General features: G+C 62.0%; 57 protein-coding genes, 2 tRNA genes and 1 pseudogene. 34 read left to right on the top strand and 26 right to left on the bottom strand.

The window, feature by feature from the left end; genetic code table 11:
- The first annotated feature begins 144 nt into the window (after positions 1-144).
- The 3 genes from G5V57_RS30015 (at position 145) to G5V57_RS30005 (ending at position 3,142) form a co-directional block, all read left to right on the top strand.
- A complete protein-coding gene (locus G5V57_RS30015; RefSeq protein WP_165172269.1) occupies positions 145-510 on the top strand; it encodes a response regulator in 366 nt (121 codons plus the stop codon).
- A 74-nt stretch (positions 511-584) separates the two neighbouring features.
- A complete protein-coding gene (locus G5V57_RS30010; RefSeq protein ID WP_165172267.1) occupies positions 585-1,835 on the top strand; it encodes an MFS transporter in 1,251 nt (416 codons plus the stop codon).
- 149 nt (positions 1,836-1,984) lie between these two features.
- The gene (locus G5V57_RS30005; protein ID WP_165172265.1) at positions 1,985-3,142 is read left to right on the top strand and encodes a DUF2336 domain-containing protein; all 1,158 of its coding nucleotides are present in this window, start codon (positions 1,985-1,987) and stop codon (positions 3,140-3,142) included.
- A 267-nt stretch (positions 3,143-3,409) separates the two neighbouring features.
- Here the strand turns inward: G5V57_RS30005 and G5V57_RS30000 are convergent, their stop codons facing one another.
- Entirely contained in the window at positions 3,410-4,177 is a 768-nt protein-coding gene (locus tag G5V57_RS30000; protein ID WP_165172263.1) for an NAD kinase, read from the bottom strand.
- An 86-nt stretch (positions 4,178-4,263) separates the two neighbouring features.
- Here G5V57_RS30000 and G5V57_RS29995 point away from each other — a divergent pair, with 86 nt between their 5' ends.
- Together G5V57_RS29995 and cobU are read left to right on the top strand one after the other, a co-directional pair.
- Positions 4,264-4,638 (top strand): DUF1636 domain-containing protein, encoded by a 375-nt coding sequence (locus G5V57_RS29995; RefSeq protein WP_165172261.1) that lies wholly within the window; start codon positions 4,264-4,266, stop codon positions 4,636-4,638.
- Complete coding sequence (gene cobU / locus G5V57_RS29990; RefSeq protein WP_165172259.1) at positions 4,635-5,204, top strand: bifunctional adenosylcobinamide kinase/adenosylcobinamide-phosphate guanylyltransferase; 570 nt, start codon at positions 4,635-4,637, stop codon at positions 5,202-5,204. The genes G5V57_RS29995 and cobU overlap by 4 nt, the downstream gene beginning before the upstream one ends.
- On the opposite strand, the gene cbiB is transcribed toward cobU, so the two are convergent.
- The 4 genes from cbiB to cobA form a co-directional block, all read right to left on the bottom strand.
- Positions 5,137-6,084 (bottom strand): adenosylcobinamide-phosphate synthase CbiB, encoded by a 948-nt coding sequence (gene cbiB / locus G5V57_RS29985; RefSeq protein WP_165172257.1) that lies wholly within the window; start codon positions 6,082-6,084, stop codon positions 5,137-5,139. The two genes, cobU and cbiB, sit on opposite strands and share 68 nt — an antisense overlap.
- Before the next feature lies 1 nt (position 6,085).
- Positions 6,086-7,537 (bottom strand): cobyric acid synthase, encoded by a 1,452-nt coding sequence (locus G5V57_RS29980; protein WP_165174328.1) that lies wholly within the window; start codon positions 7,535-7,537, stop codon positions 6,086-6,088.
- A gap of 186 nt (positions 7,538-7,723) precedes the next feature.
- Positions 7,724-9,007, bottom strand: coding sequence for a cobyrinate a,c-diamide synthase (locus G5V57_RS29975; RefSeq protein ID WP_206530118.1), 1,284 nt, complete (start codon positions 9,005-9,007; stop codon positions 7,724-7,726).
- Positions 9,000-9,854, bottom strand: a complete 855-nt coding sequence (gene cobA / locus G5V57_RS29970) for a uroporphyrinogen-III C-methyltransferase (RefSeq protein ID WP_206530117.1) — start codon at positions 9,852-9,854, stop codon at positions 9,000-9,002. Before cobA ends, G5V57_RS29975 begins: the two co-directional genes overlap by 8 nt.
- A 42-nt stretch (positions 9,855-9,896) precedes the next feature.
- Here cobA and G5V57_RS29965 point away from each other — a divergent pair, with 42 nt between their 5' ends.
- The 5 genes from G5V57_RS29965 (at position 9,897) to G5V57_RS29945 (ending at position 15,431) form a co-directional block, all read left to right on the top strand.
- Positions 9,897-10,646: a cobalt-precorrin-6A reductase gene (locus G5V57_RS29965; RefSeq protein ID WP_206530116.1), complete on the top strand. Its 750-nt coding sequence runs from the start codon at positions 9,897-9,899 to the stop codon at positions 10,644-10,646.
- A 184-nt stretch (positions 10,647-10,830) separates the two neighbouring features.
- On the top strand, positions 10,831-11,850 hold the full coding sequence (locus G5V57_RS29960; protein ID WP_165172253.1) for an amino acid ABC transporter substrate-binding protein: 1,020 nt from the start codon (positions 10,831-10,833) through the stop codon (positions 11,848-11,850).
- Between the two features lie 102 nt (positions 11,851-11,952).
- Entirely contained in the window at positions 11,953-13,137 is a 1,185-nt protein-coding gene (locus G5V57_RS29955; protein ID WP_165172251.1) for an amino acid ABC transporter permease, read from the top strand.
- A gap of 3 nt (positions 13,138-13,140) precedes the next feature.
- A complete protein-coding gene (locus tag G5V57_RS29950; RefSeq protein ID WP_165172249.1) occupies positions 13,141-14,655 on the top strand; it encodes an amino acid ABC transporter permease in 1,515 nt (504 codons plus the stop codon).
- 23 nt (positions 14,656-14,678) lie between these two features.
- Complete coding sequence (locus tag G5V57_RS29945; RefSeq protein WP_371744690.1) at positions 14,679-15,431, top strand: amino acid ABC transporter ATP-binding protein; 753 nt, start codon at positions 14,679-14,681, stop codon at positions 15,429-15,431.
- A gap of 167 nt (positions 15,432-15,598) precedes the next feature.
- On the opposite strand, the gene G5V57_RS29940 is transcribed toward G5V57_RS29945, so the two are convergent.
- The 5 genes from G5V57_RS29940 to G5V57_RS29920 all read right to left on the bottom strand — a co-directional run bounded on the left by G5V57_RS29940 (position 15,599) and on the right by G5V57_RS29920 (position 19,988).
- Positions 15,599-16,828, bottom strand: coding sequence for an aminopeptidase (locus G5V57_RS29940; protein WP_371744689.1), 1,230 nt, complete (start codon positions 16,826-16,828; stop codon positions 15,599-15,601).
- Positions 16,825-17,679, bottom strand: coding sequence for a 3-mercaptopyruvate sulfurtransferase (gene sseA / locus G5V57_RS29935; RefSeq protein WP_165172243.1), 855 nt, complete (start codon positions 17,677-17,679; stop codon positions 16,825-16,827). The genes G5V57_RS29940 and sseA overlap by 4 nt, the downstream gene beginning before the upstream one ends.
- Positions 17,680-17,727: 48 nt before the next feature.
- The gene (locus tag G5V57_RS29930) at positions 17,728-18,444 is read right to left on the bottom strand and encodes an alanyl-tRNA editing protein (protein WP_165172241.1); all 717 of its coding nucleotides are present in this window, start codon (positions 18,442-18,444) and stop codon (positions 17,728-17,730) included.
- Entirely contained in the window at positions 18,441-19,490 is a 1,050-nt protein-coding gene (locus G5V57_RS29925; RefSeq protein WP_165172239.1) for a cysteine synthase A, read from the bottom strand. The genes G5V57_RS29930 and G5V57_RS29925 overlap by 4 nt, the downstream gene beginning before the upstream one ends.
- A gap of 267 nt (positions 19,491-19,757) precedes the next feature.
- Entirely contained in the window at positions 19,758-19,988 is a 231-nt protein-coding gene (locus tag G5V57_RS29920) for a hypothetical protein (RefSeq protein ID WP_165172237.1), read from the bottom strand.
- Between the two features lie 504 nt (positions 19,989-20,492).
- On the opposite strand from G5V57_RS29920, the gene G5V57_RS29915 reads away from it, so the two are divergent.
- From G5V57_RS29915 to G5V57_RS29905, 3 genes are all read left to right on the top strand, one after another.
- Entirely contained in the window at positions 20,493-21,476 is a 984-nt protein-coding gene (locus tag G5V57_RS29915) for a hypothetical protein (protein ID WP_165172235.1), read from the top strand.
- Between the two features lie 77 nt (positions 21,477-21,553).
- Positions 21,554-22,930, top strand: a complete 1,377-nt coding sequence (locus G5V57_RS29910) for a CHASE2 domain-containing protein (protein ID WP_165172233.1) — start codon at positions 21,554-21,556, stop codon at positions 22,928-22,930.
- A 10-nt stretch (positions 22,931-22,940) separates the two neighbouring features.
- Complete coding sequence (locus tag G5V57_RS29905; protein ID WP_165172231.1) at positions 22,941-23,792, top strand: hypothetical protein; 852 nt, start codon at positions 22,941-22,943, stop codon at positions 23,790-23,792.
- Between the two features lie 635 nt (positions 23,793-24,427).
- Here G5V57_RS29905 and G5V57_RS29900 read toward each other — a convergent pair.
- Positions 24,428-25,330 (bottom strand): nuclear transport factor 2 family protein, encoded by a 903-nt coding sequence (locus tag G5V57_RS29900; RefSeq protein ID WP_165172229.1) that lies wholly within the window; start codon positions 25,328-25,330, stop codon positions 24,428-24,430.
- A gap of 311 nt (positions 25,331-25,641) precedes the next feature.
- On the opposite strand from G5V57_RS29900, the pseudogene G5V57_RS29895 reads away from it, so the two are divergent.
- Positions 25,642-26,235, top strand: a pseudogene (locus tag G5V57_RS29895) (L,D-transpeptidase); the annotation flags it as partial.
- Positions 26,236-26,523: 288 nt separating this feature from the next.
- Here the strand turns inward: G5V57_RS29895 and G5V57_RS29890 are convergent.
- On the bottom strand, positions 26,524-28,758 hold the full coding sequence (locus G5V57_RS29890) for a caspase family protein (RefSeq protein ID WP_165172225.1): 2,235 nt from the start codon (positions 28,756-28,758) through the stop codon (positions 26,524-26,526).
- Positions 28,759-28,968: 210 nt separating this feature from the next.
- Here G5V57_RS29890 and G5V57_RS29885 point away from each other — a divergent pair, with 210 nt between their 5' ends.
- From G5V57_RS29885 to G5V57_RS29870, 4 genes are all read left to right on the top strand, one after another.
- Positions 28,969-29,487: a cyclopropane-fatty-acyl-phospholipid synthase family protein gene (locus G5V57_RS29885; RefSeq protein ID WP_165172223.1), complete on the top strand. Its 519-nt coding sequence runs from the start codon at positions 28,969-28,971 to the stop codon at positions 29,485-29,487.
- Positions 29,488-29,526: 39 nt separating this feature from the next.
- The gene (locus G5V57_RS29880) at positions 29,527-30,609 is read left to right on the top strand and encodes a calcium:proton antiporter (RefSeq protein WP_165172221.1); all 1,083 of its coding nucleotides are present in this window, start codon (positions 29,527-29,529) and stop codon (positions 30,607-30,609) included.
- Positions 30,610-30,612: 3 nt separating this feature from the next.
- The gene (locus tag G5V57_RS29875) at positions 30,613-31,443 is read left to right on the top strand and encodes an AraC family transcriptional regulator (RefSeq protein WP_165172219.1); all 831 of its coding nucleotides are present in this window, start codon (positions 30,613-30,615) and stop codon (positions 31,441-31,443) included.
- A gap of 79 nt (positions 31,444-31,522) precedes the next feature.
- Positions 31,523-31,669, top strand: a complete 147-nt coding sequence (locus tag G5V57_RS29870) for a TRASH domain-containing protein (RefSeq protein ID WP_165172217.1) — start codon at positions 31,523-31,525, stop codon at positions 31,667-31,669.
- Between the two features lie 84 nt (positions 31,670-31,753).
- Here the strand turns inward: G5V57_RS29870 and G5V57_RS29865 are convergent, their stop codons facing one another.
- From G5V57_RS29865 to G5V57_RS29855, 3 genes are read right to left on the bottom strand one after another with little or no spacing between them, the layout of a single operon-like run.
- The gene (locus tag G5V57_RS29865; protein ID WP_165172215.1) at positions 31,754-32,428 is read right to left on the bottom strand and encodes a hydrolase; all 675 of its coding nucleotides are present in this window, start codon (positions 32,426-32,428) and stop codon (positions 31,754-31,756) included.
- Between the two features lie 12 nt (positions 32,429-32,440).
- The gene (ycaC, locus tag G5V57_RS29860) at positions 32,441-33,064 is read right to left on the bottom strand and encodes an isochorismate family cysteine hydrolase YcaC (protein ID WP_165172213.1); all 624 of its coding nucleotides are present in this window, start codon (positions 33,062-33,064) and stop codon (positions 32,441-32,443) included.
- Between the two features lie 27 nt (positions 33,065-33,091).
- Positions 33,092-33,964, bottom strand: coding sequence for a pirin family protein (locus G5V57_RS29855; RefSeq protein ID WP_165172211.1), 873 nt, complete (start codon positions 33,962-33,964; stop codon positions 33,092-33,094).
- A 117-nt stretch (positions 33,965-34,081) separates the two neighbouring features.
- Here G5V57_RS29855 and G5V57_RS29850 point away from each other — a divergent pair, with 117 nt between their 5' ends.
- From G5V57_RS29850 to G5V57_RS29820, 7 genes are all read left to right on the top strand, one after another.
- Positions 34,082-34,996 carry a LysR substrate-binding domain-containing protein gene (locus tag G5V57_RS29850; RefSeq protein WP_165172209.1) on the top strand — a complete coding sequence of 305 codons (915 nt, stop codon included), beginning with the start codon at positions 34,082-34,084 and terminating at the stop codon, positions 34,994-34,996.
- 69 nt (positions 34,997-35,065) lie between these two features.
- Complete coding sequence (locus G5V57_RS29845; protein WP_165172207.1) at positions 35,066-36,610, top strand: bifunctional diguanylate cyclase/phosphodiesterase; 1,545 nt, start codon at positions 35,066-35,068, stop codon at positions 36,608-36,610.
- A 242-nt stretch (positions 36,611-36,852) separates the two neighbouring features.
- Positions 36,853-37,710 (top strand): dienelactone hydrolase family protein, encoded by an 858-nt coding sequence (locus G5V57_RS29840; protein WP_165172205.1) that lies wholly within the window; start codon positions 36,853-36,855, stop codon positions 37,708-37,710.
- A gap of 57 nt (positions 37,711-37,767) precedes the next feature.
- Positions 37,768-38,385 carry a TetR/AcrR family transcriptional regulator gene (locus tag G5V57_RS29835; RefSeq protein WP_165172203.1) on the top strand — a complete coding sequence of 206 codons (618 nt, stop codon included), beginning with the start codon at positions 37,768-37,770 and terminating at the stop codon, positions 38,383-38,385.
- A 14-nt stretch (positions 38,386-38,399) separates the two neighbouring features.
- Positions 38,400-39,104, top strand: a complete 705-nt coding sequence (locus tag G5V57_RS29830) for a helix-turn-helix domain-containing protein (protein ID WP_165172202.1) — start codon at positions 38,400-38,402, stop codon at positions 39,102-39,104.
- Between the two features lie 71 nt (positions 39,105-39,175).
- Positions 39,176-39,571: a VOC family protein gene (locus G5V57_RS29825; protein WP_206530115.1), complete on the top strand. Its 396-nt coding sequence runs from the start codon at positions 39,176-39,178 to the stop codon at positions 39,569-39,571.
- A gap of 55 nt (positions 39,572-39,626) precedes the next feature.
- Entirely contained in the window at positions 39,627-40,022 is a 396-nt protein-coding gene (locus G5V57_RS29820; RefSeq protein WP_165172201.1) for a DoxX family protein, read from the top strand.
- Positions 40,023-40,024: 2 nt separating this feature from the next.
- On the opposite strand, the gene G5V57_RS29815 is transcribed toward G5V57_RS29820, so the two are convergent.
- The 3 genes from G5V57_RS29815 to G5V57_RS29805 all read right to left on the bottom strand — a co-directional run bounded on the left by G5V57_RS29815 (position 40,025) and on the right by G5V57_RS29805 (position 41,421).
- A complete protein-coding gene (locus tag G5V57_RS29815) occupies positions 40,025-40,672 on the bottom strand; it encodes a dihydrofolate reductase family protein (protein WP_165172200.1) in 648 nt (215 codons plus the stop codon).
- A 154-nt stretch (positions 40,673-40,826) separates the two neighbouring features.
- Positions 40,827-41,177, bottom strand: a complete 351-nt coding sequence (locus G5V57_RS29810; protein ID WP_165172199.1) for a hypothetical protein — start codon at positions 41,175-41,177, stop codon at positions 40,827-40,829.
- Between the two features lie 169 nt (positions 41,178-41,346).
- Positions 41,347-41,421 (bottom strand) — tRNA-Asn (locus G5V57_RS29805).
- A gap of 111 nt (positions 41,422-41,532) precedes the next feature.
- Here G5V57_RS29805 and G5V57_RS29800 point away from each other — a divergent pair.
- A complete protein-coding gene (locus tag G5V57_RS29800) occupies positions 41,533-41,814 on the top strand; it encodes a PGPGW domain-containing protein (RefSeq protein WP_165172198.1) in 282 nt (93 codons plus the stop codon).
- A 299-nt stretch (positions 41,815-42,113) separates the two neighbouring features.
- Here the strand turns inward: G5V57_RS29800 and G5V57_RS29795 are convergent.
- A tRNA-Cys gene (locus G5V57_RS29795) sits at positions 42,114-42,187 on the bottom strand.
- A gap of 122 nt (positions 42,188-42,309) precedes the next feature.
- Between G5V57_RS29795 and G5V57_RS29790 the strand changes: the two genes are divergently transcribed.
- From G5V57_RS29790 to G5V57_RS29770, 5 genes are all read left to right on the top strand, one after another.
- Positions 42,310-42,936 (top strand): protein-L-isoaspartate O-methyltransferase, encoded by a 627-nt coding sequence (locus G5V57_RS29790; RefSeq protein WP_165172197.1) that lies wholly within the window; start codon positions 42,310-42,312, stop codon positions 42,934-42,936.
- A 141-nt stretch (positions 42,937-43,077) separates the two neighbouring features.
- Positions 43,078-44,388: a TolC family outer membrane protein gene (locus tag G5V57_RS29785; RefSeq protein WP_165172196.1), complete on the top strand. Its 1,311-nt coding sequence runs from the start codon at positions 43,078-43,080 to the stop codon at positions 44,386-44,388.
- Between the two features lie 128 nt (positions 44,389-44,516).
- A complete protein-coding gene (locus G5V57_RS29780; protein ID WP_165172195.1) occupies positions 44,517-45,275 on the top strand; it encodes a PopZ family protein in 759 nt (252 codons plus the stop codon).
- A gap of 136 nt (positions 45,276-45,411) precedes the next feature.
- Positions 45,412-45,657 (top strand): PilZ domain-containing protein, encoded by a 246-nt coding sequence (locus G5V57_RS29775; protein WP_256378618.1) that lies wholly within the window; start codon positions 45,412-45,414, stop codon positions 45,655-45,657.
- Positions 45,658-45,731: 74 nt separating this feature from the next.
- Positions 45,732-48,404, top strand: coding sequence for a valine--tRNA ligase (locus G5V57_RS29770; protein ID WP_165172192.1), 2,673 nt, complete (start codon positions 45,732-45,734; stop codon positions 48,402-48,404).
- A gap of 1 nt (position 48,405) precedes the next feature.
- On the opposite strand, the gene G5V57_RS29765 is transcribed toward G5V57_RS29770, so the two are convergent.
- The 5 genes from G5V57_RS29765 to G5V57_RS29745 form a co-directional block, all read right to left on the bottom strand.
- The gene (locus tag G5V57_RS29765) at positions 48,406-48,819 is read right to left on the bottom strand and encodes a hypothetical protein (protein WP_165172184.1); all 414 of its coding nucleotides are present in this window, start codon (positions 48,817-48,819) and stop codon (positions 48,406-48,408) included.
- A complete protein-coding gene (locus G5V57_RS29760) occupies positions 48,816-49,136 on the bottom strand; it encodes a hypothetical protein (protein WP_165172182.1) in 321 nt (106 codons plus the stop codon). The genes G5V57_RS29765 and G5V57_RS29760 overlap by 4 nt, the downstream gene beginning before the upstream one ends.
- Positions 49,129-49,521, bottom strand: a complete 393-nt coding sequence (locus tag G5V57_RS29755) for a phage holin family protein (RefSeq protein ID WP_165172180.1) — start codon at positions 49,519-49,521, stop codon at positions 49,129-49,131. Before G5V57_RS29755 ends, G5V57_RS29760 begins: the two co-directional genes overlap by 8 nt.
- Positions 49,522-49,551: 30 nt before the next feature.
- Positions 49,552-50,007 carry a hypothetical protein gene (locus tag G5V57_RS29750; protein WP_165172178.1) on the bottom strand — a complete coding sequence of 152 codons (456 nt, stop codon included), beginning with the start codon at positions 50,005-50,007 and terminating at the stop codon, positions 49,552-49,554.
- 124 nt (positions 50,008-50,131) lie between these two features.
- A protein-coding gene (locus G5V57_RS29745) for an IS630 family transposase (RefSeq protein ID WP_165173998.1) occupies positions 50,132-51,081 on the bottom strand; the annotation gives its coding sequence in 2 pieces (ribosomal slippage) (positions 50,132-50,745 and positions 50,745-51,081; 951 coding nt in all).
- Between the two features lie 453 nt (positions 51,082-51,534).
- Between G5V57_RS29745 and G5V57_RS29740 the strand changes: the two genes are divergently transcribed.
- The gene (locus tag G5V57_RS29740; RefSeq protein ID WP_165172176.1) at positions 51,535-52,161 is read left to right on the top strand and encodes a DUF1989 domain-containing protein; all 627 of its coding nucleotides are present in this window, start codon (positions 51,535-51,537) and stop codon (positions 52,159-52,161) included.
- Positions 52,162-52,398: 237 nt separating this feature from the next.
- Here the strand turns inward: G5V57_RS29740 and G5V57_RS29735 are convergent, their stop codons facing one another.
- Both G5V57_RS29735 and G5V57_RS29730 read right to left on the bottom strand, forming a co-directional pair.
- Entirely contained in the window at positions 52,399-52,605 is a 207-nt protein-coding gene (locus G5V57_RS29735; protein WP_165172174.1) for a hypothetical protein, read from the bottom strand.
- The gene (locus G5V57_RS29730; RefSeq protein WP_165172172.1) at positions 52,602-52,808 is read right to left on the bottom strand and encodes a hypothetical protein; all 207 of its coding nucleotides are present in this window, start codon (positions 52,806-52,808) and stop codon (positions 52,602-52,604) included. Before G5V57_RS29730 ends, G5V57_RS29735 begins: the two co-directional genes overlap by 4 nt.
- Positions 52,809-53,010: 202 nt before the next feature.
- On the opposite strand from G5V57_RS29730, the gene G5V57_RS29725 reads away from it, so the two are divergent.
- Complete coding sequence (locus G5V57_RS29725) at positions 53,011-53,529, top strand: hypothetical protein (RefSeq protein ID WP_165172170.1); 519 nt, start codon at positions 53,011-53,013, stop codon at positions 53,527-53,529.
- 388 nt (positions 53,530-53,917) lie between these two features.
- Positions 53,918-54,520, top strand: a complete 603-nt coding sequence (locus G5V57_RS29720; RefSeq protein WP_206530114.1) for a hypothetical protein — start codon at positions 53,918-53,920, stop codon at positions 54,518-54,520.
- Positions 54,521-54,566: the final 46 nt, after the last annotated feature.

Genomic DNA, 54,566 nt, shown 5'->3' with positions numbered 1-54,566 from the left:
AATCTAACGCATTGAAAAAACATGAATTTTCCTGACGTCTGCGGCTGTGGAAAGTCTGTTAACGACGCATTAACCACCGGAGTCGCAGGACTGACTCAAGGCTAAAAGGGCTGGTTACGGATGCGTTTGGAAGGAATAATCGACATGACGAAATGTCTGCTTGTCGATGAGGATCACGAAGAGCGGCAGGAACTCAGCCGGCTGCTCGGACAGTACGGCTTCGACATGTCCGAGACGGCGTCGGCCGACGCGGCGCTGAAGCTGTGCCGCGCCAATTCTCCGGACGTCGTGGTGACGGCTGACCGGATCGGCAGCATGAGCGCCGGCGAATTCGTCAAGCGCGTGCGCCGTGCCGCCAATGGCCGCAAGCCTGTGGTGCTCGTCTATACAGAAAAGGCCAATACGGATGAAATCGGCAGCGCCATCATCGAAGGTGCCGCGGAATTTCTCCTGAAGCCCTTCGACCGCGATCTCCTCGAATTCAAGCTGAAGCAGGTGGGTCTGCTCTGATTTCTCCAGCCGGCGGCACAATCCCTTCACAATCTCCGTGCACTAGGCCTTATGCGACATAGCGGAGGGGTTTGATGGTTGCCGGTTTGCGCTCGGTCTGGGTGCTGCTCCTCGCGGTCACCATCCTGTCGCTGGGCCACGGTCTGCACGGCTCACTCGTCGGTGTCCGGGCGAGTGCTGAAAATTTCGATGCCGCGACCACCGGCCTCATCATGTCCGGCTATTTCGCCGGACTTCTGCTCAGCTCCATCGTCACGCCGCGCATCGTGCAGAGCGTCGGACATATCCGTGTCTTCGCCGCCTTCGCTTCGGTCGTCTCGACCGCGGTGCTGCTCATTCCTCTGTGGATCGACCCGATCTGGTGGTTCCTCATGCGCTTCGTGGCGGGCCTGTGCACTTCGGGCCTCTTCATCGTGTGCGAAAGCTGGCTCAACTCAGCCTCGACCAACAAGAACCGCGGCCAGCTGCTCTCGATCTACATGATCGTCACCTATGCGGCGATGGGCCTTGGCCAGTTCCTGCTCAATGTGGCGGATTCCTCCGGCTTCTCGCGTTTCATCATCGTGTCGGCGTTGCTGTCCATAGCGATGCTGCCCTTGACCCTCATGCGCTCGGAGACGCCGAGCCTCGCCGGAACCCGCTCGGTGACGATCGCCGAGATCTACCGCTCCTCGCCCCTGGCGATCGTGGCAACGCTCGCCAGTGGCCTCGCGCAAAGCGCGTTCTTCAGCATGGGGGCGGTCTATGCGCTGATGCAGGGCCTGCCGCTGTCGCTGGTCTCCCTGATGATGGCGCTGCCCCCGCTCGCCCTCATCGTCTCGCAATATCCGGCGGGGCTTCTCTCCGACCGCTATGACCGGCGCAGCATCATCATGATCCTGAGCGCCGTCGCCGCGGCGATAGCGCTCATCTCCATCCCGGCCGCGGGCATATCGCCGACCATGCTCATCGGTCTCTTCACTATCTTCGGCGCCATCGCTCTGCCGATCTATTCGCTGGTCATCGCGCATGCCAACGACCATATGGCGAAGGAGCAGATGCTCGGCGCCTCGAGCAAGCTCGTATTGCTCTATGGCACCGGCGCCATGGCGGGGCCTTCGATCGCCGGTTTCTTCATGCAGTATCTGGGCTCGTCCGGCTTCATGACCTTCATGGCCGTCATCTATGTGATCATGGCGGTGCATGCCCTGTGGCGGCGTCAGCAGCGCCCGACCGACATCAAGGCGACGGCCGGCGATATTCTGAAGGCCGGGCCGATGACGACGCCGGTCGCCGCGCAGGCTCGGGCCGAGGAGGGCGCCGTCAAGCCGGGCGCGCCGGGCTGACCGCCACACGGATCAATCTGTGCCAAAATCGCCGGAATCGGCGAGAACTCCCCCTAAGCCGCTCTTACGGCTCGGTTGTCATGGTAAACCGTTTCTTAGTGGTTAGCTGACAATTTTAGGATTCGGATAGCAGTAAGTGGGATTCTTCCATGAAAGGCCAGCCTGGGCTCGATGTCAGCATATTCGACATGATCGTCGAAACCGGAGACGTGCAAGCGCGCATGCAGCTCGCCGTCGAACTCGCCGGCCTCGTCAATGATGCCGAAGCGCCGGAAAACGAGCGCGACTGCGTGGTGCCGAGCCTGCTGAAGCTTGCCTCCGATCCCGTCAAGGAAGTGCGCCGCGTTCTCGCCGAGACGCTCGTCACCGCCCGGTATCTCCATGGCGACATCCTGTTCAGCATCGTCGCCGATGACGACGACATCGCTCTGGCGTTCCTCGCCGAAACCCCGGCGCTGGATCACTGGAAGATGCGCAGCATTGTGCGCGTCGGCGACACGGCGCGGCAGGTCACATTGGCTCAGCGCCCCGATCTCGATGACGACGTCATCAAGGAAATCGCCACCCAGGCCGATATTGCGGCCTGCCTAGCGCTCTTCGACAACGCTCAGTGCACGCTCTCCGAGCGCAACTGCCGCATCCTCTATGCCCGCTTCGGCCGGGTGCAGGAGATCATTGATCGCCTGCTGGCGCTCGATACGCTGCCGCTCGATATCCGCGTCCTGCAGGCCAAGCGCGCCTCCAACCAGGTGCATCAGCTGATGGCCGAGCGCGGCTGGGTGCCGGCCAATGACGCCGCCGACATGGTGGCCGATGCAGAGGAACGCGCGATCCTGCAGATCCTCGACAGCGCCAATGACCTGGAATTGCCGTCTCTCATCCGCTTCATGACCAGCCGCAACATGCTCAACGCCTCGATCATCATGCGTTCGGCATGCGCCGGCAATATGCGTATCGTCGAAGTCGCGATGGCGCATCTCGCCAATGTTTCGCTGGCCAAGGCACAGGACGCGCTCTATGGCGGCTCATCCGCCTTCAATTCGCTCTATCGGGGCTCCGGCCTGCCGCAAACCTGCATCGGACTTCTGCGCGCCGCGGGGCAAGTGGAGCGCGAATTGCGCGACGCCAAGCGCATACTGAGCGATGAAAGCTTCGGCCGCCGGCTCATCGAGCAGATCATGACCGGTGACGGCGCGATGTCGGCGGCGGAACGTGCCAAGTATCTCGATATCGTCGGCCGCTATTCGAGCGATCGCGTGCGCGTCATCGCCAGTCGCCTGCGTGAAGGGCTCGTCAGCGCGGCATAAGTTCATCGACTGAAATTCATCTCAGGCCGGAATTTGTTGCACTCGAGTGCCGCGCGATCCAAAGGGATTCGCCGTGGCGCTCTATCTATTTGCTTGCGCAGCGGACTCTGCAGATGCCGCTTTGCGCCGCGTGCTCGGCCAAGCGCTCATCCTGGAAATGTCTCCGCCGAATACAAAAATGCCGGAGCCATCGGCTCCGGCATCTTCAATACTCAGCTACGCAACTCACGATGAAGTGAGTGTAGGCGCGGCTTCCTTAAGGGTTCCCTAAAAACGGAACTGTTCGGCGAGAACTCGCTCGGCGAGGCTGTGCCCGGGGTCGAATAGAATCCGCGCGGAGCGTTTGCGGTCCTCGGCGATCTCGACCCTGCGGATGTTGCGCACTTCGACATGGTCGGCAACAACGGCGACGGGACGCTTCTCAGCCTCGAGGCTTTCGATCGTCACTTGCGCCTGATGCGGAATGATGGCGCCGCGCCAGCGCCGGGGCCGGAACGGGCTGATGGGCGTCAGCGCGAGAAGCGGTGAGTTGATTGGCAGGATCGGCCCATAGGCCGAGAGATTGTAGGCGGTGCTGCCGGCGGGGGTGGCGAGCAATATTCCGTCGCAGGTCAACTCCTCGAGCCGCACATGATGGTCGATCGAGATCCTGAGCTTCGCCGTCTGATGCGTCTGGCGCAGAAAGGATACTTCGTTGAAGGCCACAGCCTTATGAACGCGTCCCGTCTGGTCGGTCGCCTTCATCTTGAGCGGGCGGACGGAGGTGAGCTCGGCGGCGCGCAGGCGCTCACGCAGATGCTTCTCGCTGAAATCGTTCATCAGGAAGCCGACCGAGCCGCGATTCATCCCGTAGATCGCCTTGCCCGACGACATGAAGCGATGCATCGCCTGCAGCATCAGCCCGTCACCGCCGAGAGCCACGATGATATCGGCTTCCTCGGCGGGAGCCTGACCGTAGAGCTTGATCAGACGCGTCATGGCGCGGCGCGCCTGCGGAACCTCGGCTGCGACGAAAGCGAGGCGGCGAAATTCCATGTAGGCTCCGTGGCGTTGACAGGAAGGCTCAACTCAATCATTGAAGCGGCGATATTGGCAAGCCCCGAATTTCAGATCAGGCCAACATGCGCCGCATTGTCTTCTGTACCACATGTCGCCATTCAGTCGAGGAGCGGGAAGGGCCGGATGGGCTCACCGGCGGCGAGAGCCTGGCGCGCCATATGGAAAGCCTTGTCGCCGAGAAGCAGCGCGACGACGTCATCATCGCCCGCCAGACCTGCCTGTGGTCGTGTCTGCGCCACTGCAATGTCCTGCTGCAGGATACGGAGCGCTATAGCTATCTGGCCGGCGGTTTCCGGCCCGAGCGCGCCGAGGCCGAGGCCATCCTCGCCTGGTTCGATCTCCATGGTGAAAGCGCCGGTGGGGAAGTGCCGTTCAAGACCTGGCCGCAAGCGATGCGCGGCCATTTCATCGCCCGATTGCCGCCGGTGAAGCCATGAGGCGGGTGACGCTGGTCCTGGGCGGGGCACGATCGGGCAAAAGCCGCCATGCCGAGGCACTTGCGCGCGATCACAAGGGCCGGCGCATCTATGTGGCGACCGCCGAAATCATCGACGAGGAAATGCGCCAGCGCATTGCGCTGCATCGTGAGCAGCGCGCGCCAGGCTGGGAAACGCTGGAAGTCCCGCTCGATCTTGCCGAGGCTCTCGGCGCCGTCGATCACCCGAAGAGCTTCGTGCTCGTCGAATGCATCACGATCTGGATCAACAATCTGATGTATCATGGCGAGGATGTCGCGGGTGAAGTGCAACGCCTTTGCGAGCTGTTGCCGAAACTCAAGGGTCGGATCGTGCTGGTCAGCAATGAAGTCGGCTTGGGAATAGTGCCCGATAACGCGCTGGCGCGCGCTTTCCGTGATGAAGCGGGCCGCGCCAATCAGGCCTTGGCGGCGGTGGCGGACGAAGTGGTGTTTGTCGCCGCGGGTCTGCCGCTGGCGCTCAAGAAACCAAAGCCAGCAGCACGACGAAAACCGTCAACAGCGTCAAAGAGCGCCCGTAGAGGCTGAGGCCGCGTTCGATGTCGATCTGATCGAGCTCGTCCTTGCCATCGCCCATGCAGGCCAGTTCGACATGCCGTCCGCCATAGGAGCGGGGCCCGCCCAATCTTATGCCGAGCGCTCCGGCCAGTGCCGCCTCCGGCCAGCCAGCATTGGGCGAAACATGGCGATCGGCGTCGCGATACATCGCTTCGAAGGAGGCTTTCATATTGGCGCGCCGGGTGAAGCCCGCGGCGAGCGCGAACAGAAGGCCGGTGAAGCGTGAGCAGGGGAGGTTGACGAGGTCGTCGAGTTTGGCGGCGGCCCATCCGAAGGAAAGATGGCGCGGCGATTTATGCCCGATCATGGAATCGGCGGTGTTGATAGCCTTATAGAGAACGATGCCGGGAAGCCCGCCCACTACGAGCCAGAAGGCAGGCGCCACAATGCCGTCGGACGCGTTCTCGGCGAGGCTTTCGAGCGCGGCCCGCGATACGCCGGAGCGGTCGAGCGCTTGCGGGTCGCGTCCGACGATTTGGCTCACCGCCTGGCGGCCCTGGTCGAGCGACGCCGCGAGACCGTCCGCCACCGCCTGCACGTGATCGCGCAAGGATTTCTGCGCAAGGAAGGCCGTGGCCACGAGCGCCTCGGCGATCCAGCCGAAAGGCAATGCACGCAACAGGAAAGCGACACCGGCGGCCACCGCGCCGGTCACCAGGAGCAAAGCGAACAGGGCGAGCACGCCGGCGCCGCGCGAGGCCGGACGATCCGGCGGATTGAAGCGCCGGTCGAGCCAGCCGATGAAGCGGCCGATCCATTCGACCGGATGTCCGATGGCGCGATGGAGCGCCTGCGGATAGCCGAGCAACCGCTCGATCGGCAAAGCCAGGGCGGTGACGATGAAATACATGTCAGAGCTTCACCGGAGCGGCGAGGCCGAGCAGGCGCTCGATATCGAGATGGCGCGCCAGATGATCGGCGAGCTTGTCGAGCGTATCGTCGACCACCTTCTCGAACGCGAATGTGCCGGCTTCGGCGCCGAGACTCGCCAGAAAATGGCGACGGAACTCATCGCTCGAGAAGAGACCGTGAATGTAGGTTCCCATCACACGGCCATCGGCAGAGCGCGCGCCGTCGGGCTGATCGCCGATATGGGTGAAAGGCCGGGCGCAATCGGGGCCTTGCGTGGACCCCAGATGGATTTCATAACCCGCGACGGCAAGACCGCTCGCCGCATGGCGCGCCTCGACACGCGTCAACGTCTTGTCGGGCAGCAACGTCGTCTCGACATCGAGCAGGCCAAGGCCCGGCGATGAGCCCGGTTGTCCCTCCAGCCCTTGCGGGTCGTGGATCATGCGGCCGAGCATCTGATACCCGCCGCACAGGCCGATCACAGCGCCGCCCTGGCGGCAATGGGCGGCCATGTCGATATCCCAGCCTTGCGCGCGCAAGGCGGCCAGATCGCCCATGGTCGATTTGGAGCCCGGGACGATCACCAGGTCGGCATTGCGCGGCAAAGGCCGGCCTGGCTGCACGATCTCCAATGTGACACCGGGTTCCAGCTTCAAGGGATCGAGATCGTCGAAATTGGCGATGCGCCGCAGGCGCGGCACGACGATATGGAATTGGCCGCCACCGATCGCCGCCGCTTTTTCCAGCGCCACCGCATCCTCGGCCGGCAAGAGGCGCGCCTCGGCGAAATGCGGCACGATGCCGAGGCAGGGCCATCCGGTTCGCTGTTCGGTGAAAGATACGCCTTCCGAAAAGAGCTCAGGATCGCCGTGGAAGTTATTGATCAAAAAACCTTTTATCCGCTTGGCATCGTCATTGGACAGGATCGTCTGGGTACCGACGAGCGAAGCGATGACGCCGCCCCTGTGGATATCGCCGATGAGGATGACCGGAATGTCGGCCGCTTCGGCGAAGCCCATATTGGCGAGATCGCCCTTGCGCAGATTGACCTCGGCGGGACTGCCGGCGCCTTCGACGATCACCAGGTCGCCTTCGCCGGCGAGGCGGCGGAAGCTGTCGAGAATGGCCGGCATATACTGGTCGCGCGATCTGAAGAATGCGCGCGCAGTGGCGGTCGCGCTGCGTTTGCCTTGCACGATCACCTGTGCGCCGGTCGTCGTCTCGGGCTTGAGCAATATCGGGTTCATATGAACCGTGGGGTCGATCCGGGCGGCGCGCGCCTGCAGCGCCTGAGCGCGACCGATCTCACCGCCATCGACGGTAACGGCGGCGTTGTTCGACATGTTCTGCGGCTTGAAGGGGCGGACTGCCATGCCCCGATCGGTGAAAAGGCGGCAGAGGCCGGCGACGATGAGCGACTTCCCGACATCGGATCCGGTACCCATCAGCATCAGGGCTTTGGCGCGGGCGCTAGGCAAGGGAGCGCTCCCGCGCATTCTCGCGCCTTCCAATATCGCCCTCTCTCCCGCGCTTGAGCGGGAGAGGCCGTCGAGCCGTGCAGGGCCTTACCAGATTTTCCCTTCTCCGGCTTGGCAAGCGGGAGAAGGGGAAACTCGGGGCGATTTTCGGCATCATGCTCATGCGATCACATGGGCATAGGAGCCCATCACCCGGTTGCATCTGAGGCCCATGGCTCCGAGATCGCGTCCCGAGGCGTCTTGGGCCTCGAAAAGCGCGGAAGCGTTGCCCTCACGGGCAATGGTCGAATAATGAAACTCATGTCCCTTCAGCGTCGCGGGGAAGGGCAAGGCGCCCTCATGGGCGAGACGACGGTAGCCCAGATGCAGTTTCCGCCTGGCGAAGCTCGTGACCACCGGCAAAAGCCCGGCCATTGCATGTTCCTGGTGCTCGGCGTCGATGAGGGCCTGGCCCAGCACCATGTAGCCGCCGCACTCGCCATAGATCAGCCGGTCCTTCGCGGCTGCGTCCCTGAGGCCGGTCAGAAAAGTCGCCGCTCGGCTGAGGCGCGCCGCATGAAGCTCGGGATAACCGCCCGGCAGGAAGATCGCGTCGGCATCAGGTGCGGGCGCCTCATCGGCAAGCGGCGAGAAGAACGACAATTCGGCGCCGGCGCGGCGCCAGCCGGTGAGAAGATGCGGATAGAGGAAAGCGAAGGCCTCGTCATGCGCGATCGCCAGGCGTTGGCCGAGGGGTGCCAGCACATTCAGTGGCGCCGCCGGGGCTATGGGCCGCGCCAGCCCCTGAAGTACGCCGATATCGATATGAGCGGCGACGTTGTCGGCGGCGCGGTCGAGGAAGGACTTCAGGTCTTCATGTTCGCTCGCCTGGACAAGTCCCAGATGCCGGCTCGGCAATTGCAGCGCCCTATCGCGCGGCACGCCCCCCAGGACGGTTACATTCAGGTTACCGAGTGCCTTGCGCAGAATGTCCTCATGACGGGGGCTGGCGATGCGGTTGAGGATGACCGCGGGCAGCGCGAGATGCGGGCGATGGGTGCGGAAACCGTGGACGAGGGCGGCGATCGACTGGGCCTGGTGGCTGCAATCGACGACGAGCACGATGGGAAGCCCGAGATCCTCGGCGAGATCGGCAGTCGAGCCGCGCCCGGTTTCCGGGCCGTCGAAAAGTCCCATCACGCCCTCGATGAGGGTCAGCGAGGCGCCGCTGCCGATCTCGGCGGCGAGGCTTGCGACGAGCTCGGAACTCATCGCCCAGCCATCGAGATTGAAGCAGGCGTGTCCGGTCGCCGCTTCATGGAAGCGCGGGTCGATGTAATCAGGGCCGACTTTCGCCGAGGCGACCTTGATGCCTCGCCGGGTAAGGTCGCGCAGCAGCGCCAGCGTCACCAGCGTCTTACCGCTGCCGGAGGCGGGCGCCGCAATGACCAGCCCGTCAGCCAACCGGATTCTCCCTGAGCGCCCCCTGATACCAGTCGAGGACTTCACGCCATTCGGCGATCGGCCCCAGCACGACAATGGCCGGTGTGGCGGGTTCGGCGCTTGCCAGGAAAGCGCGCACCGCGCCCAGCGTCGTGTGGGCGACTGATTGCCCGGGCAGCGTCGCGTGGGAGATGATCGTGACGGTATCGTCCGGGTCGCGGCCGCCGGCGATGAGCGCATCGGCGATCTCGTCCAGGTTCTTGACCGCCATATACATCACGATGACTGGCGAGGCGGTGGCGACCGCCTGCCAGTTCACATTGGCCGGCATCTTGCCCGATGCGTCATGGCCGGTGAGGAAGATCACCGAATGATTGGTGTCGCGATGGGTGGCGGGGAGGCCGGCATAAGCGAGTCCGCCGATGCCGGCGGTAATGCCCGGCACGATGCGGAAGGGAATGCCGGCCTTGACCAGGTGCTGGCATTCCTCGCCGCCGCGGCCGAACATGAAGGGATCGCCTCCCTTCAGGCGCAGGACCCGCTTGCCGGCTTCCGCCAGCTCGATCAGCCGCAGGGTAATATCGCGCTGCTGGGCCGAGGGCTTGCCGCCCCGCTTGCCGGCATATTCGAGGGCCGTGCCGGGCCTGACCCATTTAAGAATGTCGGGATTGACCAGCGCGTCATAGACGACGACATCACTCGACTGCAGCGCATGATAACAAAGAAGCGACATGAGGCCCGGCGCCCCTGGACCGGCTCCGACCAGCCACACCCAGCCCGGCTCGAAGGCGGGGAAGGGCTCGGAATCGAGGCGCGCGAACCCCGAATGTGCCGTTCCGTCGGCCTTGATTTTGGATGGTTTGTCCATTGGATGTTGTTGGCCCGAAATCCCGGATAATACAATCGGCTTATGGCTGAAGCGAAAGGCAAGGTGCTGATTCTGGGCGGAACGGCGGAAGCGCGCGACATGGCGAGCCTCCTGTGCGACGCGGGCTATAGGCCGGTGACATCGCTCGCGGGCCTTACGCGCCGCCCGGCCGCGATTCGTGGCGAGATGCGGCTTGGCGGCTTCGGCGGACCGGAGGGCCTCGCCCGCTATCTGAGGGAGGAGGGCTTTCGGGCGCTGGTCGATGCCACCCATCCCTTCGCCGCCGTCATCCCGCATCATGCGAAAGAGGCCGCGGAACTCTGCCAGGTGCCGCTGATCCGGCTCGAGCGCCCGGCCTGGACGCGCGAGCAGGGCGAGCTCTGGACCGAGGTTCAGGATAACGAGGCCGCCTTGCGGGCATTGCCTTCGGGCGCCCGGGTGCTCCTTACCATCGGGCGCAAGGAAGTCATGCCTTTCCTGGCGCGGGCCGATATCTCAGGGGTGGCGCGGATGATCGAGCCCCTGGAGGGTGGCCTTATCGCAGCGTGGCGGGTGCTGCTGGCGCGGCCGCCTTTCAGCCTTGACGCAGAATTGCAGCTGATGGACGCTCACGCGATCAGCCATCTGGTGACCAAGAATTCGGGTGGCGAGGAGACGCGTGCCAAGCTGACGGCGGCCCGGACGAGGGGGGTGGGGGTGGTCATGATCCAACGCCCGCGCAAGCCCCCGGCGTATACAGTCGCCGAACCCCGTTCGGTTCTCATACTTCTTGATGAACGCCTAGGCGCTTGACCCAGCCGCGTTTCTCGGCTTCTCTGATTTTAAGGGAAGCGGGCGAAAGCCTGGTTCTCGAGGGAGTAACAAAATCGAATAGGCAGACCGCTCCAGAATATACAATGCCCGGTCAAGGGCGCAGCGATCTCCTCAAAGAGATACGAAAATTCAGGGCGGAAGCATGTTCAGAGAAGGATCAGCAATGAAAAGCACGCTTTTGACAGTTGCATTGGGACTTGGCCTCAGCGTCGCTGCGGTCTCGGCGGCTTCCGCCGGAACGCTCGACGACGTCAAGTCCAAGGGATTCATCCAGTGCGGCAGCAATCCGAGCCTCATCGGCTTCGGCTTTCCGGACGATCAGAACAATTGGACCGGCTTCGACGTCGATTTTTGCCGCGCTCTCGCCGCGGCGATCTTCAACGATCCCACCAAGGTGAAGTTCACACCACTCTCGGCCAAGGAACGTTTCACTGCGCTCCAATCGGGAGAGATCGACGTGCTGTCGCGCAACACGACCTGGTCGATGAGCCGCGACACCTCGCTCGGCCTCAAATTCGCGGGCATAACCTATTATGACGGCCAGGGCTTCATGGTGAAGAAGTCGCTTGGTGTGAACAGCGCGCTCAAACTCAATGGCGCGTCGGTCTGCACTCAAACGGGCACCACGACCGAGCTCAACCTCGCCGATTACTTCAAGGCCAACAACATGACCTATCAGGTCGTGGCCTTCGAGAAGAACGAGGAAGTGCTGAAGGCCTATCAGGACGGACGCTGCGACGCCTACACGACTGACCAGTCCGGCCTCTATGCCGAGCGCCTCAAGCTCGCGAATCCCGACGATCATGTGATTCTGCCGGAGATCATCTCCAAGGAGCCGTTGGGTCCGGTGGTGCGCCAGGGTGACGATGCCTGGTTCAATGTCGTGAAGTGGACCTATTACGCACTCGTCAATGCCGAGGATCTCGGCATCACGCAGAAGAATATCGACGAGATGAAGAACTCGACGAACCCCGAAGTCATGCGCTTCGTGGGTAAGGAAGGTGATTTCGGCGTCGGTATCGGTCTCACCAACGACTGGGCTTCGCAGATCATCAAGCAAGTCGGCAATTACGGCGAGATCTTCGAGCGTAATCTGGGCGAGGGCACCAAGCTCAAGATCGCCCGAGGCAAGAACGCGCTGTGGGACAAGGGCGGCCTGCAATACGCGCCGCCGATCCGCTGAACGATTTCGGGAAGCCCGGAGAAATCCGGGCTTCCTGTTTTTTCTGCACAACGAGATCGCGTTCAAACGCGACGGTTGCGAATAGGGTGGAAGGGGTGAGAGATGACCGCACTCGTCGATGAGGCGCGTCCGCAACGCGTCTCAGCATTCAACGACCCGAAGGTGCGATCGCGTGTCGCGCAGATCATCTTCGTGTTGCTGTTGATCTGGTTCGGCTACGAGATCGTCCATAATACCGCCGTCAACCTGGCCAGGCTCAACAAAAATGTCGATTTCGGCTTTCTGACGAATACGGCCGGCTTCGACATCATCCAGAGGCCGATCGAGTATTCGCGCGATTCGAGCTATTTTCGCGCCATCCTGGTCGGCCTCCTCAATACGCTGATCGTCGCCAGCCTCGGCATTGTCTTCGCCACCATACTCGGCTTCCTCATCGGCATCATGCGGCTGTCGTCGAACTGGGTCATCGCCAAGATCGCTACCGGCTATGTCGAACTCATCCGCAATATTCCGCTGCTGCTGCAGATATTCTTCTGGTATGCCGCCGTCCTCAAGCCCCTGCCGGGCCCGAAGCAGAGCATCGATTTTTTCGGCCTTGCCTTTTTGAGCAATCGTGGCTTGGTGATGCCCAGGGCCATCTGGGGCGAGGGGGCGGGCTCAGTCGCCATCGCCTTCATCCTTGCCTGCATTGGTGCCTATGTCATAAAGCGCTGGGCGCGCCAGCGCCAGGAGCGCACAGGCGAGCAGTTCCATAGTTTCTGGGCCGGCCTGGGCCTGATCATCGGCCTGCCGCTTCTTGTACTTCTGCTGCTCGGCTCTCCGGTGCGATCTGAGTATCCCGAGCTCAAGGGTTTCAATTTCGAAGGCGGCCTCACCATCCTGCCGGAATTGATCGCGCTCCTGCTGGCGCTTTCCATCTATACAGCGTCGTTCATCGCGGAGATCGTTCGCGCGGGCATCCTGGCGGTGAGCCATGGCCAGACGGAAGCGGCGCATGCCCTGGGCCTCAGGTCGCAGCTGACGCTCAGGCTGGTGGTCATTCCGCAAGCGCTCAGGGTCATCATCCCGCCCTTGACCAGTCAATATCTCAACCTGACCAAGAATTCCTCGCTCGCCGTCGCCATCGCCTATCCCGATCTCGTCGCCATGGGCGGCGTCGTCAACAACCAGTCGGGCCGGGCGGTCGAGGTCGTTCTCATCTGGATGCTCATCTACCTATCGATCAGCCTTGGGACCTCGGCTTTAATGAACTGGTACAATGCGCGCGTGCGCCTGGTGGAGAGATAGGCCATGACCGATGTCCCCACCCCGTATGCCTGGGTCCGTACCGAGGAAGCGCGACAGCTCCCGCCGCCACCGAACACGACCGGTGCCGTCGGCTGGCTGCTGACCAATCTCTTTCCCACGCCGCTGAACTCCATACTTACCATACTTGGCACCGCATTCGTCGTCTGGATCGCCTGGGGCGTCATCGACTGGGCTTTGATCCGTGGTGTCTTCGCCGGCGAGGATCGCGAGGCCTGTGTGGCCGTTCCGGATTCCGGCGCCTGCTGGCCCTATGTCTGGGCGAAATTCCATCAGTTCGTTTACGGCTTCTATCCCTTCGATCAGCGCTGGCGGGTGAATATCTGCTTCATCGTCGGCGCCGTGGCGCTGGCCACGATGGCCATCCCCTCGCTGCCCTACAAGAAATGGAACGCGTTGTTCCTGTTGGTCGTCTATCCGCTAATGACTTTCGTGCTTTTGACCGGGGGCAACCTCGATCTGTCGAGCTCGACGCTGCTTTTCATCACCGCGCTGGTGTTGTTGTCGGCGCTCGCGGTTCCGCTGATGGCTTTCGGCATTGAAGACGGTGTCCAACGGAACAAGCCGGCGCTCATGCTGGCCGGGGCTGCCTTGGTCGTCTGGATTCTGTCCTTCCTCATCTCGATGCCCGAGATCGCCATCTTCGGCAATTTCATCTCGTTCGCCTCCCTGGCGATCATAATCCTGCTGGCCGCCGCAGCCTTCCTGTCGATCGGCCATCAGGCCTCGGCACAGGACATTAGCGCCCGCTCGGCGCTGCTGGGTTGGGTCGGCGCGGTTTCGGCCGTTATTGCTGTCCTCGTGCTGGTCACCGCGGATTTTGGATTGGTACAGGTTGAGACCCAGCAATGGGGCGGGCTGCTGGTGACCCTGGTCGTCGCCGTCACCGGCATCGTCGCAGCGCTTCCCTTAGGGATCCTGCTCGCTTTGGGGCGGCGCTCCAAAATGGTGGTCGTACGGCTCTTCTCGATCGTCTTCATCGAAGTCTGGCGTGGTGTGCCCCTGATCACCGTGCTCTTCATGGCCAGCATCATGCTGCCGCTGTTCATGCCGGAGGGCGTCAATTTCGACAAATTGCTACGCGCCCTTGTCGGCACGGCGCTGTTCTCGGCCGCCTATATGGCGGAAACGGTGCGCGGCGGCCTGCAGGCGATTCCGCGAGGGCAGTATGAGGCCGCCCAGGCGCTCGGCCTGTCCTATTGGAGGATGATGAATCTGATTGTGCTGCCGCAGGCGCTCAAGATCGTCATTCCCGGCATCGTCAATGCCTTCATCAGCCTGTTCAAGGACACGACCTTGGTGCTCATCATCGGTCTTTTCGACCTTCTGGGCATCATCAACGCCAGTTTCAGCGACCCTAAATGGGTGTCACCGCAGACCGGAACCACAGGTTATTTTGTCGCTGCTCTGATGTTCTGGGTTTTTTGTTTCGCCATGTCGCGCTATTCGCTATTCATGGAACGCCGGCTTGCGACCGGCCACAAGAGAAGAGGGATTTGATGGCTCAGGGATCCGCACAAAAAATGGAAACGAACGAAGCCGGCGAGGTGGCGATCCAGCTCCTCGGCGTCAACAAGTGGTATGGCGACTTCCATGTGCTGCGCGACATCAATCTCAATGTCGATCGCGGCGAGCGCATCGTCATCTGCGGGCCCTCGGGCTCGGGAAAGTCGACCCTCATCCGCTGCATCAACCGGCTGGAAGAGCATCAGTCGGGCCAGATCGTCGTCGACGGTATCGAGCTCACCAACGACCTGAAGCGCATCGACGAAGTGCGTCGCGAAGTCGGCATGGTGTTCCAGCATTTCAATCTCTTCCCGCATCTAACCGTGCTTGAAAATTGCACGCTGGCGCCGATTTGGGTGCGCAAGATGTCCAAGGCCGACGCCGAGGCGGCGGCGATGAAATATCTCACCCGCGTGAAAATCCCCGAGCAGGCGAAAAAATATCCGGGCCAGCTGTCGGGCGGCCAGCAGCAGCGCGTGGCGATCGCTCGTTCGCTGTGCATGAATCCGAAGATCATGCTGTTCGACGAACCGACTTCGGCGCTCGATCCGGAAATGATCAAGGAAGTGCTGGAAGTGATGGTGGATCTGGCGCAATCGGGCATGACGATGCTATGCGTCACGCACGAAATGGGCTTTGCCCGCCAGGTGGCCAACCGGGTGATCTTCATGGATCAGGGCCAAATCATCGAGCAGAACTCGCCGGTCGAGTTCTTCAACAATCCGAAGAGCGAGCGCACCAAGCTCTTCCTCAGCCAGATCCTGCACTGAAGCTAACCGGCAGCAATTCGGGAAGCTTCCCTTCACGGGCCGCTGCATGTTACGGCCCGTGAGCCCAGTGGTTCACCTGCGAAAACAGGGACTGCAGTGAAAGCAGGAAATTCTCTGTAAGTCCGCTGAAAAATCCCCTGTATTTCTACAGGGGATTTTTGTTGTTCTCAGGCCGCCCACTCGCCTTTGCGCATCAAGGGCTCGGTCCGCCCATCGGCCAGCACGCCGTCAATGTCGAGCGCGCCCGAGCCGATCATCCAGTCGACATGGATGAGGCTCGCATTGGCGCCCGCGGCGGCGAGCGCATCTTTGCTCATGCTCCCGCCATTGGCGAGCGTGTCGCTGTAGGATTGACCCACGGCGATGTGGCAGGCCGCGTTCTCGTCGAAGAGTGTATTGTTGAAGACGATGCCGCTCGCCGAGATCGGCGAGGAGTGCGGCACCAGCGCCACTTCGCCGAGTCGGGCGGCGCCCTCATCGGTGCCGATCATCGTCGCGAAGATATCCGCCCCCTTGTCGGCGTGAGATTCGACGATGCGTCCCGCCTCGAAACGCACCTTGATGCCCTCGATGAATGTGCCTTGATAGGAGAGGGGCTTGGTCGAGGACAGGATGCCGTCGACCCTGTCCTTATGCGGCATGGTGAAGACTTCTTCGGTCGGGATGTTCGGATTGCAGGTGACGCCGTTCTTGGCCACCGAGGCGCCACCCTTCCAGACATGGCCGTCGACCAGGCCCAAAGTCAGGTCAGTGCCGGGGCCCTTGTATTTGAGGGCCTTGTAGCGCTTCGCATTGAGAAAATCGGTGCGCTCGCGCAGCCGGCGCGAATGCTGGACCCAGGCGGCGACAGGATCTGCGGCATCGGCGCGGCTGCAGGTGAAGATGGCGCGCCACAGGCTGTCGAGTGCGGTGTCCGGCGCCTTGTCGGGGAATACGGAACGCGCCCAGGCCGGCGTCGCCGCGGCGACGACACACCAGTTGATCGCATGACCGGCGATGAGCTCGAGGGCCGGCCGATAGGCTTTGGAGCGCGCCCGATTAGCGCGCGTGACCTTGTCGGCATCCTGGCCGGCGAGAAGAGAAGGGTCCTCGCCAATGATGGCGAGACGGGCCGCACCCGCCTTGAAGGCATTGGCGAAGCCGTCGAACAGCCAGGCCGGTGCTGAATCGAAGCTCTTGTCGGAGGCATGCGCGAAGCGCGCCAGGGTCGCCGCGTCATCGGCATAGAGGGTGGTAACGAGTGTCGCGCCGGCCCTGTAGGCGTGTTCGGTGATGCGGCGCACCAGCGCCACGGCGTCGATGGGCGCCGTCATGACGAGTTCTTGCCCGTCGGTGACATTGACGCCGGAATGGACGATCAGCCTGGCATAGCGATCGAGCAGGTCTTCGTGGTTCATGACCATAGTCCTGTTGCAACGGGTGTGTCGGCAGCGGCGCCCCATTCGCTCCAGGAGCCGTCATAGAGCGCATGATCCTTGGCGCCGATCAGGGTGAGGCCCAGTGTCAGGATGGCGGCGGTTATCCCTGAGCCGCAGGAAGTGATGACTGGCTTCTTCACATCGATGCCGGCGGCGGCGAAGACCCTGGCGATCTCATCGGGCGATTTGAGCGTGCCATCGGGTTTGAGCAGGGTGGCATAGTGGACATTGGCGGCGCCCGGCATATGGCCCGAGCGGACACCAGGACGCGGCTCGGGTTCGGCGCCGGTGAAGCGGCCGGGTGATCTTGCATCGGCGATCTGAGTTTTGCCGTTCCCGATCGCGGCGAGCATATCGGCCTTGTCGCGCACCATCATCGACTGGAAGCGCGCGGAGAAGTGCCGCTCCTGCGGCTTGGCCGGCGGGTCTTCGTCGATCGGATGGCCTTCCGCCTTCCATTTGGGGAAGCCGCCGTCGAGCACCGCCACATCGTCATGGCCGAAGATGCGCAACATCCACCAGGCGCGCGCCGCCGAGAACAGTCCGGCAGCGTCATAGGCGATCACCTTCTTGCCGTCACCGATGCCGAGCTTCCTCATGCGCGAGGCGAACTTCTCCGCGCTCGGCAGCATGTGAGGAAGCGTCGTGGCGCTGTCGGAAATGTCATCGATGTCGAAGAACTGGGCGCCCGGAATGCGGGCCGCCTGGAATTCGGCTTTGGCGTCGCGCTTCGCAGTCGGCAGGTGCCAGGAGGCGTCGATGATCGCGATATCCGGCGCATTCAGACGCTCGGCAAGCCAATCCGTGGATACGACATAAGGTGATTGCATCTCAATATTCCTCACGCTGAGGTGGCCGCGAAGCGGCCCTTCATCCGTCTAACTTGCGAACGCCAATCTGATGCGCCGGTTCATCTTGCCCTTGTTCTCGATCTTGGCGACGATGATGTGACCGATGTCACCGGTCGATTTAAGATGCGTGCCGCCGCAGGGCTGCAGATCGACGCTGTCATTCTCGCCGATTGACACCAGGCGGATGCGGCCCGAGCCGCGCGGCGGTTTCACCCACAAAGTGCGGACGAGATTGGGATTGGCGTCGAGTTCCTCCTCGGCGATCCAGCGGGTGGTGATCGGATGATCCTGCGAGATCCAGTCGTTGATCTTCGCCGCAAGCTCGTCCTTGGTCGGGATATGGCCTTCCGGAATGTCGAAATCGATGCGCCCGCCATCCTCGGTCAAGGCGCTCCCTGTCACGGGGAAAGGCACTGCGGCGCACAGCAGGTGCATCAGCGAATGGCAGCGCATATTGCGGAAGCGGTTTTCCCAATCGAGTGCAACGGAAACGGGCGCGCCTGTGGCGAGCGCGACGGGGGCTGCCGGCACATGCACGACATTCTTCGCTTCGTCATAGACGCTGGTGGCGATGGGAATGACCGTGCCGTCGATGGTGAGGCTGCCTTTGTCGCCCGGCTGGCCGCCGGCAGTGGCGTAGAAGACGGTCTGGTCGAGAAGGATGCCGCCCCTTTCATTGATGCCGATGATTTTGGCATCGCAGGATTTGAGATAGGCATCGTCGCGGAAGAGGAGGGTGGTCATGAGGCGCTCACATCCTCGAACACGGTCGGCACATGGGCGATGCGCTCCTCGAGCCAGTCGGGAACCGGCAGGCCTTTCTCGCGCAGGAATTCCGGATTGAAGAGCTTCGACTGGTAGCGCGTGCCATAGTCGCAGAGCAGGGTGACGATCGTGTGGCCGGGGCCCATCTGCTTGGCAAGACGGATAGCGCCGGCGACATTGATGCCGGTCGAGCCGCCGAGGCAGAGGCCTTCCTCCTTGAGCAGATCGAAGACGAGCGGGATCGCCTCCTGGTCGGTGATCTGGAAGGCGTCGTCCACCTTCGCCCCCTCGATATTCTTGGTGATGCGACCCTGGCCGATACCCTCGGTGATGGACGAGCCTTCCGCCTTGAGCTGGCCCGTCGTGTAATAGCTGTAAAGTGCTGCCCCCAGGGGATCGGCGAGGGCGATGCGGATATTCTTGTTCTTGGCCTTGAGGCCGTCCGAGACACCGCCCAGCGTTCCGCCGGAGCCTACCGCCGAGACAAAGCCGTCGACCTTGCCATCGGTCTGTTTCCAGATCTCCTGGGCGGTCGTCTCGATATGAGCCTGCCGGTTGGCGACATTGTCGAACTGATTGGCCCAGATCGCGCCATTGGGAGAGGTTCTGGCCAGCGTCTCGGCCAGGCGGCCCGAATATTTCACGTAGTTGTTGGGGTTCTTGTATGCAACGGCAGGCACCTCGACGAGCTCGGCGCCCAGGAGTCTCAGCGTGTCTTTCTTCTCCTGGCTCTGGGTGACCGGGATGACGATCACGGTCTTGAAGCCCATGGCGTTGGCGACGACCGCGATGCCGATGCCGGTGTTGCCGGCGGTCCCTTCGACGATTGTGCCGCCAGGGCGCAACTGGCCTTTGGCGATCGCGTCCTTGATGATGAACAGAGCGGCCCGGTCCTTCACGGACTGGCCCGGATTCATGAATTCGGCTTTGCCCAGAATGGTGCAGCCGGTGAGCTCCGAAGCCTTCTTCAGTTTGATCAGAGGGGTGTTGCCAATCGCGGCGATGACATCCGGCTTGATATCCATGAATACTCCGACAGGCTCAATAAGGTGACAGGGACGAACCGATAACAGGTCCTTCCGGCATGCGGAAGGTCACTATGGAAGAAGCGGGAGTCGCGTACGGGGTGGAATTTTCCATTTTGTATCCGAGTTTACTCGCCTTTCGCCGCGACGGGTCCGATATTTCCAGACCTCGTGTCAGAATCCACCTGTCAGAGGCGGCAGGTCAACAGAGCGCACAGCATGCCAGCTCTGAGCTTGGCCCAGATGTATCCGGTCAGCAAACGGGGGTCAGAACATGTTGGGCCGCAGGGTGATGGATGGCGGCAGCTTGGCTTCCGGAATGTAGTGCGGATCGACCTTCTGGGCGATGCAGTCGCCGAGCATCAGATAGTCGGAATTGGGCATGTGAAACCAGCGGCGGAATTCCGCCGTGCTCATATGGCCATGAAGATAGATCTCCAGCACTTGCCGGCTGAAGGAGTGAAGCTTCGGCGGCAAGCAGGATTCTATGTCGCGCATCTCCATGGGCCCATTTTGCGCCTATCAGGCCGCCGCGGCCAGCCTTGAGTTCGCACCGAATTTGACGCCTTCTCATCGCAGTTTCACCACCTTCCGCAGCGATAACCTATTTTAACGCTTCCGTCCTGTGTGCTAGATTCGTCTGGCTCCCCGGGGGAGTTCCAAAGGGAGTCTTGCATGTCGGGTAAGAGGCTGACCGGGTACTCGGTATTGAGACCCTGGGTCGAAGTTTGTTTTGGAAGCCCAGGCGAGGCCCGCGAGCCCCTGGGTATCGGCGTCGACCTCCCCAAGTCGCCTTCCCGAAAATATGAACTCCTTGGAATCGCTGGATAATTCAGATATTGCGGATGTGCGAGACCATGACGGAGACCGATATGGCCGTCGCCAGGCGTTCCCAACCACCGACAAGTTTTTTGGACTGAAGCTGAACTCAAACTAAACTCGAAGGAGACTGAGTGAATGGCGGCGTTAGGTTTTTCTAAATCGGTTTTGATGGCGTCGGTGATGGCCGTCGCTGCGGCCTCAGGCGCGATGGCGGCCGAGGACGGCAACAAGGTCGCGCGCGACGGATTGCCGGAAAAATACATCAAGCGCATCAAGCAGTATCAGTCGGCGCTCAACAAGCTCGACGATTCGGAGCAGTCCAAGGGCATCTACCGCAACAGCACGCTGTGGGGCGCCAACTATCCCAAGATCCGCGTGTGCTTCTTCGAAGGCAGCCAGGCGTTGCGCGAAGTGGTCGCCAATGTCGCCAAGGAGTGGCAGGCAGAGGACAATTCGATCCGTTTCGATTTCGGCAAGCCCGGCAAGCGGCGCACCTGCCAGCCGGAAAACGGCAGGGAGATGCAGATCCGCGTGTCCTTCAGCCAGGACGGCTACTGGTCGCAGCTCGGCCAGAACGCCGTGGTCTTCGTCGACCAGAAGGAGGCCACGCTCAATCTCGGCGGCTTCATGAATGTGTCGCCCGACCAACTCTCGGACTATGAGGTCGGCACCATCCGCCACGAATTCGGCCATGCGCTCGGCATCGAACACGAGCACCAGAACCCGAAGGGCGGCTGCGACAACGAGTATAACTGGAAGCTCATCTACAGCTATCTCGAAGGGCCGCCGAACAACTGGACGAAGGAGACGATCGACTGGAACCTGCGCCAGGCCTCGGGCGAGGACCTGCAACTGACCAAGTTCGATAAGCGCTCGGTCATGCTCTATCAGTTCCCGCCCGATTTCTACAAGAAGGGCGCCAAGAGCAAGTGCTTCGTGGCGGAGCCCAATTCGCAGATTTCGGCGGGCGACCGTGCTCTTGCCGCGCAGATGTATCCGGCCAACGCGGCGTCCCGTCTCGAGAACTTCCAGGAGAACAAGGAGAAGTTTGAGGCGATCTGGAAGAAGGGCGACGAGGCGACGACCAAGGGTGTCATGTTCGACGCGGTCAAGGCTTTCTTCGACCGTCCGGGCACCAAGGACGATCCGGCCGAAGAGGATTGATAACTGACGCATGAAGCCGGACCGGCAGGAAATTGCCGGTCCGGATCCTGCTCGAAGGTTGAGGCGATTGCCGGCACATGACGGGCAGCTTTGTGACGAAGGCACGGGCATTGCGAAACTGGCCACGCTGGCTATGGGCGATCCTCACAGCGGTGCTGGTGGCGCTGCTGACCTTGCTGGGCGGCGGCAAAAGTATCACCGCGGCCTATAAGAGCTTCACCGAGACCGACCGCATCATTGAGATCTCGGCGGCGCTTTCGGGCGTCGCCAAGAATTCTCTGCCCGTCACGCTGATCAAGGTCGACGACGAGACCATGGCGAATTGGGGCGGTCCGCCGATAACCCCGCACGCCGCTCTCGCGGAGTTGATCCGGATCGCGGAAGCGGGCGGAGCGCGCGCTGTCGTCGTCGATATCGACCTTGCGCCGGAGGATGCAACGACACCGGCCGATCCCGCCCTCGTCGAAGCGATCAGCGCATCCACCTTGACCGATCCGCCGCTGATGTTCGTGCGCAGCTTTCGCGCCGGTAGTGTCAGCGGCGAAGAGCTCGAGCGCACCCCCACCGTGGCCAATTCGACGCCATATGACGGCATCTTCGCGCAGTCGGGCAAGGCCATCTGGGTGAGCGTGCTGACGCCGCTCTCTGCCGACCGCATCGTCCGGCGCCTGCGGCTCTGGCAGACCTTGTGCGAGGGCGCCGATGGTGTGACCTATCCGTCGCCGGCGCTCGTCGTCGCCGCCAAATTCGATACCGGGGGCGACCGCTCCGACGAGCTCAAGCACTTCCTCGCCGAGCAGGTCGACCGGCGCTGCAAGCGCCTCGACGCGGCGCCGAGCGCCTGGCCGCATCGCCTCTCCTCCGATGTCGCCATCCAGTATATGTTCAACGCCGAGACCGAAGAAGCGAGCGCCAAAACCATCGCGGACGGAGACAGCCAGGTGGCGGTGTTCAATCAGATTCCTGCCTGGGCCCTGGTGCGCTTCGAAGCCGGCCAGGCCTCGGCGGCGGGCGAGATTCATCCGGAGGCCTTCAAGAACCGTATCGTGATCATCGGCGTCACCCATGCCAATTCCCACGATATCTATGCGACGCCGCTTGGATCGCAGCCGGGCGCGGTGATCCTGGCGAACACCGTAGCCGCCGCTTCCGCCATGGCCACCATGCCGGGGGCCTCGCCCTTGGTGGAGATTCTCATCGCCGTCTCCATCTTCGCGGTGCTGGCTTTCATCTCCTATAATTTCCAGCTGGCGCCCTCGGTCCTTATCGCCGGCCTCATCACGGTCGCGGCAGCGCTGGTGCTGTCGCGCCTGTTCGGCTTCGAGGTCGCCATTCGCATCATCGCGGTGACGCTCACTCTGTTCATCCTTCACAAATTTTTCGATTCACTGGCCGGGATCGTCTACGACTGGAGCCACGGCAAAGGCTGGCGCTCCATGCTCAAGACGCATTAGGGAGCTGATCGTGCTGCGCCTTCTCGTCGTTCTTCTGACCGCGCTGAGCTTCGCCGCCGACATCACGCCGGCGCAGGCCCAGGATGTCCGGCCAGCCGGCTATATCATGGCCTATGAGCTGAAAGGCGTGGACGCCGAAAAGCGCACCGTCGTCGTACGCAAAGGGGCAGAACTCGCGCCGAAATTGCTGATGCCGGTCTACGACGGCGATTCCGTCTTCATTCGAGATGAGGAGAGCAGGGTCGTACTGAGCCTGGCTGGCGAAGGGAGCCTCATCGTCACCGGCAAGCTCATGCGCAAGGACGTCACGGGCGAGATGGCGAGCGGTGACGATTCCTTCAGCATCATCGAACAGATCGTCAGCATCCTCATCGGCGACAGCGAAGATGATTCATTCTCCGTTCTGGTGTCGAAAGGCGGTGACGCGATCAAGGTGCCGCTGGCGGTGCGCGGCCGCAACTACATTATCCGGAGTGCCGAGCCCGTGCATCTCGCCTGGACGGGCGGGGAGGGGCCCTTCACGGTGAAGATCGGGGACGGCAAACCCGTCGCCCAGGACACGCGCGAGGTCACGATCGCCGCCGATGCGATAAGCGGCAGCAGATTTGCCGTGACCATCACCGATGCCAGGAAAAACCGCCTGCGCATCGCCTTCGAACTGCGCAAGGCGTTGCCGAATGTGCCGGACAAGATCAAGGCGCGCGAGAACCAGGGTGAGGTCGCCGCCGTGTGGCTCGCCGGGCGCGACAATGGCGCCTGGCGCTTCGAGGCGTTGCGCCAGCTGCGGGCGCTGCCGCGGAATGAAATGACGGCGGGCCTCATCGCGGCTCTCGAGAAAGGCTGGCTGCCGAGGGTGCGTTAGAGAGTGCTGAGATTAGGCTGGGTTATATCCGTATCTTCCCGACGCGATGGTGGGCGCTTGACATCGTGGGCCAGATGGCAGGATTTTGGAAATATCAAGTTGAGGAGTTGCGTTCGGACGTCAACTCCTGGGTCTGACCGAACAGGCTCCTCTATCCGAACTCCGATAAAAGGATCAACCGAATGGCTCTCGGCCTCCGAATAATCCGTGAATTCGTGCAAGCTTTGCTACGCGCGTGGAAAAAGAAGGATGAGGGTAATATCCTCGAGAGTGCCGCACAAACCAGCACGGCATCTGGCGATGGAGCTGCTGGTCAATCGCCCGGGGCTCTCTCACGGCCGGCGAATATACAGACCATCCATGGCCGGCTATTGAATGCGGCCGGAGTATTGCGTGCCGTTGAGCGCACAACACGATTGGGCCTTGGCGGAACAGGGACACATCAACGCCCCGAGAATACAAACAAGGGATTAGGTGATCCCAGAGCTCACATCGATATGGCCAAGAAAGCTCCGCCCCGGGAGAAGCAGTTGCCGGACATTAGCTGCAAAAGGTCCGGCGAAGTTAATTGGCAAAGTCGGCCAGTAACAAGTCTGCTGGCGGATGTCGCCACGTAAATTTCGCGCGCCGAAGTCCTATGCCGCGCTCGCCATCACTGCGGCGGTGTCGAAGAATTCGTAGAACTCCACCGCCTTGCCGCCGGCGAAGCGCCAGAAATCGGCCTTGGGTGAAACGAAGGTCTTGCCGGTTTTCTTGTTGGTGAACGAGATTTCGCTGAGAGCCAGCACATAGGGGCCGGCGGCGACATACTCCCTCACATCGTAATAGTTCATCGTGAAGGCCTCGGAGAGTCCGCGGAAATACTCGGCGACCTCTTCGCGGCTTCGGTGTGTGCGGGAGAAGGCGAGGGGATAGGTCCCTGCGGACAGCGACCCCCAGACGACATTCGGTGCCAGGAGCTCCAGGATCGATTGGATGCTGGCTCCCTTTGTCTTGGCATACTGGGCGTAGAGGTGCTTGAGCGCATTCACATTGGCGCGGGTGGCGACCGTCACTTCGGTTTCAAGCCGCGACTGGCCTTGGCCATTGAAAGGCTTCGGATCGGCGGGCACCGTGCATTCGCCTTCGGCGCGGCAGGCGGCCGCCGCCTGGTGGTTGTCGAAGAACTCGAAAAAGTCGGCGATCTTGCCGTCTTTGATGCGGATGACGTCGAGTTTCGGCGTATGAACGGTCTTGCCGGTTTGCTTGTGCTTCCAGGCGCATTCGCACATGACGGCGACGGTGCCGTTCTGCACCAGGAAGGTGCTGACATTGTAGAAGAGCATTTCCCAATCCCGCGCCAGCCCGGCAAAATAGGCGCGGACATCATCCTTGGTCCTATGTGTGCGCGTGAACTCCATGAGGTTGGCGCCGCCGCCGATCGACCGGAAAGTCGCATCGTCCGTCAACAGTTCAATGAAGCGCTCGCTGGTTGTTCCCTTGCCACGGCCCCAGGCCCGGTAGTGGGACCTGAGGTCGTTCACGATCCTGGTCGCCATGCTGTCCTCCACACCGAGAGCCCCCACTATACACCAGGTTTACGCTGAGGCATATCGCCCGGAGCATTGCCGCAGTTTCGCAGGTAAAGCATGTTGCCGAATTGCCCGAATGAGCTGTCGCGCCTCAGAACTGCGAGTGAACTCCCTGTCGCCTCCAGCCGGCCTGGAGTGATCAATGAAACGCGTTCTCCACACGTAAAAATCGCGAAAAATCAAATCGTTGTGAATATGTCTTTTGAGAGCCGGCGATAAAGACTCTTGAATCTATTCCAGCTAGTTCAGAGGCAAATGAATCAACTTCAAGGTACCTCATGAATCGCCGGCAGATCCTCAGACTCACGACTCTCTTCGGTGCTTGCGCCCTCGCCGCGCCGGGCGCGCTCGCGATCTCGCATCCGGCCGAGCAGTTTCCGATCGACGAAGCGGATGTCGATCGGGTGCCGGAGAAGTTCAGGCGCCAGGCGGTCAGCTATTCGGGACCGGAGAAGCCCGGCACCATCGTGGTCGATACCGCCAACCGATACCTCTACCTCGTCCAGCCGAATGGCGAGGCCTTGCGCTACGGGATCGGCATCGGCCGCCAGGGCTTTTCCTGGTCGGGCCGGGCGGATGTACGGTGGAAGGCGAAATGGCCGCGCTGGACGCCGCCGGCCAAGATGGTCAAGCGCGATCCGGCGGCCGCCAAATGGGCCAACGGCATGCCGGGCGGGCCGACCAATCCGTTGGGCGCCCGGGCGCTTTATCTGTTCCAGGGCAAGGTCGACACGCTCTATCGCATCCACGGCACCGCCGATCCGCGTTCGATCGGCAGAGCGGTCTCGTCGGGATGCATCCGGCTGCTCAATGCGGATGTCGCCGATCTCTATGAGCGGGTCAAACCGGGAGCGCAGGTTGTCGTGAAGCAGGGTGGTCGCAAGCAGCCGGAAAGGGCAGCACCCCGGCTCGAAGCGCGTGAGGAACCGCGTCAGGAAAAGATGAAGCCCAAAGCGCCGATCGTACAGCGCAACTTCAATCTGAACTGACGCAGGCAGAACTGGCGCGCGATCGGACCAGATCACGATGAGTTTGGATTGAATCAATCCAAACTCATAAACGTGATCTATTCCTATATATTAGCGCGGGATATTTGCGAAAAACCGGTAACCACTTTTTCGCATCCCGCGCTAGGAGCGGGGCCGGTCGCGCGCTCATCATCACGGCCGCACATCGAAGGTGAACAGGCTCGACGTCATAGCCGGGCCACCGCCTTCGTCTTCCTCGATCGTCGCCGCGCGCGTAGCCGAGCCGGTAATACCGCCGAGCAGATTCTTGAGCGACTTGCGCTGGGCCGAGCCACGGGTCGCAGTCTCCTCGACATTCCTGGTCTGCTGCATCGCCGACAAGGTCGGCTGGATCAGCGAGCACATGCTGGGGGCGATCTTGGAGGCATCCTGGGGGATGGCGAGGATCACCGCATTCTCGGTGCCGACCGCGGCGGGACGCTTGTTCTGTGCGTCCCAAGTATTGATCTGGATCGTATAGGTGACCTCGCCAGATCCTGAATAGAGCGTGCGCACGCAGCCGCGGGCACGATCCTGACTCGACAGCGGCATCACGCCACCCAACGCGTCTACATAGAAGGCCGCGATATAGTAGGTCTGGTCCGTCTCATTGGTGACCTTGAAGCGCACCGTGTCGCAATTGCCCACCCCTTGAGGAGAGAAGGCGGCGAGCGGCTTGCCCTGTGCGTTCTTGTCGGGCTTGGCGCAGGCGCCGGCGGGATCGCTGCTCTTGTCGCCTTTGCGTGCGATGGTGGCGGTGATCTCCGGCCGGTCGGTGTTGGGATCCTGCGAGGAGCCGACCGAGGAGGCGAAGCGGATCAGCTTCTCGGCGCGCGACAGCGACCACACGGCCTGCTTCACTTTTTCGGCAAGCGCTTGCGCGTCATCGCCGATCTCGACGCTCGGCGTTTCGCCGAAGCTGCCGGCCTTGGTGTCGAAGGGACGATCGGGCCGCATGATCCACAGCCGCCCATTCTGGGCGCGCAGCAACACGTCGCCGTCCGGATTTCCCGGCTCGCCCAAGGCGATGCCGATCTCGGCCGAGCCCGACTCCTTGCCGAAAGCGAGATCGATGGCCTTCGTCACCGTCTCGGAAGCGGCCCCCGCCTTGAGATCTTCCGCGGGCGGCGGCGACACGGCATAGCGGAAGCTCACCGCCTGCTCGGCGAGCCTGACCGCGATCGGCCCCGAGGCGATCTTCTCCGCGCCTTCCGTCCAGGCGATGTTGCCGGCCTGGCTTGAAGCGGCCTCGGCGCTTACGATTTCGGCCTTGCCGATCGGTGCATCGCTCTTGCCCGGCGCATAGAGTTCGACCTTCGAGCCTTCCTCGAAACCATGCAGCACGCCCTGCGGCACCGCCACCGTCTCGTCGGTGATGATCGAGGTGATGAGGCGCGGGCCCTTGTTGGCTGTGCCGGGGAGGGGGCGGTCAAGCACGCCATCGAAGACCGGCTGCGGCACGCGTCCGCCGGAACGGTCGGTCTGCAGATCGGCTGAGATCTCTCGCGCCAGATCGGCAAAGGTCTGCGCCGTGCCCTGGGTCAAGGCATGATGGAGCGCGTTGGTGAAGACGCCCATGCGCTGCGTCTTGCCATCGCCCACCATCGGAAGATTGTAGCCGGTGAAGGGACGCTCGATGGCCTCGTCGAAGGCATCGACGGCGTAGAAGCCGACCAGGTCGTTCTGGTTGGTCATGCTGAGCGCGCCTTTGCGGCTGCCGCCGCGCGTGGCGCTGGCCGACGCGGGCTTGTCGGGCACGCCCAGAACGGCCGGATCGATCGACCTCGTCACGCTGTCGCCGCGCGTCACCGTGCCGGAATTGCAGGAATCGATGATGGCCCAGACGAAGGTGCCGTTGCCGCGGATGGCGTCGATCTTTTTACCGAGCTCGTCATCGACCAGTGCATTCTTGATGCCACCGCCGGTCGGATCATAGGCACCGGTGTCAGTCGGCAGCAGAACCTGGTCATAGCCATCGGCCTCGGGCTCGATCTCGGCCGCGGGATCGTTATCCGGCTGGCGGGTGCCGTGGCCCGAATAGTAGAAGATGAAATCGTCATCCGGACCGGACTCGCTGGCGATGCGATCGAAAGCGGCGCGGATGTTCTCGATCGTCGCGGGGCCGTTCACGGTCGGGTAGTCGGCGCCTTCCGGAATGCCGTCGCTCAGCACCGTGATGTCCTTGGGGTCGACGCCGCGCGACTTGAACAGGCGCCACATTATCGAAACGTCGTTGCGCGGCCCCAGAAGGTCGCGGATGCCGGAGTCCTCATTGTAGTCAGCCACCCCGATCAACAGCATGCGCGTCTTGGCTTCGGCCAGATTAGGCAAAGCGGTGAGAGCGAGGAGGGCACTCGCCGTGCCGGCCATCAGAAACTTCTTCATCATGGGATCAACGCACCAAGGCTGTGGAGGGTAGAAAGGATGTAGCAGACTCGCGTCGACGCCAGTCTTCGCATGACCGGCACCGCACGGCAATTCTAGACGTCTATCCCCTTTGGGCAAGCTACATATCTCCCGCCTTTGTGGCGGCAGAACGGAAAAAGCCGACCGGATTTGGGACGTTTCGAAGATTGGCCGGATAGGTCATAGTAAGGCATGGCATCCAGAATTCCGGAACGAATCGGCTGGGCGGTCGCGACCCTGGCGGCCAGGACATCCGACCGATTGCTGGAAATCGGCTGTGGCAGAGGGCTTGCCGTCTCCCTCATCGCGCCTCGGTTGAAGACCGGGAGCATCCTCGCCATCGACCGCTCCGCCACTGCCATCGCTGCGGCGCGGCGGGAAAGCAAGTCCTGGCAGGGCGCCGACAAGGCGGCCTTTCGTCATATGGCGCTTGCCGACCTCGACGAAAGCGAGGGACTGTTCGACAAGATGTTCGCCATTAATGTAAATCTCTTCTGGACCGACGCCCGCGCCGAGCTGCCGGTCGTCAGAAAATCGTTGAAGAAAAAGGGCAGGCTCTATCTTTTCTATGAACCGCCTGTGGCGGCGCAGCGGGACGGGATTGCCGGGCTCGTTCGCGACAAGCTGCAAGCTTCGGGCTTGACGGTCGAAACGGTCGTCAAGAAAAATGACAGCGCGCCGCTCCTCTGCCTGACCTGCGCAGTGTCCTAAACTAGCAGTGTCCTAAACTAAGAGAATCACGGATGACCTATGCTGCGTGACTATTTGCCGATCTGGACCTGGCTCAGCCCGCTTGCCGGCTGGCTGCTGCTTGCCGCGTCGCTGGGCTACGCTCATCCGCTGTTCAATATCGTGATCGGTCTGGGGCTGGTCGCCTGCGTCCTGGCGGCGGTGCATCACGCGGAGGTCGTCGCCCATCGTGTCGGCGAGCCCTTCGGCACGCTGGTGCTGGCGCTCGCGGTGACGATCATCGAGGTGGCGCTCATCGTTTCGCTCATGCTGGCGGGTGGCGAAGCGACGGCGGCGCTGGCGCGCGACACGATTTTCGCCGCCATCATGATCATCCTCAACGGCATGGTGGGTATCTGCCTGCTGGTGGGCGGGTCGCGCCATGGCGAGCAGGCTTTTGGGCTCTATGGCGTCAATGCGGTGCTCGCCACGCTGGCCGCGATGTCGGTGATCACGCTGATCCTGCCCAATGCCACGACGACCGTCGCGGGACCTATCTATTCGTCGAGCCAGCTGGTGATGATCGCGATCGCCTCACTGACGCTCTACGCCGCCTTCGTGCTGGTCCAGACGGTCAGGCACCGCGACTATTTTCTCCCCGAAGGCAAGGCGGCGCATGATGAGATGGTGCATGCGCGGCCACCCAGCCTGAATACCGCCTTGATCAGCGGCGCGCTTCTCATCGTCTGCCTCGGTGCCGTCGTGCTGCTCGCCAAGTCACTGTCGCCGACGATCGAAAGCGCGGTGACGGCGGCAGGGGCGCCCAAGGCCGTCGTCGGCATCATCATCGCCGCGATCGTGCTCCTGCCCGAGAGCCTCGCAGCCTTGAAGGCCGCCCGCTACAACCGCCTGCAGACGAGCCTCAATCTGGCGCTCGGCTCGGCGCTCGCCTCGATCGGCCTCACCATTCCGGCGGTGGCCATCGTAGCGCTCACCACGGGCTGGACGCTGGTGCTGGGGCTCGACCATAAGGGCATGGTGCTGCTTGCCCTGTCGCTGCTGGTCGCCACGCTCTCGCTCGGCACCGGCCGCACCACCGTGCTGCAAGGCGCGGTACATCTCGTCATTTTTGCGGTATATTTGTTCACCACCATTGTGCCATGAGATATGTCCGACCTGACCGGCCATACGCTTCTCGAAACGCCCAGCGTCGCGGTGCGCGACGTCTACTGCAGTTGCGGGCGCGGCCATAAGAGCTCCGAGGAATGCACGGGCTCGACACTTCTCGTCTTTCCCTATCGCGGTGCCTATGTGCGCTTTCTCGGGCGCGACGAGGCGGTGGCGGAAGCCAATCAGGTCCTGTTCTTCAATGAAGGCGAGGTCTATCGCGTCAGCCATCCGGTGGAAGGCGGCGATGCTTCGCTGGTGATCGAGGTGGAGAATGCGCTGTTGCGCGAGCTGGCGCCCAAGGACCTGCTGCGTGACGGCGGAGGCGTGGCCTTCCGGCGGCAGCGCCTGCGTATCGATCCGCGCGCGCAGGCGCTCGTTGCGATGCTTCGGCACAGTCTGAGGCAGGGGCTCGCCGAGCCGCTCGAGGCCGAGAGCCTGGCTTTGACTCTGGTGCGCCGCGCGCTGGCCCTGCGTACCGCCCACGCGGCGGGCGCCAGTGAGGGCCGTCAGCGTCTCGCCGACCGCGCCAAGCTTGTGCTGGCTCGTGACCTGGCGCGGCGCTGGACGCTCGCCGATATCGCCCAGGAAGTGGGCTGCTCGCCGGTCTATCTCACCCAGGTGTTCCAGCAGGTGGAAGGTCTGCCGCTCTATCGCTATCAGCTGCGCCTGCGGCTGGCGCGCGCGCTCGACCTTATCGCCCAATATGACGATCTGACGGAGCTCGGCCTGGATCTCGGCTTTTCCAGCCACAGCCACTTCACCCAGGCTTTCCGCGACGCCTATGGAAGGACGCCGTCGCAGTTCCGCCAGTCGGCGCTCGATCGCTAAAGATTCCGACAGCGCGCCTCGGAGCGGATGTGGTGCACTCCACTCACCCAATATCGGGTCTCAACTGTGGAGAAATATCATGTCAGCGAAAACATGCGCGGCCTGCGATGACGAAATCGGCGCCAACCCGATCAAGGTGACGATCGCTGGAAAGACTGTCGAGGTCTGCTGCCAGGAATGCGCCCGGAAGCTCAACGAAGCGCAAGCCTCAGCGCTGAGGAGCTGAGCATGCAGCGGGTGCGGCGCGCTGCTGCGGCGCCGTCCCGAATAGGCAATGCGGCCATGGCGTTCAGCCATGGCCGCAGGCTTGTCAGCTGCGTTGCGAGTCGAGGACCTCGTGGTCCTTCTCGACCTGCTGCGCCTTGTGGTAGCTCTCGAAGAGCAGCTGGTAGGCCGGGAAGATCTTGGCGTAGACTTCACCCCATTGCTGCGCATCTTCGCGATGCCAGGTGCGCTGCAATTCGCCAGCAACGGCAGCGGTGTCGATCGGCACGACGCCGGCCTGGGCGACGCGGGCGAGGGTGATCTCCTGCGCCATCTTCGAATAGGTGCCCGACGTATCGACCACCGCGAAGACCTTGTAGCCGTCCTGGACCGCGCTGATGGACGGGAAGGCCATGCAGACGCTGGTGATGGTGCCGGCGATGATCAGGGTCTTGCGCTTCGTCGCTTTCACCGCGGCGACGAAGTCGGGATTGTCCCAGGCATTGATCTCACCCTTGCGAGCGACATACTGGGCATGCGGCGCGTTCTGATGGATCTCGGGGATCAACGGACCGTTCGGGCCCTGCGGCACCGAGGCGGTGGTGATCACCGGCAGCTTGGCGAGCGTCGCCATGCGGGCGAGCGCCGTCGCGTGGTTCCTGAGAACCGGCATCGGCATGTCGCCGACCGTCTGGAACAGGCCGCTCTGATGGTCGATCAGAAGCATCACCGCATCATCGGGATCGATGACCGGGCGTTTTCCGTTGAAATTGGCAGTCATGGTATTCTCCTGTTACTTCTGCGCCAGCGCCGAATAGCTGGTCATAAGGTTACGGTAGTCGGGAATGTGATTGGCGAAGAGCGTCCCGAGACCTTCGACATCGTTGCGCCAGTCGCGATGAAGCTCACAGGCGACGCCGAACCAAGTCATCAACTGGGCGCCGGCGGCCGACATCCGATCCCAGGCCGAATGGCGCGTCATCTCGTTGAAGGTGCCCGATGCGTCGGTGACGACGAAGACATCGAAGCCTTCGGCAAGTGCCGAGAGAGCGGGGAAGGCCACGCAGACCTCGGTCACCACGCCTGCAATGAGCAATTGCTTCTTGCCGGTCGCCTTGATCGCCTTGACGAAGTCTTCATTGTCCCAGGCGTTGATCTGGCCGGGGCGCGGGATGAAGGGCGAATCCGGGAAGAGCGCCTTGAGCTCAGGGACCAGGGGGCCGTTGGGACCGTCCTCGAAGCTGGTGGTCAGGATCGTCGGCAGCTTGAAATAGCGGGCGAGATTGGCCAGCGCGAGCACGTTGTTCTTGAACTTGTCCGGATCGATGTCGCGCACCAGGGACAGAAGCCCGGTCTGATGGTCGACCAGCAGCACCGCTGCCTGCTCCTTGTCGAGACGCTTGTAGGTATTTGCCATTTCAGTATTCACTCCTTGTGTTGGGGATTAGGCGTTTTCCGCGATGGCGCCGAAGCGGCCATTCTGGAATTCGGTGATGGCCTGGCGGATCTCGTCGGCCGTGTTCATGACGAAGGGTCCGTGCATGACGACCGGCTCGTCGATCGGCTCGCCGCTCAGGATGAGGATCTGCGCGTCGCTCTGCGCTTCGAGCGTGATCGTGCCGCCCTTGCGGTCGAAGAGCGCGAACTGCGCCTCGCTGGCGACGGTGTCGTTGTTGAAGAGCACCGAGCCCTTGAGGACGACGGCGGCCAGGGTGTGACCATCGGGCAGCTCGAGCTCAATCGGCTTGCCACGGCTGAGCGAGACGTCCCACACATCGATCGGTGTGAAAGTGCGCGCCGGTCCCTTGCGGCCCTGATAGTCGCCGGCGATGACGCGGAGCGTTCCGGCGCCATCTGTGAGCGGGACAGAGGGGATGTCGCGGGCGAGCAGGGCCTGATAGCCGGGAGTCGCCGCCTTGTCCCTGGCCGGTAGATTGACCCAGAGCTGCACCATTTTCAGCGTACCGCCCATGCGGGTGAAGTCCTTTGAGTGGAATTCCTCATGCAGGATGCCGCCGGCAGCGGTCATCCACTGCACGTCACCCGGGCCGATGACGCCGCCACGGCCCGTCGAGTCGCGGTGCTCGACCTCGCCCTCATAGACGATGGTCACCGTCTCGAAGCCCTTGTGAGGATGAACGCCGACGCCGCGCGGCTGATCCGTGGGTTCGAACCTGGCTGGACCGGCATAGTCGAGCAGGAGGAAAGGGCTCACATGCTCGCCATGGCTCGCATGCGAGAAGAGGGAGCGGACGGGGAAGCCGTCGCCGACCCAATGGGGCCGCGGACCACCGTAAATACCTAGGATCTTTCTCATGTTCTGTCTCCGATGGGGATCCCTGAAGGATCGTGTCGCGGAGTACATATGGCTGCACCAAATCTGGCGGTAGATAGCCATTTCGGGCTATAATGTCCTGAGAATAGGACAATGAGAATGCAAGACCTGAACGATCTGCGCTATTTCGTCGATGTGGTGGAACAGAACGGCTTCGCCGCCGCTGCCCGTAAGCTGGGCATGCCGCGCTCCCGGCTCAGCCGCCGCATCGGCCTGCTCGAGGAGCGGCTCGGCGTGCGCCTGATCCAGCGCTCGACCCGGCGCTTCGCCGTCACCGACATTGGTCGGGAATATTACCGGCACTGCGTCGCGATGACGGTCGAGGCCGATGCGGCGCAAGAGGCGATCGACCGGATGAAATCCGAGCCACAGGGCGTGGTGCGGATGAGCTGCCCGTCTTCGGTGATCTATTTCCAGCTGGGGGAGATCATCGCGAGCTTCGTCGCCGACCATCCGAAAGTGGAGGTGCAGCTGGAAAGCACCAACCGGCGTGTCGATGTCATCAGCGAGGGCTTCGATCTCTCGATCAGGGTGCGCTTCCCGCCGCTCGAGGACAGCGACCTTGTGATCCGCAAGCTCGCCGAGAGCCGGCAACGCCTGGTGGCCAGTCCGGCCCTGCTCAAAGGCAATTCCCGGGCACTCGTCCCGGCCGATCTCTCAACACTGCCCAGTCTCGCCTGGGAGCCGGCAAGCCTCGAACATGAGTGGCGGCTTGAAGATGCGCAAGGTGCGACCAGCGTCATCCGACATCGGCCCCGCTTCATCACCGAGGACATGGTGGCCCTCAGGTTGGCGACACTCCAAGGCGTGGGCGTGTGCCAGCTGCCCACATTCGTGGTGCAGGAGGATCTGCGCGCCGGCAAGCTTATCGATGTCTTGCCCGGCTGGGCGCCACGCTCGGGGATCATCCATGCGGCCTTTCCGTCACGCCGCCGGCTTCTGCCGTCGGTGCGGGCTCTGCTCGATCGCCTGGCGAGTGAATATGCCGCGCTGGATCAGACCCAGGCCGTGTGATCGGGCCACGATCATGGTATAGCGCGCGGGACTTGCCGGCGTATTCGATTCTCATCGCCCGAGGGTTCATTGTCTCGCATCCGTAATTTCATCCTCAAGCACCGCGTCAGCCTGCGCGATCTCGGCATGCTTGCCGCCGTCATCGCGGTGATTACCTATATCGCATTCGAGATCGATATCTTCGCCACCGCGACCGGCGCCTCGGAGCATGAGCGAAGGATCGATCTCAACGAAGCGCTGCTCATCGGTGGAATCCTGGCGTTTGGCCTGCTGATCTTCGCCATGCGCCGCTATTTCGACCAGAAGCGCGAAATGGCGCGGCGCATCGCGGCCGAGGCGCGGGCGCGCGAGTTTGCCTATCAGGATCCGTTGACCGGGCTCCCCAACCGGCGCCAGTTCGAGGAGGCGCTGCGGACTGCGGTCGCCTCGCCGCCGGCAGCCGGTCTGTCGCATGCCGTGATGCTGCTCGACCTTAACAGCTTCAAGCAGATCAACGATACCTACGGCCATGGCGTCGGCGATGAGGTGCTGCTCCATGTTGCCGGACGCCTCCTGCGCGCGGTGCGCGAAGGCGATCTGGTGGCGCGTCTCGGCGGTGACGAATTCATCATCCTGGCCCAGCATCTTCTGGGGGCGGAGGCCGCCGCCAGCATCGCGCTCAGGATCATTCACGTACTCTCGGAGCCCATCGGCACCGGGCGAAGCCGGCATCAGATCAGCGCCGGCATCGGCATAGCGCTTCTGCCCGGCGATGCGCTGAGCGGGGACGAAGCGTTGCGCAAGGCGGATGTGGCGCTCTATCGCGCCAAGGCCGAGAAACGCTCCGCCTATCGCTTCTTCGAGGAGGAGATGGATCAGTTGATGCGCGAGCGCGCGCAAATGGAGGACGAGCTGCGCCGGGCGCTGGAGGCAGGTCGCGTGCGTCCACGATTCCGTCCGTCCTTCGATCTGGAGAACGGCGCGGTGACAGGTTTCGAAGCCGTGCCGAGCTTGATCAGGGAAGATGGCGAAGAAGTCCCGCCAGAGCGCTTCCTGTCGATTGCCGAGGAGGCGGGGCTCATCCATGCCATCGCGACACGTATCCTCGAGCTTGCTTGTTCGGCGGCCCGGCATTGGCCGGAAGGCGTGTCGCTCGCCATCGACGTGCTGCCGGCGCAGCTGCGAGACCGTGACCTCGGCGACACGATCCTGAAGATGATCGCCAAAGCCGAGATCGCGCCCGCCCGCGTCGAGCTCGACGTGGCCGAGAGTCTGATCGTCAAGGATCTGGAGGCCGCCAAGACCGCGCTCGAACCATTGCGCGAGGCGGGCGTGCGCATCGTGCTGGATAATTTCGGCACCGGCTATTCCAATCTCTATCACATCCGCGAATTCGGCTTTGACAAGGTGAAGATCGACCGCCGCTTCGTGGCCAATATGGACCAGAAGGACGCCGCCAGGATGGTGCGTGCGCTGGCCGGCCTGGTGCATGGGCTTGGGCTTGCGGTAAGCGCCGACGGCGTCGCCGGTGCAACGGCGAAGCCGCTCCTGATCGCCTCGGGCATTCATGAAGGCCAGACGTCGGCGAGCCTCGTCACCGCGGAGGGGACGCGGGAATTCTTCAAAACCTTGTAGTGTGCTGAACGCGAAGTTCCTGATATCAGGCGGCTTGCACCGACAGGACCTTCGCGTTCAAAAGCACACTAGAATCATTAGATTTTCTAGTGTCCTTCCGAATCCGAAGTTCGCTCGGAAGGTCCCGCTGGCTGTGGCGAACTTCGGATTCGGGACACTAGTGCCGAAATAGCAATTCCGGAAACGCGAGGCTCGAGCGGCTTTGCTAGAGCGGGCTCAAACGATTTGTCCGGGAGGCAAGCATGATGAAGATGGGATCTGTCGCGTTTCTGTTTCTTTTGTTGATCGCTTTCAGTGGTCCGTTGCAGGCGCAGGACAATCCGCCCTTGCGCCATCCGCTGGTTAGCGCCGACGTCATGAAGGAAGAAGTGACGATCGGCCAGCGAACGGACGGGTCGCCAGTGAAGATCACGCTGTCGACGCCCAAGGGCGAAAGCAAGGACAAGCTGCCGGTGGTGCTGTTGATGCATGGCGGCATCCCGGCCGAAATCAAGGCGCCGGCGAGCATCTGGCAGGTCAATCGCGACTGGGGCACGGTTATCGCCGCCTCGGGGGCGGCGGCGATCATGTATGATCATTCGCTGGGCTCACCGAAGCGCGAGCTCGATCTGGCGCTCGGCCAGCTCGACCAGGTGCTCGGCTGGCTCAGCGCCGAGGGTGAGGGAAAGGGGCTCGACACGAAGCGTGTCAGTGTGATCACCTTCTCGGCAGGCGGGCTTCTGGTGCCGTCGCTGCTCGATAGCAAGCGCCCGCTCGCCGTCGGCCGTGTCGTCATGTTCTATCCCTCGACCGGCGTCGTGCCAGGCAGCCCAAGCGAGCCGCTCACCAGCGCTGAGCTTGCCGCGCGGATGAATCTCAAGCGGGTTGCCGGGCTGATCGCGGAGCGCAAATTGCCGCTCCTGTTCCTGCGCGCCGGCGGCGGCCATATAAAAGGCCTCAACGCGCTTCAGGACGACACGATTGCGGCGCTGCTCGCTGCGGATGCGGTTGTGGAAGTCGTGAACCTGCCTGGCGCGCCGCACGGCTTCGACTCCCGCCTCGACAGTGCCGCCGTCACCAGTGCCATCGACCGGGCCATTAACTTTTCCATCCGGGACTGAGGGGATTCATTGACACCATACCCACCGGTAGGTACCTTGGCCGCTGGTGAGTATGAGATGCAGACGACAGAGACGCCACACGAATCCAAGACCAGGATCCTCAATGCCGCTCTCGATGTCTTCCGCGCCAAGGGCTATGCGGCGACGCGGATCGAGGATATCTGCGCCGCGGCGGGGCTCACTAAGGGCAGCTTCTTCCATCACTTCAAAACCAAGGAAGATCTGGCCATCGAGGCGGCGTCGCATTGGGGAGCGTATGCCGGTGAGCTCTTCGCCACGGCGCCTTACCAGACGCTAGCCGATCCGCGCGACCGGCTCCTCGCTTATGTCGATTTCCGCAAGAGCCTGATGCAGGGCGAGTTGCCCAAATTCACCTGCTTCGGCGGCACGCTGGTGCAGGAGGTCTATCTGTCGCATCCGCAGATCCGCGACGCCTGCGGCGCGACCTTCGACAGTCATGGGGCGGCACTGGCGGATGACGTCGCCAAGGCGATCGACAAATATGGCAGCGACGGCACCTGGACGGCGGAAAGCCTGGCCTTGCATATCCAGGCGGTCCTCCAGGGTGCCTTCATCCTCGCCAAATCCAGGCAGAGCGCCGAGGCCGGCATTCAGTGCGTCGATCATTTGCGGCGCTATCTCGAGGTCTTGTTTCCACCGGCGCGAAAGGCCTAGCTGGAGGTGCGGCTGTGTTCCTTGTCTTCAACGACCGGCCATCGGATTCTCCCTATATCGAAAGAGTCTGGCGCTGCCACAGCGAGCGCGCCGGCCAGTTCCATTCCATCGCCTCACCACATTGGGAAATGGCGGTGTCGCGACTCAAGGGCAGAATATTCCTGACGATCAGGGGGCCTGAGACCAGGGCGACGCTGGCCGACTGTCCGGCCGAGGGAGAGTGGTTCGGCATCCGTTTCAAGCTCGGCACATTCATGCCCTCCTTGCCGGTGAGCGCACTCATCGACCGAAATGACAAGGATATGCCCGACATGACCGGACTCGGCTTCTGGCTCGATGGCATGCAATGGGAGTATCCGGATTTCGAGACGGCCGAGGTCTTTGTGTCGCGTCTGGTGAAGAGGGGCCTCATCACGCGCAATCAGGCGATCACCGAGGGGCTGGCGGGGGACGAACGGGCGTTGTCGCGACGCTCGGCCCAGCGGCATTTCCGCCAGGCGACCGGAATGACCCACAGTACCTTCCAGCAAATCGAAAGGGCCCGTTGCGCCGTCCAGCTCCTCAGGAATGGCCACTCGATTCTTGACACGGTCCATGAAGCCGGCTTCTTCGATCAATCACATCTTACGCGCGCGCTGAAGCATCTCATCGGGCAGACCCCAGCACATGTGCAGCGCCAGGACGAGCAGCTGTCGTTTCTGTACAAAACAAACCCCTAGCGATGCGCCTATGGTCCGCGCCTCTATGCCCGCCCGATCGCAGGCGGGAGTGGCTTCAAGAGGACAGGCTCATGCGCAAGCTCAGCACCTATCTCTCCTTCGATGGCATGACCGGTGAGGCCATGCGTTTCTATGAGAAGGCACTCGGGGCCAAGGTCGATCGTCTCATCAAATATGGAGACATGCCTCAGACGACGCAGGCACCGTCCGGCTCACCCGACAATGTCCCGCATGCGCAGCTCACTTTCGCCAATGGTGATGTGCTCATGGCGAGCGACCGGGCCGGTGAGGCAGTCCCTGAGGGGATGAAAGGCTTTTCCGTCGCGCTCGACTATGCCACCGAGGACCAGGCGAAGCGCGCTTTCGACGCGCTGGCGCCAGGCGGCAGTATCGTTGTGCCGCTGCAGCCATCTTTCTTCGCAAGGCGTTTGGTATGCTGGTTGACCGCTTCGGCACGCCGTGGATGATCAGCGGCGGCACGATGAATGGCTGAGTGGTTCAAAACAACTTTGAGGGTGGGACATGCCTGCGGACAATAAGACAGCGCGGTGGATCGGCTATGGCCTGAGCGGCCTGTTCGTCCTGTTCATGGTCTTCGACAGCGTCATCAAGCTGGTGCCGCTCGATGTTGTGATGGAGACATTGCAGGAACTCGGCTATCCGGCGAGTTCGGGGCTGGCACGCGGCCTCGGCGTTCTGGCACTCATCTGCACCGCGCTCTATGCCTATCCGCGCACCTCGCTGCTCGGCGCCGTGCTCATGACCGGTTATCTGGGCGGCGCCATCGCCACGCATCTGCGTCTCGGCAGCCCGCTCTTCAGTCATCTCTTGTTCGGCGTCTATCTGGGCCTCTTCATGTGGGGCGGGCTCTATTTGCGCGACGAGCGCCTGCGTGCGCTGTTTCCCCTTCGCCGCTGACGCTACTTCTGCTTCGTCACTGTGAGATGGGTGGCGGCCGGAGTCGCGACGCGATCCGTTACGACATAGCCCAGTGCCGGCAGATCGAGGCCGGCAAACAGGTTCTCGCCGCGCCCCAGGAGGGCCGGGGATTGGACCAGATGCATCCCGTCGATGAGGCCCGCCTGCAAATACTGCCGGATCGTGGCGACGCCGCCGCCGACGCGCACGTCCTTGCCTTTTGCGGCCTGCTTCGCTTGCTCAAGGGCCGCCTCGTAGCCCTCGGTCACGAAATGGAATACGGTCCCGCCTTCCATGGTGAGCGGCGGGCGCTTGTGATGCGTCAGCACGAAGACCGGCACATGATAGGGCGGGTTGTCGCCCCACCAGCCTTTCCAGCTTTCATCCGGCCAGGGACCGCGGATCGGGCCGAACATGTTGCGCCCGAGAATCCAGGACCCGATATTGTCGAAGCTCTTGGCCGCGAAGTCATTGTCGATGCCCTCGGTTCCGTGGCCCTTGCCGAACATCGCCTGGAATGTCTTGGTCGGAAAGAACCATTGAGGCAGTTTTTCGCCATTGAGACCAAGCGGGTTCTCGAGGCTTTGGTCAGGTCCGGCGCCGAAGCCGTCCACGGAGATGGAGAAAGCGCGGACATAGAGTTTCGACATGAGGCCCTCCAGACTGATTGTCGTTTGCAATCAGTCTATTCAGGCCGAACCCAGCTGGCAAGTTCGCCTATGGCGATTTCGCGAGGGCCTCGCGGGCGAGTTGCCAAGCCGATGAGCGCGAAGTTGCGCCTGCGCTCTTGACCGCACGACAGCGTTATTCGTGGCCGGGAAATGCCTCCGTGCAGGTCATATTTGCGAAAGTGAGCTGACGAGCATCAGCCCGACCACCGCAGGTGCGTCCGTATTTGGATAAGAAGGAATCGAACAGGACGCGCTGACTCATCCAGATCGAGTCGCATGCACTCATCGAGCCCTGATAACAGGCGACCTGAGCGTCGTTGAAGTCGGCGGCCCAATCGCCGGGCTCGGCGAGCCACGGTTCCTCCGGGGTGGGCAGATCGTCAGCGGATTGGGCGCGCGCCGCAAATGTCCAAAAAAGGGACGCGCCGGCAATGGCTGGAACCAGCCATATGCGGAAAGCACGGCGAGGAGCGTCGTTAGACATGGTCCCCATCCTTCCAGCAGTTCCGAACGCCGAGTCTACAGACGATGGCCGGGAACAAGCAAGATGGGTGCGAGCATCGGCCTGAAACGCGCGTGCGGTTTTCAGGGAAAGGACGACGTTCCTAAAATGAAAAAGGGCTAGATGCCTCGCATCTAACCCTTTGTGAAACTGGCTCCCCGGGCCGGACTCGAACCAGCGACCAAGCGGTTAACAGCCGCTTGCTCTACCACTGAGCTACCGGGGAATGGCAGCGCGTATACATAGGTTTCTCGCATTTGAAAAGTCTTTTTGCAAGCCGTCGAAAAGCCTTCATGGCCTCCTTATATTTGCCAAGTAGCAAGCGGGGCAGGCGCCTATGCACAGTGTCAAATTCGGCGGGCGAAGGTTCTCGCTTCCCGGTCATCCGGTGATCAGAATCATCCTGGGTTTCGCCCTGATTCTGGGTGGGCTCCTCGGCTTCCTTCCGGTCCTTGGCTTCTGGATGGTCCCGCTGGGCCTTTTGATTCTCGCGGTGGATATTCCCATGGCGCGCCGGCTCCGGCGCCGGAGCGAAATCAGGTTCGGCCGCTGGCTCATCAGACGACATCCAAAATGGGCGCGCCGCTTCGGCTTCTCGACCGCTCAAAAAACTGAGTGACGACGCCTTGAAACCAAAGCGCAGCTCGCGCGGGGCATTGACATTCCCTTCTTGGAGACCGGCACAGTGAGCTTCGGAAATTTTTCGCGCCGTATTCGCTCGCCTTGATCGCGGGGGTGGTCATCCAGACCGAGAATCGGTGACTCGAAGCTGAGTGTTTGGATTGGAGAATCGCGCATGATCGAAGCTGTCCGTCTGTATCTCATATGTGCGGGAGGACCGGCATATGGCAAGGCGATCGCCGCGTTGCGGCGTCGTTCTCGCGATGCTTTCGAATTGCTTGATTTTATAGGAAAAATTGGAGGCCTCGCCCGGAATCGAACCGGGGTGCACGGATTTGCAGTCCGCTGCGTAACCACTCCGCCACGAGGCCTTCGGCGGGCCTTATAGTCGAAGCAATCGAGGACTACAATGTGTTACGATTGGCAGATGGACAGACCCTCTCTATTTGGTTATCAGCGTCTTATGACTGATTTCGCTCTCGCCCGATCAAAGATGATCGATTCGCAAATCCGCCCGAACGGCATCACCGACGGGCGCATCATCCTGGCGATGGCCGCGCTGCCACGCGAACTGTTCGTGCCGGAGTCGCGTCGTGCCGTCGCCTATATGGATGAGGATATCGACATCGGAAGCGGGCGCGCCCTGATGGAGCCGATGGCGCTGGCCAAGCTCATTCAGCTTGCGGAAATCGCTGCCGACGAGACGGCGCTGCATATCGGCTGCGGCACCGGCTATGCCACGGCGCTCATGGCGCGGTTGTGCAACAAGGTCATCGCCATCGACGAGGATCAGGGTTTCGTCGATGCGGCGGCAGGCAATCTGTCGGCGCTGGGGGTCGCAAACGCCTCGGTCCATCAGGCGGCGCATGCTGAGGGCTGGAAAGCGGGCCAGCCTTATGATGCCATCGTGATCGACGGCAGGGTGCCATCGGTACCCAAGGCGCTGCTCGAGCAGCTCAATGATGGCGGGCGCCTGGTCGCGGTGGTCGGCGATCAGACCGTGGCGACGGCAACCGTTTTCACCAGCAATGACGGCGCCATCAGCTCGATGCCCGCCTTCGAGGCGTCGGTCGCCCGGCTGCCGGGGGTCGTGGTGGACCGGCCAGCTTTTGTTTTTTGATTGCTTTAACCTATTGCGCTACAATGGGGCCCTCGGGCTCGAAGGGGACACTAAAAAGTGGATTTTGGGCAAATGGGGTTTAAGCGACTTAGTGCGTGGGGAATGGTCGGGGCATTCGTCGTTCCCTTAATGTTCTCGTCTGTGACCGCGAATGCCGAGAATTTGTCGGAGGCGCTGGCGAGCGCCTATTCGGGCAATCCAACCTTGCGGGCCGAGCGGGCCCGCCAGCGCGCGACGGACGAGGCGACGCCACAGGCCCTGTCCGGATGGCGGCCGACGGTCGATGCCCAGGCCAGCAGTGGTTTCGTCGATACCTTACAAAAACCCAATCCCGGCGAATGGGAATCGAGGCGTCCGGGCGACCTCGCCATCACGCTGAGCCAGCCGATCTTCCGTGGCTTCAAGACTGTCGAGGGTGTCAAGCAGGCCGAGGCGGTCGTCGAAGCTGGCCGGCAAAATCTCCTAGCGGTCGAACAGCAGACGCTGTTCGATGCCGTTACCGCCTATATGAATGTGATCCGCGACCGGCGTGTGCTGCAGCTGCGGCAGCGCAATGTGAAGACCCTGCAGGAGCAACTGCGCTCCACCCAGGAGCGCTTCAATGTCGGCGAGGTGACCAAGACCGACGTGTCGCAGGCGCAGGCGCAATTGGCGCTTTCGCAATCGACGGTGGCGGCGGCCAAGTCCAATCTCGCCTCGAGCGTGGCCAACTACAACCGGGTCGTCGGCCATTCGCCGGGCACGCTCAAATATCCCAAATTGCCCAAGCTGCCGTCGAATCTCGATGCGGCTTTGGTGCTTGCCGAAAATATCAATCCCAACATTCTGAACGCCGCCTTCGTTGCCGAGGCGGCGCGCCACAATGTCGGTGTGGTCAGAGGCGACCTCCTGCCGAGCGTGAATCTGCAGGCGAGCGGCACCAAGACCGTCGATGATCTCGATCACTTTGCGGACAACAATACCCAGCGGCTCGCCCTCATAGGAAGCATTAATGTTCCGCTTTATGAGGCCGGCAGCGTCTATTCGGCGGTGCGCGAGGCCAAGCAGGTGGAAAGCCAGCGCCGCATCGAGATCATCAGCGCCGCGCGGGCCGTGCGCGAATCGGTGGTGACGTCCTGGAATCTCTTGATTGCGGCGCGCGAGACCATCGTGTCCTCCCAGGCGCAGGTCACCGCGAACCAAGTCGCTCTCGACGGCGTGAAGCAGGAGAACCTGGTCGGCTCACGCACGACGCTCGACGTGCTGAACGCCGAATCCGATCTGCTGCAATCCGAAATCATCCTGGCCCAGGCCGAGCGCGACCAGGTCGTCGCCGCCTATCAGATCCTTGGATCCGTCGGCAGGCTTACCGCCCGCCAGATCGGCCTCGGCGTCGACTATTACGATCCGATCGAGAATTACGACCGGGTCCGCAACAAATGGTTCGGTACGGGCGTCAAGACCATCGACTGAGGTTTTCGCCGGTCGGGCCCATCACGTTCTTGTGGTTAACTCGGCCTGTCATTTGCAAGCGGGATCGATTTAGGCGATCTTGCGGGCCATAGTGGCGCTAGAGAGTCGCGGCGACAGGACCTATTTCAATGAAGCACGGGCAGAAACCGGCCGAGCCCCGGATGGAAGATGTGCTTGCCTCCATCCGACGCGCCATTGATGAAAATGCCGCCGCTGCTTCTTCCGACCGGTTTGGCGATGCCATGGCCGACCTCAGGGGAAGAGTCGAACCCCCGCCGGCGCGTCCTGACAATCGGGCGCGGCGGAGCTACGATTATTCTTCCACCACGGCATCTCAGCAGTCCCAGCCCCAGGGCTTCGCCGGCATATTGGGCGGACGCCGGGAAGAGACCATGACTGCCTTCCGCGAGCGGGCGTCTTCTTATGAGACGCGGCTCCGGCGCCCTGATCCCGTGCTGCCCGAACCGGTCCTGCCGGATGACCAGGACCAATATTCTTATGATGGCTACTTCGGCGCCCAGGCTGCCGAGTATGTGGAGCCGGAGCCTGAACCTGAATCTGAGGCCTATCCGTCCCTGCGGGAGCTCGATCCGCCGCGCTTTCTGCCGCCAGCGCCAGCGCCGGCGGTGATTGCCGAGGAAGCTACGGATTTCGCCCTCGAATCCGGGCTCATGTCCGAAAGCACCAGTTCCGCTACCCAGGCCGCCTTTGCCCAACTGGCTGAGACAATCACAAGGCGGGCACTGGGGGATCGTCCGATCGCGGATATCGCCCAGGAGCTTCTGCGCGGCATGCTCAAGCAGTGGCTGGATGAGAATCTGCCAAAGCTCGTCGAGCGCCTGGTGCGCGAGGAGATCGAGCGGGTGGTCAGGCGGCCGCAGCGTTAGAGCATCGGCCCGAGAAGCTTGTGGTCGAGCTTGACCCGACCATGCGTGCGGTTCTCGGATAAGCCGATGCGCAAGATCTAGGAGTCGTCGCGCGATCGGCTGAAGCGGGGGGAACTGTGCTGGCGGTCCAGGGATAATGGAAAAACGACAGGCAACGCGCATGCGCCGCCTCAAGGAGGGGCGCGTTTTTTTCCTTGATGGTAAAACAGTCATTACATGCAAGGTGCGCGATGTGAGCGCGACCGGTGCCAGGCTTCGGGTCGGCGAATCCTTCCTCATCCCGCTCAACTTTCTGGTAACCATTCCCGGCGAAATGGACCAGCGTCCAGCCGAGCGCGTCTGGGTACGCGGCGACGAAGTTGGCATCCGCTTCAAGATTTGAGGCCACTGGCCGGTTGAAACCTGCGGCACTCTCGTGTTTAAAGCCCGCCATGTTCTCCCTACATAGCGAAAATCATGCTTGAGAAGACCTATATTCCTACCGAGATGGAAGCCCGCCTCTATGAGGCCTGGGAGAAGGGCGGTTATTTCAAGCCCGGACGCCGGCCCAAGGCCGAGCCTTTCACCATCGTCATCCCGCCGCCCAATGTGACGGGCTCGCTCCATATGGGGCACGCGCTCAACAATACGATCCAGGATGTCCTCTGCCGCTTCGAGCGGATGCGCGGGCGCGACGTGCTGTGGCAGCCCGGCACCGACCATGCCGGCATCGCCACGCAGATGGTGGTCGAGCGCCTGCTTCAGAAGGAGAACAAGACAGACCGGCGGTCCATGGGACGCGAGGCCTTTCTCAAGCGTGTCTGGGCGTGGAAAGAGGAGTCGGGCGGCGCGATTTCGCGCCAGCTGCGCCGTCTCGGCGCTTCCTGCGACTGGAGCCGCGAGCGCTTCACCATGGATGAAGGCCTGTCGCGCGCCGTGCTCAAGGTCTTCGTGCAACTCTACAAGGAAGGCCTGATCTACAAGGACAAGCGGCTGGTCAATTGGGATCCGAAGCTTCTTACGGCCATCTCCGATCTTGAAGTGGTGCAGAAGGAGGTCAAGGGCCATCTCTGGCATCTGAAATATCCGATCGAGGGCACAGATCAGCATATCGTCGTCGCCACCACGCGGCCGGAGACGATGCTGGGCGATTCCGGCGTCGCGGTGCATCCCGACGATGAGCGCTACAAGCATCTCATAGGCAAGGATGTCGTGCTGCCGCTGGTCGGCCGCCGGATCCCGATCGTCGCCGATACCTATTCAGACCCCGAGAAGGGCACCGGCGCGGTCAAGATCACGCCGGCGCATGACTTCAACGACTTCGATGTCGGCAAGCGCAACGACCTGCCCCAGATCAACGTGCTCGACCAGTTCGGCAAGATGCAACTTGCCGGCAATGAGGACTTCCTCGCCGGGGCGAATGTGCCGGCGGAGACGCTGGCGCTCGATGGGCTCGACAGGTTCGAGGCGCGCAAGCGCATCGTCGCCATGCTGGAGGAGCAGGGGCTCCTCGACAAGATCGAGCCACATGTCCATCAGGTGCCGCATGGCGACCGCTCCGACGTCGTCATCGAGCCGTGGCTTACCGAGCAGTGGTATGTCGATGCCAAGACGCTCGCCCAGCCCGCCATCGCCGCGGTCGAGAACGGCGACACGGTCTTCGTGCCGAAGAACTGGGAAAAGACCTACTACGAATGGATGCGCAACATCCAGCCCTGGTGCATTTCGCGCCAGCTTTGGTGGGGCCATCAGATTCCGGCCTGGTACGGTCCCGATGGCGAAGTCTTCGTCGAGGAGAGCGAGGACCTCGCGCTCGCCGTCGCGCAGCGCCATTATGGCACGCGCACGATGCTCAAGCGCGACGAGGACGTGCTCGATACCTGGTTCTCTTCGGCGCTGTGGCCATTCTCGACGCTGGGCTGGCCGGACGAGACACCAGAGCTCAAGCGCCATTACCCGACCGACGTGCTGGTCACCGGCTTCGACATCATCTTCTTCTGGGTCGCCCGCATGATGATGATGGGGCTTCACTTCATGAAGGAGAAGCCCTTCCATACCGTCTACATTCATGCACTGGTCCGCGACGAGAAGGGCCAGAAGATGTCGAAGTCGAAGGGCAATGTCATCGACCCGCTCGACCTCGTGGACCAGTTCGGCGCCGACGCGTTGCGCTTCACGCTGGCCGCCATGGCGGCGCAGGGCCGCGACATCAAGCTTTCGACCCAGCGTGTCGAAGGGTACCGCAATTTCGGCACCAAGCTGTGGAACGCGGCGCGCTTCTGCGAGATGAACGGCGCCAGGCGCGATCCGGATTTCGACCCGATCGCGGCGCGCGTCACCATCAACCGCTGGATCGCCGGCGAGGTTGCGCGCACTCGCGATTTGGTGACCAACGCGATCGAGGAGCATCGCTACAACGATGCGGCCGGCGCCCTCTATGGCTTCGCGTGGAATGTCTTCTGCGACTGGTATGTCGAGCTCATCAAGCCCTTGCTGTCGGGCAGCGACGAAGCGGCCAAGGCCGAGACGCAACATTGCGCGCAATGGGTGCTTGATCAGATACTGCTGCTTCTGCATCCCTTCATGCCCTTCGTCACCGAGGAGCTGTGGCAGAAGACCGGTGCCGCGAGCATGCTGATCGATGCTCAGTGGCCGATCTATCAGGGCCTGGGCGATACGAAAGTCGATGCCGAGATGCGCTGGGTCATCGATTTCATCTCGCAGGTCCGCTCGGTGCGCGCCGAGATGAATGTTCCGGCGGGTACCAAGATCGACTGCGTCATTGTCGGCGCCGATACGGAATCGCGCCGGCGCGCCGCGACCTGGGAGCAGGAGATCATGCGGCTGGCTCGCCTCAAGGCGATCAATTTCGAGGACAAGGTCCCGGCCTCCTCGGCGCAAGTCGTGCTCGGCGAAGCCATACTGGCCCTGCCGCTCGAGGGCGTCATCGACTTCGCCGCCGAACGGGCGCGACTCGGCAAGGAGCTCGAAAAGGTGTCCAAGGACATCGGCGTCATCGAAGGCCGGCTAAGCAATCAGGGCTTCGTCGCCAAGGCTCCGGAAGAGGTGCTGGAAGAGACGCGCGAGCGCAAGAACGCGCTGGTCGCGCAGCGCGTCAAGCTCACGGAAGCTCTGGACCGCCTGAAGTAATTCAGGCGGAGGCGGCCGAACGAACCTTCTTGCCCCGGCGGCGGGCTGCCGCCTTCACCGGCGCGGCCGAGCCATTGCCGCCGGCCGTGCGGACCGCCACCGCCGGGCGGCGGCGCACCATGCCGCGTGGGAACAGCGTACCAATGGCCATGCCGAGCCCGAGGCCCACGGCGCCCAGCAGGAGCGGATTGGCCTCGGTCAGATGTCCGATATCGGTGCGGCGCGGCAGGCGGAGGGAGCCCAGATGGGCACTCCCCGCCTCATGCGCCCAGTCATAGGCGCGGCTCAGCGTCGCGCGGCCACGGCGCAGCGCCGTGCCGGCATTGTCCTGCAATAGATGCGCCGTCGAGGCGATGCCGGCCTTGCGGGCGGTCTTGCGTGTCTTGCGTGCTTTCGTCGTTTTCATCGTTTTCATCGTTTCATTTCCTTCTCTTGCGATGTGATCAGGGTCGTCTGCTTGCGCTTCAACTTCGGGGCTTTGACGGCCTTGGCCGGCTTGCGCACCTCGAGTACGAGCCAGCCGAGGCCGAGAAGAAGGGGAAGCGCCGGGAGCGGGTTTCGGCGCAAGGCGCGGCCGGTGGCGGCGACAGCTTCCGCCTGCGGATCGAGCCGGCGGAGCGCCTCGTCGGCTAGACCGAGTGGCGTCAGCCGCGGCCTCAATTTGCGCAGGCGTTGCTCGAAATCCTGCCGTCTGCGATCGGCCTCGGCTTCGAGTTCATCAAGCTTAGTCATTGAACCGGTTCCAGATTAGCTTGGCGTTGCTGCGCAGGCGTCCGCGCAGCGGATCGGGCTTGAGCAGCAGGAAACGCGCCACCGCGAGCAGGACGAGCCCGGCGAGCAACAGAGCCAAGCCGACCACGAACCCCGCGGTGATTGGGCCGAGGGAGAATGCGAGATAGTCGACCAGAGTCTCGGCCAAAACCGTCAAGGCGACGAAGATGGACATCAGTGCAATGACGATCAGGCCAGCGGCCAGTATCATGCGCCGCATGCTTGAACTCACGCGGGCGCGCAGCAACGCCCCCTCCGCGGTGAACCATGCCATGAAGTCTCGCTTCAGTTCCTCGAACGAGCCGGCGAGGGAGTCGTCCACAGGCTTGCTGTCGCTCTTCGCCATACCATCTCCTTCGAAGCTGCCGCTCTGACGCTAGTTTGCAGCCTTGCGCAGCGCTCTTCGCCGTTTGCCGCGTCCGGCGGAGGACTTGCCCCGTTCCTTCATCGGAACCGGCCAGCCATGCATCAATTGAGTGACGGCGAGGCCGGCGGCAACGCCGAGCGTCAGAGTGGCGACCGGCTGCCGGCGCGCAAAGCTTGCGAAGTCATCCAGCATTTCCGGAATATCCGTCCTGACGACATAGTCGGCAAGATCGTCGAGGTTGTCGGCGGCCGTGTCGCTATAGGCGCGAAGCTGCGGGAAGTCGTCGAGAGTCTCTCCGAAATGACGGGTCGCCTCGGCGAATTCCACGATCCTGTCAGCGCCGGCGCGTTTGCGGCTGTCGGCCAGCGTCGATGCCAGCGACAGCGCGTCGTCGAAGAGGCGGTTTGCAGTGCTTTTACGCTCGGCCGCCGGGCGCGGCCGGCGCGCTCTCTTAGCTTTTGCCAATGGTCTATCCTCGCATTGAAATGAGCATGCGCGACCATAACGTCTCTAAAGTGGAAAGGTTCCTTGCCGGGGAACCCTCCGTGCCCTGGGCGTGCGATATCGGCAAGAAAGCACTAGAGCATTTTCATAGTTGATGGCGATAGCCAGCGGCGCGGATATAGTTTTCGCACTCTTTCAGTGTGAAGGTGTTGAGAGTGCGGGCGATAGCCTGGATGAGGGTTTCGAGAGTACGGGCAGCTTCCTTTCGCAGGTGTGATTTGAACTTGGCGATTGCCTGCTCGATGGGGTTGAGATCGGGTGAGTAAGGGGGCAGGTAACGCAGAGCAGCACCGGCGGCTTCGATCGCATCCTTGATGCCGGGAACCTTGTGGCTGGCGAGATTGTCCATGATGACGATGTCGCCGGTTGAGAGTGTGGGCGCAAGGATCTGTTCGACATAGGCGCGGAAGCACTCGCCATCCATCGGACCATCGAAGACGGCAGGTGCGGTGATACCGTCGCATCTGAGAGCGGCGACGAAGGTTATCGTTTTCCAATGTCCCCACGGGACTTTGCACAGCAGGCGCTGTCCGCGGGGAGCGCGGCCATAGCGGCGTGCCATGTTAGTTTGAGCGCCGGTCTCATCGATGAAGACAAGGCGCGCCGCGTTTAGATCGCTCTGAGCCTCGTGCCAGGCTCGGCGCGCTTCGGCGATGTCTTCGCGCTCCTGCTCGGTGGCGCGTTGTGTCTTTTTTTGAGCGGCAGCTTCAACTGCTTGAGAGCATTCCAAAGGCAACCAACACTGACCTCGATACCATGCTCAGCCAGTAAGAAGGTCCGGATCTCCGCTAGCGTGGCATCACAGTTCTCACTCACATGCTGGCGTAGAACTTCATGATGGCCCTTGAGCTTGGGCTGGGGACCACCAGCCCACGGCAGCGCTGTCGTCATTCCGCTGGTCCGACGCCGGATCAGAATCTTATAGACGTAGGACACATCGACATGAAACAGCTCAGCCACCGCGCCGGGCTTCAGCCCGCCGTCAACCGCCGCCAACACGCGATCACGTAAATCCTGGGAATAGGGCTTGCCCATGGGGTCCTCGTGCCGAATCAACCACAAGAACAAGGAATCAGAAAACCCTCCCCCTGAGAATCCCCCAGATTCCATCAATCACGAAAACGCTCTAGCCTGGTCGCTGCAGGAATAGCGGGAGAAATCGTCCAGCGCCGCGAGAGCGCGAGCGGTCGCGACCCACCGCTTCTACCCGCCGGAGAGAGCGGCCGGCAGCTTCGCTGCACGGCGGGCGACACCGGCTCGTACGAGCAGCCGCATCGCCACAGCCGGTCCAGCGTGGCATTGTCAAGCACCCGGAGGTGCGGGACCAGAGTGAACCTCTCGAATACCATGCCGACATCTCGCCTGAGTCGACGAAACTCGCGCGGCCGAGCGGCCATGGGCATCCGTTGCCTGCGTCGACATTGTGTAAGACCGATCGAACTGGCAAGAAGTGATACGCATTTCAACAACAAGGGTTCTACTCTACCCATGCCGGAAGTCCGCCGCACCGTCATCGCTCCGCAGTCGGGACAATCCTTCCCGGTAAGGCGCGGCGAAACCATCCGCATCATCGACCCGCAAGGCCAGCAAGTCGCCGATCTCTGGGCTTTCGTCACCGACGGGCCCGAGCTCGACTGGCTCAGCACCTCGCAGACGCGCGACATCACTGAACGGATTTTTCCGCGCGTGGGCGATCATTTCTACAGCACGCGGGGCGTGCCTTTGCTGACGCTGGTGAAGGATGCTTCGCCTGGACCGCATGACATGCTGTTTCCCGCCTGCAATCGCTGGCTCTATGAACGCGCCGGCCTGCCGGATCATCCCAATTGCCAGGACAATCTCATCATCGCACTTCGGACGGCGGGGCTCTCGCTGCCGGCGGTGCCCGACCCAGTCGATTTTTTCCAAAACTCGCTACCCGATCCTGATGGCCGCCTCGATGTGCTGGCCTCGATTAATCCGCCCGGCGGCTATGTGGCTTTACGGGCGCTACGCGATCTTCTGGTGGTCGTCACGGCATGCTCGGTGGATTTCCATCCGACAAACGGCGATAAATGCACGGAGATCGTGGTCGAGGTCGTTGAGAGCAGCGATCCTGTTGGAAATTCGCATTGACCGCCAGAATGTGCGCGTAGCACGACTCTAGCCGAAAATCCCGGGCGAAAATGACTCATATCGGACACAATCGCGCTCGATGGACTCTATGCTTCGACCGTCTTTGACGACTTCAAGAAATCGCGCGGACCATCCGTGAACAATCGACGATCGGCTACGATAAGTTCAGGCGTGGTGAGAGGCGGAGTCTATTGCGCGGAGACCGTGGCCAACTCGCCTCCAGAAAACCGACACCGGTCAAGGAACGCGCGGCGCTCGAGATTCGATGAAGTGTGCGTGGAGCGCGCGGGAGGCTCGGGCGACGTCGGCGTCGGGCACCATCCACGTGATGCGGAACGACGAGGTCGATATCCCGCTGTACGGGATTTCTGCACGGCGCAGCACCGACAACCCCGCACGCACGTTCGCGTAGGTGGCGTTGATGCCGGCGCCGATCGCGCTCACCGCGCCGAGCCGCTGATGAACGTGACGCGATGGCCGAAGCGTGCGTGCGTGGCCTGCTGCACGCCCTCGGCGTCGTGGAGGTTCTCGCGTGAGACGACCAGCGCGGCGTGGGCAGTATTGGTAGACACGTGCAGCTGCTTGCCAGCCAATTTCTGCAGGTCAGCGACGCTGATTCCACCGTACTTCTGGACGACGATGGCCATGGCCATCAGCCTAACGCATTGAAACGAAAAACGAAGAACGAACAACGAACAGAATGGAATAGATGCGTTTATACGCCGATATCGTGGCGCGGGACGCATTTGCCGATCCGGGCGCGACGATGAGACCGGGTACGCTTAATTCTGTTGGGTTTCGGCTGAGGTCGTTATGTTGTAAAATCATTGCGGAGAATTGAGGTCGACAATGACTTCCAAGACACCTTTTGGAGTTATTGTGTTCCGCGTGGTTTCTCTTATGTGGACCATGGCGGTTATTGGTGTCGCAAGTGTTACTGGTGGTTTCATCTTTGTTTTTACGACTAGCTTAGTTCTCATAGTCATCGGCATTTTTTTGGTTCTTTTCATTGGCATTGGCGCTCTCAAGCTATTGCGAAGTTGGATTCGAGTGAGCCTCCCCAGTGAGCCTGAAGAGACAGTTCAATCCGATAATGCAACGACGTCTCGCACGCGCATGAAATGGCGCAAACTGAGCCTTGGCGAGCTTTTAACTGTTCAGGCTGTCATCGCAATTTTATTTGGCTATCTGCTAGTCAGCCAGTTTCCAAAAGTGCCCTTGGTATCGGCATGCATAGTAAGCATCGTCTTAGCGTTAGTCGGCACACTGCTCGTGAAATTGGCTATTGGATGGATGCGCAACCCCATTGAGATATTTGGCTTGGACCTTTGGCGGAATATTCCAGACGACAAACAAGGTAGCGAATGAGGGGCCGACTAGGATGAATGTGAGCAAGCCGAGCCTTTGGTTGGCGGGCAAACGTTGAGAGCTACTCCGTCAAGACACTGCAGCCACTTCTATGGGTCCCAAGGGAAGGTCACACTTCCGGAGACAAACCGACCGTTGGCCAAGCGCCAAGCCTGCCCGATCCCTGGTCATGCTGTCGGTCGAGGTGACGGAGCAGAGGCGCAGACATAGCGCGACGGCCGCAGAACCTGTTAATATCTCAATGGCTCCGTAGGGCGCAATGCCAAGACGGTGACGGATTCCTCTGATATCATGATCGCTTCTTGATACTATCATCGAACTCCATCGAACTCCTATGACAGTTTGGACTGAGTCAAGCTGGGCACAACGCAGGTAAAGGTGGGTGATCATGAATCTGAACAGCGTGGCCGGAGTCATAATAGCAGTCGCGAGCCTATTGTTTCTGTCCGGAACGGGCTCGGCTCAAGATGCGATCACGGCGCCGGCGCAGAAGACGATCGGTATGGCCAGAACCAAGATCGTTCCATCGCTGATCGTGATGAATTCCGATGGCGCAAAGCTCAATGGAAGCACACTGACGCTCACCGGCATCTCGACCAACTCGATTTTGTTTGCCGATCGCCCCGTGCGCTCGGCGGGACATGCCCTCACCGTGCATCTTCTTGAGGAATGGGCTCCGGGGGCTGGCAGCTTTGCCAAGGACCCGCCGAATGCCACCGTGTCGGTGTTGAACAAGGACGCTTCTGCTGTCGAAGACGCCGTCGTCGTGCTCAAGGAGCCAAAACTCAGCGGCGATACGCTGACGTTCAACGTCGATGTTCTGGAAGGCAACCTCGCGAAGGCCGACGGGCCCGCCTCGATATTCATCGATGTCATAGGTTGGCCGTTCACGCCAGGGGGCGCGGCCCGTCGCACTGCCGAGCGCAGCGCCTGGTACCGGAGCTCTGCGCCGCCGATCGACTGCGGTCCACCATGGAACCCTTGCTTCTGAGACAAACTCGCGAGCATTCTGATTAGCGTCGCGACCTCCCGGCCGG

Origin of the sequence: Nordella sp. HKS 07, assembly GCF_011046735.1 — a bacterium.
GTDB lineage: Bacteria > Pseudomonadota > Alphaproteobacteria > Rhizobiales > Aestuariivirgaceae > Taklimakanibacter.
This window is presented reverse-complemented; position numbering and strand designations above follow the sequence as displayed.

Excerpts from the sequence above, each read along its gene's own strand:
- G5V57_RS29980 (WP_165174328.1), bottom strand. The coding sequence starts at position 7,537 with ATGCTGATGGGTACCGGATCCGATGTCGGGAAGTCGCTCATCGTCGCC.
- G5V57_RS29870 (WP_165172217.1), top strand. The coding sequence starts at position 31,523 with ATGTCAGCGAAAACATGCGCGGCCTGCGATGACGAAATCGGCGCCAAC.
- G5V57_RS30005 (WP_165172265.1), top strand. The coding sequence starts at position 1,985 with ATGAAAGGCCAGCCTGGGCTCGATGTCAGCATATTCGACATGATCGTC.
- G5V57_RS29765 (WP_165172184.1), bottom strand. The coding sequence starts at position 48,819 with ATGAAAACGATGAAAACGACGAAAGCACGCAAGACACGCAAGACCGCC.
- G5V57_RS30000 (WP_165172263.1), bottom strand. The coding sequence starts at position 4,177 with ATGGAATTTCGCCGCCTCGCTTTCGTCGCAGCCGAGGTTCCGCAGGCG.
- G5V57_RS29825 (WP_206530115.1), top strand. The coding sequence starts at position 39,176 with ATGCGCAAGCTCAGCACCTATCTCTCCTTCGATGGCATGACCGGTGAG.
- G5V57_RS29850 (WP_165172209.1), top strand. The coding sequence starts at position 34,082 with ATGCAAGACCTGAACGATCTGCGCTATTTCGTCGATGTGGTGGAACAG.
- G5V57_RS29810 (WP_165172199.1), bottom strand. The coding sequence starts at position 41,177 with ATGTCTAACGACGCTCCTCGCCGTGCTTTCCGCATATGGCTGGTTCCA.
- G5V57_RS29940 (WP_371744689.1), bottom strand. The coding sequence starts at position 16,828 with ATGAACCACGAAGACCTGCTCGATCGCTATGCCAGGCTGATCGTCCAT.
- G5V57_RS29740 (WP_165172176.1), top strand. The coding sequence starts at position 51,535 with ATGCCGGAAGTCCGCCGCACCGTCATCGCTCCGCAGTCGGGACAATCC.
- G5V57_RS29955 (WP_165172251.1), top strand. The coding sequence starts at position 11,953 with ATGACCGCACTCGTCGATGAGGCGCGTCCGCAACGCGTCTCAGCATTC.
- G5V57_RS30010 (WP_165172267.1), top strand. The coding sequence starts at position 585 with ATGGTTGCCGGTTTGCGCTCGGTCTGGGTGCTGCTCCTCGCGGTCACC.
- G5V57_RS30015 (WP_165172269.1), top strand. The coding sequence starts at position 145 with ATGACGAAATGTCTGCTTGTCGATGAGGATCACGAAGAGCGGCAGGAA.
- ycaC (WP_165172213.1), bottom strand. The coding sequence starts at position 33,064 with ATGGCAAATACCTACAAGCGTCTCGACAAGGAGCAGGCAGCGGTGCTG.
- G5V57_RS29915 (WP_165172235.1), top strand. The coding sequence starts at position 20,493 with ATGGCCGTCGCTGCGGCCTCAGGCGCGATGGCGGCCGAGGACGGCAAC.
- G5V57_RS29885 (WP_165172223.1), top strand. The coding sequence starts at position 28,969 with ATGGCATCCAGAATTCCGGAACGAATCGGCTGGGCGGTCGCGACCCTG.
- G5V57_RS29835 (WP_165172203.1), top strand. The coding sequence starts at position 37,768 with ATGCAGACGACAGAGACGCCACACGAATCCAAGACCAGGATCCTCAAT.
- G5V57_RS29775 (WP_256378618.1), top strand. The coding sequence starts at position 45,412 with ATGGAAAAACGACAGGCAACGCGCATGCGCCGCCTCAAGGAGGGGCGC.
- G5V57_RS29815 (WP_165172200.1), bottom strand. The coding sequence starts at position 40,672 with ATGTCGAAACTCTATGTCCGCGCTTTCTCCATCTCCGTGGACGGCTTC.
- G5V57_RS29725 (WP_165172170.1), top strand. The coding sequence starts at position 53,011 with ATGACTTCCAAGACACCTTTTGGAGTTATTGTGTTCCGCGTGGTTTCT.
- G5V57_RS29840 (WP_165172205.1), top strand. The coding sequence starts at position 36,853 with ATGATGAAGATGGGATCTGTCGCGTTTCTGTTTCTTTTGTTGATCGCT.
- G5V57_RS29730 (WP_165172172.1), bottom strand. The coding sequence starts at position 52,808 with ATGGCCATCGTCGTCCAGAAGTACGGTGGAATCAGCGTCGCTGACCTG.
- G5V57_RS29910 (WP_165172233.1), top strand. The coding sequence starts at position 21,554 with ATGACGGGCAGCTTTGTGACGAAGGCACGGGCATTGCGAAACTGGCCA.
- G5V57_RS29800 (WP_165172198.1), top strand. The coding sequence starts at position 41,533 with ATGCACAGTGTCAAATTCGGCGGGCGAAGGTTCTCGCTTCCCGGTCAT.
- G5V57_RS29880 (WP_165172221.1), top strand. The coding sequence starts at position 29,527 with ATGCTGCGTGACTATTTGCCGATCTGGACCTGGCTCAGCCCGCTTGCC.
- G5V57_RS29945 (WP_371744690.1), top strand. The coding sequence starts at position 14,679 with ATGGAAACGAACGAAGCCGGCGAGGTGGCGATCCAGCTCCTCGGCGTC.
- G5V57_RS29760 (WP_165172182.1), bottom strand. The coding sequence starts at position 49,136 with ATGACTAAGCTTGATGAACTCGAAGCCGAGGCCGATCGCAGACGGCAG.
- G5V57_RS29875 (WP_165172219.1), top strand. The coding sequence starts at position 30,613 with ATGTCCGACCTGACCGGCCATACGCTTCTCGAAACGCCCAGCGTCGCG.
- G5V57_RS29770 (WP_165172192.1), top strand. The coding sequence starts at position 45,732 with ATGCTTGAGAAGACCTATATTCCTACCGAGATGGAAGCCCGCCTCTAT.
- G5V57_RS29930 (WP_165172241.1), bottom strand. The coding sequence starts at position 18,444 with ATGACCACCCTCCTCTTCCGCGACGATGCCTATCTCAAATCCTGCGAT.
- sseA (WP_165172243.1), bottom strand. The coding sequence starts at position 17,679 with ATGCAATCACCTTATGTCGTATCCACGGATTGGCTTGCCGAGCGTCTG.
- G5V57_RS29780 (WP_165172195.1), top strand. The coding sequence starts at position 44,517 with ATGAAGCACGGGCAGAAACCGGCCGAGCCCCGGATGGAAGATGTGCTT.
- cobU (WP_165172259.1), top strand. The coding sequence starts at position 4,635 with ATGAGGCGGGTGACGCTGGTCCTGGGCGGGGCACGATCGGGCAAAAGC.
- G5V57_RS29965 (WP_206530116.1), top strand. The coding sequence starts at position 9,897 with ATGGCTGAAGCGAAAGGCAAGGTGCTGATTCTGGGCGGAACGGCGGAA.
- G5V57_RS29755 (WP_165172180.1), bottom strand. The coding sequence starts at position 49,521 with ATGGCGAAGAGCGACAGCAAGCCTGTGGACGACTCCCTCGCCGGCTCG.
- G5V57_RS29890 (WP_165172225.1), bottom strand. The coding sequence starts at position 28,758 with ATGATGAAGAAGTTTCTGATGGCCGGCACGGCGAGTGCCCTCCTCGCT.
- G5V57_RS29900 (WP_165172229.1), bottom strand. The coding sequence starts at position 25,330 with ATGGCGACCAGGATCGTGAACGACCTCAGGTCCCACTACCGGGCCTGG.
- cobA (WP_206530117.1), bottom strand. The coding sequence starts at position 9,854 with ATGGACAAACCATCCAAAATCAAGGCCGACGGAACGGCACATTCGGGG.
- G5V57_RS29925 (WP_165172239.1), bottom strand. The coding sequence starts at position 19,490 with ATGGATATCAAGCCGGATGTCATCGCCGCGATTGGCAACACCCCTCTG.
- G5V57_RS29865 (WP_165172215.1), bottom strand. The coding sequence starts at position 32,428 with ATGACTGCCAATTTCAACGGAAAACGCCCGGTCATCGATCCCGATGAT.
- G5V57_RS29995 (WP_165172261.1), top strand. The coding sequence starts at position 4,264 with ATGCGCCGCATTGTCTTCTGTACCACATGTCGCCATTCAGTCGAGGAG.
- G5V57_RS29855 (WP_165172211.1), bottom strand. The coding sequence starts at position 33,964 with ATGAGAAAGATCCTAGGTATTTACGGTGGTCCGCGGCCCCATTGGGTC.
- G5V57_RS29720 (WP_206530114.1), top strand. The coding sequence starts at position 53,918 with ATGAATCTGAACAGCGTGGCCGGAGTCATAATAGCAGTCGCGAGCCTA.
- G5V57_RS29820 (WP_165172201.1), top strand. The coding sequence starts at position 39,627 with ATGCCTGCGGACAATAAGACAGCGCGGTGGATCGGCTATGGCCTGAGC.
- G5V57_RS29790 (WP_165172197.1), top strand. The coding sequence starts at position 42,310 with ATGATCGATTCGCAAATCCGCCCGAACGGCATCACCGACGGGCGCATC.
- G5V57_RS29950 (WP_165172249.1), top strand. The coding sequence starts at position 13,141 with ATGACCGATGTCCCCACCCCGTATGCCTGGGTCCGTACCGAGGAAGCG.
- G5V57_RS29920 (WP_165172237.1), bottom strand. The coding sequence starts at position 19,988 with ATGCGCGACATAGAATCCTGCTTGCCGCCGAAGCTTCACTCCTTCAGC.
- cbiB (WP_165172257.1), bottom strand. The coding sequence starts at position 6,084 with ATGTATTTCATCGTCACCGCCCTGGCTTTGCCGATCGAGCGGTTGCTC.
- G5V57_RS29960 (WP_165172253.1), top strand. The coding sequence starts at position 10,831 with ATGAAAAGCACGCTTTTGACAGTTGCATTGGGACTTGGCCTCAGCGTC.